General features: G+C 72.5%; 58 protein-coding genes and 1 pseudogene (2 of these 59 only partly in view). 29 read left to right on the forward strand and 30 right to left on the reverse strand.

The window, feature by feature from the left end:
• The 3 genes in view from AB0M46_RS00490 to AB0M46_RS00500 are tightly spaced (at most 44 nt apart) and all read left to right on the forward strand, a layout consistent with a single transcriptional unit that may run on beyond the window.
• Nucleotides 1–266, forward strand: partial view of a winged helix-turn-helix domain-containing protein gene (locus AB0M46_RS00490; RefSeq protein WP_363332013.1) — the 3' portion only. 76 nt of this gene lie to the left of the window's left edge; only the last 266 of its 342 coding nucleotides appear in the window; the start codon falls outside the window, past its left edge; the stop codon is at nt 264–266.
• Nucleotides 267–500 carry a hypothetical protein gene (locus AB0M46_RS00495; protein WP_363332014.1) on the forward strand — a complete coding sequence of 78 codons (234 nt, stop codon included), beginning with the start codon at nt 267–269 and terminating at the stop codon, nt 498–500.
• 44 nt (nt 501–544) lie between these two features.
• Nucleotides 545–1,240, forward strand: a complete 696-nt coding sequence (locus AB0M46_RS00500) for a sensor domain-containing protein (RefSeq protein WP_363332015.1) — start codon at nt 545–547, stop codon at nt 1,238–1,240.
• Nucleotides 1,241–1,252: 12 nt separating this feature from the next.
• On the opposite strand, the gene AB0M46_RS00505 is transcribed toward AB0M46_RS00500, so the two are convergent.
• The 3 genes from AB0M46_RS00505 to AB0M46_RS00515 form a co-directional block, all read right to left on the reverse strand.
• The gene (locus AB0M46_RS00505) at nt 1,253–3,424 is read right to left on the reverse strand and encodes an MMPL family transporter (protein ID WP_363332110.1); all 2,172 of its coding nucleotides are present in this window, start codon (nt 3,422–3,424) and stop codon (nt 1,253–1,255) included.
• Nucleotides 3,425–3,741: 317 nt separating this feature from the next.
• Nucleotides 3,742–4,305, reverse strand: coding sequence for a dihydrofolate reductase family protein (locus tag AB0M46_RS00510; protein ID WP_363332111.1), 564 nt, complete (start codon nt 4,303–4,305; stop codon nt 3,742–3,744).
• 1,341 nt (nt 4,306–5,646) lie between these two features.
• Nucleotides 5,647–7,068 carry a WGR domain-containing protein gene (locus AB0M46_RS00515; RefSeq protein WP_363332016.1) on the reverse strand — a complete coding sequence of 474 codons (1,422 nt, stop codon included), beginning with the start codon at nt 7,066–7,068 and terminating at the stop codon, nt 5,647–5,649.
• 174 nt (nt 7,069–7,242) lie between these two features.
• Between AB0M46_RS00515 and AB0M46_RS00520 the strand changes: the two genes are divergently transcribed.
• Both AB0M46_RS00520 and AB0M46_RS00525 read left to right on the forward strand, forming a co-directional pair.
• Nucleotides 7,243–8,964 (forward strand): translation factor GTPase family protein, encoded by a 1,722-nt coding sequence (locus tag AB0M46_RS00520; RefSeq protein WP_363332017.1) that lies wholly within the window; start codon nt 7,243–7,245, stop codon nt 8,962–8,964.
• A gap of 74 nt (nt 8,965–9,038) precedes the next feature.
• Nucleotides 9,039–9,977, forward strand: a complete 939-nt coding sequence (locus AB0M46_RS00525; RefSeq protein WP_363332018.1) for a small ribosomal subunit Rsm22 family protein — start codon at nt 9,039–9,041, stop codon at nt 9,975–9,977.
• Between the two features lie 4 nt (nt 9,978–9,981).
• On the opposite strand, the gene AB0M46_RS00530 is transcribed toward AB0M46_RS00525, so the two are convergent.
• On the reverse strand, nt 9,982–11,832 hold the full coding sequence (locus AB0M46_RS00530; RefSeq protein WP_363332019.1) for a glycoside hydrolase family 9 protein: 1,851 nt from the start codon (nt 11,830–11,832) through the stop codon (nt 9,982–9,984).
• Between the two features lie 234 nt (nt 11,833–12,066).
• Between AB0M46_RS00530 and AB0M46_RS00535 the strand changes: the two genes are divergently transcribed.
• The 4 genes from AB0M46_RS00535 to AB0M46_RS00550 all read left to right on the forward strand — a co-directional run bounded on the left by AB0M46_RS00535 (nt 12,067) and on the right by AB0M46_RS00550 (nt 16,144).
• On the forward strand, nt 12,067–12,585 hold the full coding sequence (locus AB0M46_RS00535; protein ID WP_363332020.1) for an SRPBCC family protein: 519 nt from the start codon (nt 12,067–12,069) through the stop codon (nt 12,583–12,585).
• A gap of 69 nt (nt 12,586–12,654) precedes the next feature.
• The gene (locus AB0M46_RS00540) at nt 12,655–13,179 is read left to right on the forward strand and encodes a PadR family transcriptional regulator (RefSeq protein ID WP_363332021.1); all 525 of its coding nucleotides are present in this window, start codon (nt 12,655–12,657) and stop codon (nt 13,177–13,179) included.
• On the forward strand, nt 13,176–13,853 hold the full coding sequence (locus AB0M46_RS00545; protein WP_363332022.1) for an ABC transporter ATP-binding protein: 678 nt from the start codon (nt 13,176–13,178) through the stop codon (nt 13,851–13,853). Before AB0M46_RS00540 ends, AB0M46_RS00545 begins: the two co-directional genes overlap by 4 nt.
• A complete protein-coding gene (locus AB0M46_RS00550; RefSeq protein WP_363332023.1) occupies nt 13,850–16,144 on the forward strand; it encodes an FtsX-like permease family protein in 2,295 nt (764 codons plus the stop codon). The genes AB0M46_RS00545 and AB0M46_RS00550 overlap by 4 nt, the downstream gene beginning before the upstream one ends.
• A 165-nt stretch (nt 16,145–16,309) precedes the next feature.
• On the opposite strand, the gene AB0M46_RS00555 is transcribed toward AB0M46_RS00550, so the two are convergent.
• Entirely contained in the window at nt 16,310–16,471 is a 162-nt protein-coding gene (locus AB0M46_RS00555) for a hypothetical protein (protein ID WP_363332024.1), read from the reverse strand.
• A gap of 109 nt (nt 16,472–16,580) precedes the next feature.
• On the opposite strand from AB0M46_RS00555, the gene AB0M46_RS00560 reads away from it, so the two are divergent.
• Entirely contained in the window at nt 16,581–17,483 is a 903-nt protein-coding gene (locus AB0M46_RS00560) for a hypothetical protein (protein WP_363332025.1), read from the forward strand.
• A 2-nt stretch (nt 17,484–17,485) separates the two neighbouring features.
• Here AB0M46_RS00560 and AB0M46_RS00565 read toward each other — a convergent pair whose 3' ends face one another.
• Nucleotides 17,486–17,638, reverse strand: a complete 153-nt coding sequence (locus AB0M46_RS00565) for a hypothetical protein (protein WP_363332026.1) — start codon at nt 17,636–17,638, stop codon at nt 17,486–17,488.
• Nucleotides 17,628–18,404 (reverse strand): peptidylprolyl isomerase, encoded by a 777-nt coding sequence (locus tag AB0M46_RS00570; protein ID WP_363332028.1) that lies wholly within the window; start codon nt 18,402–18,404, stop codon nt 17,628–17,630. The genes AB0M46_RS00565 and AB0M46_RS00570 overlap by 11 nt, the downstream gene beginning before the upstream one ends.
• A gap of 139 nt (nt 18,405–18,543) precedes the next feature.
• Here AB0M46_RS00570 and AB0M46_RS00575 point away from each other — a divergent pair, with 139 nt between their 5' ends.
• Genes AB0M46_RS00575 through AB0M46_RS00585 form a run of 3 tightly spaced genes read left to right on the forward strand, consistent with a single transcriptional unit; the run spans nt 18,544 to nt 20,179 of the window.
• The gene (locus AB0M46_RS00575) at nt 18,544–18,882 is read left to right on the forward strand and encodes a hypothetical protein (RefSeq protein WP_363332029.1); all 339 of its coding nucleotides are present in this window, start codon (nt 18,544–18,546) and stop codon (nt 18,880–18,882) included.
• Nucleotides 18,883–18,926: 44 nt separating this feature from the next.
• Complete coding sequence (locus AB0M46_RS00580; protein WP_363332030.1) at nt 18,927–19,130, forward strand: hypothetical protein; 204 nt, start codon at nt 18,927–18,929, stop codon at nt 19,128–19,130.
• Nucleotides 19,127–20,179: a hypothetical protein gene (locus AB0M46_RS00585; RefSeq protein ID WP_363332031.1), complete on the forward strand. Its 1,053-nt coding sequence runs from the start codon at nt 19,127–19,129 to the stop codon at nt 20,177–20,179. Before AB0M46_RS00580 ends, AB0M46_RS00585 begins: the two co-directional genes overlap by 4 nt.
• 15 nt (nt 20,180–20,194) lie before the next feature.
• Here AB0M46_RS00585 and AB0M46_RS00590 read toward each other — a convergent pair whose 3' ends face one another.
• The gene (locus AB0M46_RS00590; RefSeq protein ID WP_363332032.1) at nt 20,195–20,548 is read right to left on the reverse strand and encodes a DUF1304 domain-containing protein; all 354 of its coding nucleotides are present in this window, start codon (nt 20,546–20,548) and stop codon (nt 20,195–20,197) included.
• Nucleotides 20,545–21,510, reverse strand: a complete 966-nt coding sequence (locus tag AB0M46_RS00595) for an NADP-dependent oxidoreductase (RefSeq protein ID WP_363332033.1) — start codon at nt 21,508–21,510, stop codon at nt 20,545–20,547. Before AB0M46_RS00595 ends, AB0M46_RS00590 begins: the two co-directional genes overlap by 4 nt.
• A 52-nt stretch (nt 21,511–21,562) precedes the next feature.
• Between AB0M46_RS00595 and AB0M46_RS00600 the strand changes: the two genes are divergently transcribed.
• Nucleotides 21,563–22,153: a helix-turn-helix domain-containing protein gene (locus tag AB0M46_RS00600; protein ID WP_363332034.1), complete on the forward strand. Its 591-nt coding sequence runs from the start codon at nt 21,563–21,565 to the stop codon at nt 22,151–22,153.
• 105 nt (nt 22,154–22,258) lie between these two features.
• On the opposite strand, the gene AB0M46_RS00605 is transcribed toward AB0M46_RS00600, so the two are convergent.
• Complete coding sequence (locus AB0M46_RS00605; protein ID WP_363332035.1) at nt 22,259–22,456, reverse strand: hypothetical protein; 198 nt, start codon at nt 22,454–22,456, stop codon at nt 22,259–22,261.
• Between the two features lie 148 nt (nt 22,457–22,604).
• Between AB0M46_RS00605 and AB0M46_RS00610 the strand changes: the two genes are divergently transcribed.
• Nucleotides 22,605–24,335 carry an ABC transporter substrate-binding protein gene (locus AB0M46_RS00610; RefSeq protein ID WP_363332036.1) on the forward strand — a complete coding sequence of 577 codons (1,731 nt, stop codon included), beginning with the start codon at nt 22,605–22,607 and terminating at the stop codon, nt 24,333–24,335.
• Here the strand turns inward: AB0M46_RS00610 and AB0M46_RS00615 are convergent.
• Nucleotides 24,313–25,248: a phosphatase PAP2 family protein gene (locus tag AB0M46_RS00615; RefSeq protein ID WP_363332038.1), complete on the reverse strand. Its 936-nt coding sequence runs from the start codon at nt 25,246–25,248 to the stop codon at nt 24,313–24,315. The two genes, AB0M46_RS00610 and AB0M46_RS00615, sit on opposite strands and share 23 nt — an antisense overlap.
• Nucleotides 25,249–25,334: 86 nt before the next feature.
• Between AB0M46_RS00615 and AB0M46_RS00620 the strand changes: the two genes are divergently transcribed.
• Nucleotides 25,335–26,582 (forward strand): MFS transporter, encoded by a 1,248-nt coding sequence (locus AB0M46_RS00620; RefSeq protein WP_363332039.1) that lies wholly within the window; start codon nt 25,335–25,337, stop codon nt 26,580–26,582.
• Nucleotides 26,583–26,586: 4 nt separating this feature from the next.
• Complete coding sequence (locus AB0M46_RS00625; protein WP_363332040.1) at nt 26,587–26,808, forward strand: hypothetical protein; 222 nt, start codon at nt 26,587–26,589, stop codon at nt 26,806–26,808.
• Here the strand turns inward: AB0M46_RS00625 and AB0M46_RS00630 are convergent.
• The 6 genes from AB0M46_RS00630 to AB0M46_RS00655 form a co-directional block, all read right to left on the reverse strand.
• Nucleotides 26,780–28,162 (reverse strand): GGDEF domain-containing protein, encoded by a 1,383-nt coding sequence (locus tag AB0M46_RS00630; RefSeq protein ID WP_363332041.1) that lies wholly within the window; start codon nt 28,160–28,162, stop codon nt 26,780–26,782. The genes AB0M46_RS00625 and AB0M46_RS00630 overlap by 29 nt on opposite strands.
• Nucleotides 28,163–28,164: 2 nt before the next feature.
• Nucleotides 28,165–29,361 (reverse strand): HDOD domain-containing protein, encoded by a 1,197-nt coding sequence (locus AB0M46_RS00635; RefSeq protein WP_363332042.1) that lies wholly within the window; start codon nt 29,359–29,361, stop codon nt 28,165–28,167.
• Nucleotides 29,362–29,390: 29 nt separating this feature from the next.
• Nucleotides 29,391–30,623 (reverse strand): EAL domain-containing protein, encoded by a 1,233-nt coding sequence (locus AB0M46_RS00640; protein ID WP_363332043.1) that lies wholly within the window; start codon nt 30,621–30,623, stop codon nt 29,391–29,393.
• A gap of 167 nt (nt 30,624–30,790) precedes the next feature.
• A complete protein-coding gene (locus tag AB0M46_RS00645; protein WP_363332044.1) occupies nt 30,791–31,465 on the reverse strand; it encodes a GNAT family N-acetyltransferase in 675 nt (224 codons plus the stop codon).
• Between the two features lie 25 nt (nt 31,466–31,490).
• Nucleotides 31,491–32,168 carry a hypothetical protein gene (locus AB0M46_RS00650; protein WP_363332045.1) on the reverse strand — a complete coding sequence of 226 codons (678 nt, stop codon included), beginning with the start codon at nt 32,166–32,168 and terminating at the stop codon, nt 31,491–31,493.
• A 63-nt stretch (nt 32,169–32,231) separates the two neighbouring features.
• Nucleotides 32,232–32,858: a hypothetical protein gene (locus AB0M46_RS00655; RefSeq protein WP_363332046.1), complete on the reverse strand. Its 627-nt coding sequence runs from the start codon at nt 32,856–32,858 to the stop codon at nt 32,232–32,234.
• A 20-nt stretch (nt 32,859–32,878) separates the two neighbouring features.
• Between AB0M46_RS00655 and AB0M46_RS00660 the strand changes: the two genes are divergently transcribed.
• Complete coding sequence (locus AB0M46_RS00660) at nt 32,879–33,073, forward strand: hypothetical protein (protein WP_363332047.1); 195 nt, start codon at nt 32,879–32,881, stop codon at nt 33,071–33,073.
• A gap of 49 nt (nt 33,074–33,122) precedes the next feature.
• A complete protein-coding gene (gene serA, locus AB0M46_RS00665; protein ID WP_363332048.1) occupies nt 33,123–34,319 on the forward strand; it encodes a phosphoglycerate dehydrogenase in 1,197 nt (398 codons plus the stop codon).
• Nucleotides 34,320–34,349: 30 nt separating this feature from the next.
• On the opposite strand, the gene AB0M46_RS00670 is transcribed toward serA, so the two are convergent.
• From AB0M46_RS00670 to AB0M46_RS00685, 4 genes and pseudogenes are all read right to left on the reverse strand, one after another.
• Complete coding sequence (locus AB0M46_RS00670) at nt 34,350–34,484, reverse strand: hypothetical protein (protein ID WP_363332049.1); 135 nt, start codon at nt 34,482–34,484, stop codon at nt 34,350–34,352.
• A gap of 119 nt (nt 34,485–34,603) precedes the next feature.
• Nucleotides 34,604–34,951, reverse strand: a complete 348-nt coding sequence (locus tag AB0M46_RS00675; RefSeq protein WP_363332050.1) for a hypothetical protein — start codon at nt 34,949–34,951, stop codon at nt 34,604–34,606.
• Between the two features lie 703 nt (nt 34,952–35,654).
• Nucleotides 35,655–36,944: pseudogene (locus AB0M46_RS00680) on the reverse strand (IS4 family transposase); the annotation flags it as partial.
• 645 nt (nt 36,945–37,589) lie between these two features.
• Complete coding sequence (locus tag AB0M46_RS00685) at nt 37,590–37,730, reverse strand: site-specific integrase (RefSeq protein WP_363332051.1); 141 nt, start codon at nt 37,728–37,730, stop codon at nt 37,590–37,592.
• Nucleotides 37,731–37,879: 149 nt separating this feature from the next.
• Between AB0M46_RS00685 and AB0M46_RS00690 the strand changes: the two genes are divergently transcribed.
• Nucleotides 37,880–38,650: a hypothetical protein gene (locus AB0M46_RS00690; protein ID WP_363332052.1), complete on the forward strand. Its 771-nt coding sequence runs from the start codon at nt 37,880–37,882 to the stop codon at nt 38,648–38,650.
• Between the two features lie 111 nt (nt 38,651–38,761).
• On the opposite strand, the gene AB0M46_RS00695 is transcribed toward AB0M46_RS00690, so the two are convergent.
• The gene (locus AB0M46_RS00695) at nt 38,762–39,136 is read right to left on the reverse strand and encodes a DUF6220 domain-containing protein (protein ID WP_363332053.1); all 375 of its coding nucleotides are present in this window, start codon (nt 39,134–39,136) and stop codon (nt 38,762–38,764) included.
• A 68-nt stretch (nt 39,137–39,204) separates the two neighbouring features.
• Here AB0M46_RS00695 and sigJ point away from each other — a divergent pair, with 68 nt between their 5' ends.
• Nucleotides 39,205–40,092 (forward strand): RNA polymerase sigma factor SigJ, encoded by an 888-nt coding sequence (gene sigJ, locus AB0M46_RS00700; protein ID WP_363332054.1) that lies wholly within the window; start codon nt 39,205–39,207, stop codon nt 40,090–40,092.
• A 354-nt stretch (nt 40,093–40,446) separates the two neighbouring features.
• On the opposite strand, the gene AB0M46_RS00705 is transcribed toward sigJ, so the two are convergent.
• A complete protein-coding gene (locus AB0M46_RS00705) occupies nt 40,447–40,626 on the reverse strand; it encodes a DUF3073 domain-containing protein (RefSeq protein WP_363332055.1) in 180 nt (59 codons plus the stop codon).
• A 269-nt stretch (nt 40,627–40,895) separates the two neighbouring features.
• Between AB0M46_RS00705 and AB0M46_RS00710 the strand changes: the two genes are divergently transcribed.
• Entirely contained in the window at nt 40,896–41,711 is an 816-nt protein-coding gene (locus AB0M46_RS00710; RefSeq protein ID WP_363332056.1) for a hypothetical protein, read from the forward strand.
• 101 nt (nt 41,712–41,812) lie between these two features.
• Here the strand turns inward: AB0M46_RS00710 and AB0M46_RS00715 are convergent, their stop codons facing one another.
• Nucleotides 41,813–42,454 (reverse strand): peptidoglycan recognition family protein, encoded by a 642-nt coding sequence (locus tag AB0M46_RS00715; RefSeq protein WP_363332057.1) that lies wholly within the window; start codon nt 42,452–42,454, stop codon nt 41,813–41,815.
• A 262-nt stretch (nt 42,455–42,716) separates the two neighbouring features.
• Between AB0M46_RS00715 and AB0M46_RS00720 the strand changes: the two genes are divergently transcribed.
• Nucleotides 42,717–43,406 (forward strand): lysozyme, encoded by a 690-nt coding sequence (locus AB0M46_RS00720; protein ID WP_363332112.1) that lies wholly within the window; start codon nt 42,717–42,719, stop codon nt 43,404–43,406.
• A 97-nt stretch (nt 43,407–43,503) separates the two neighbouring features.
• Here the strand turns inward: AB0M46_RS00720 and AB0M46_RS00725 are convergent, their stop codons facing one another.
• Complete coding sequence (locus tag AB0M46_RS00725; protein ID WP_363332058.1) at nt 43,504–44,196, reverse strand: GPP34 family phosphoprotein; 693 nt, start codon at nt 44,194–44,196, stop codon at nt 43,504–43,506.
• A 73-nt stretch (nt 44,197–44,269) separates the two neighbouring features.
• Here AB0M46_RS00725 and AB0M46_RS00730 point away from each other — a divergent pair, with 73 nt between their 5' ends.
• Both AB0M46_RS00730 and AB0M46_RS00735 read left to right on the forward strand, forming a co-directional pair.
• Nucleotides 44,270–44,671 (forward strand): DUF1003 domain-containing protein, encoded by a 402-nt coding sequence (locus AB0M46_RS00730; protein WP_363332059.1) that lies wholly within the window; start codon nt 44,270–44,272, stop codon nt 44,669–44,671.
• Nucleotides 44,672–44,782: 111 nt separating this feature from the next.
• Nucleotides 44,783–45,598, forward strand: a complete 816-nt coding sequence (locus tag AB0M46_RS00735) for a tyrosine-protein phosphatase (protein WP_363332060.1) — start codon at nt 44,783–44,785, stop codon at nt 45,596–45,598.
• 160 nt (nt 45,599–45,758) lie between these two features.
• Here the strand turns inward: AB0M46_RS00735 and AB0M46_RS00740 are convergent, their stop codons facing one another.
• The 5 genes from AB0M46_RS00740 to AB0M46_RS00760 form a co-directional block, all read right to left on the reverse strand.
• The gene (locus tag AB0M46_RS00740) at nt 45,759–46,826 is read right to left on the reverse strand and encodes a substrate-binding domain-containing protein (protein WP_363332061.1); all 1,068 of its coding nucleotides are present in this window, start codon (nt 46,824–46,826) and stop codon (nt 45,759–45,761) included.
• 9 nt (nt 46,827–46,835) lie between these two features.
• Nucleotides 46,836–48,440 (reverse strand): methyl-accepting chemotaxis protein, encoded by a 1,605-nt coding sequence (locus AB0M46_RS00745; RefSeq protein ID WP_363332062.1) that lies wholly within the window; start codon nt 48,438–48,440, stop codon nt 46,836–46,838.
• A 255-nt stretch (nt 48,441–48,695) separates the two neighbouring features.
• Nucleotides 48,696–49,952, reverse strand: coding sequence for an RNA polymerase sigma factor (locus tag AB0M46_RS00750; RefSeq protein WP_363332063.1), 1,257 nt, complete (start codon nt 49,950–49,952; stop codon nt 48,696–48,698).
• A gap of 52 nt (nt 49,953–50,004) precedes the next feature.
• Nucleotides 50,005–50,364, reverse strand: coding sequence for a YciI family protein (locus tag AB0M46_RS00755; RefSeq protein ID WP_363332064.1), 360 nt, complete (start codon nt 50,362–50,364; stop codon nt 50,005–50,007).
• Nucleotides 50,365–50,458: 94 nt separating this feature from the next.
• Nucleotides 50,459–51,310, reverse strand: a complete 852-nt coding sequence (locus tag AB0M46_RS00760) for an aldo/keto reductase (protein ID WP_363332065.1) — start codon at nt 51,308–51,310, stop codon at nt 50,459–50,461.
• 158 nt (nt 51,311–51,468) lie between these two features.
• Here AB0M46_RS00760 and AB0M46_RS00765 point away from each other — a divergent pair, with 158 nt between their 5' ends.
• From AB0M46_RS00765 to AB0M46_RS00780, 4 genes are all read left to right on the forward strand, one after another.
• Nucleotides 51,469–51,672 (forward strand): hypothetical protein, encoded by a 204-nt coding sequence (locus AB0M46_RS00765; RefSeq protein ID WP_363332066.1) that lies wholly within the window; start codon nt 51,469–51,471, stop codon nt 51,670–51,672.
• 83 nt (nt 51,673–51,755) lie between these two features.
• Nucleotides 51,756–52,451: a siderophore-interacting protein gene (locus tag AB0M46_RS00770; RefSeq protein ID WP_363332067.1), complete on the forward strand. Its 696-nt coding sequence runs from the start codon at nt 51,756–51,758 to the stop codon at nt 52,449–52,451.
• Nucleotides 52,452–52,556: 105 nt separating this feature from the next.
• On the forward strand, nt 52,557–53,309 hold the full coding sequence (locus AB0M46_RS00775; protein WP_363332068.1) for an SDR family oxidoreductase: 753 nt from the start codon (nt 52,557–52,559) through the stop codon (nt 53,307–53,309).
• Nucleotides 53,306–54,135: the 5' portion of an aldo/keto reductase gene (locus AB0M46_RS00780; RefSeq protein ID WP_363332069.1), read on the forward strand. 94 nt of this gene lie beyond the right edge of the window; 830 of the gene's 924 nt are visible here — the first part of the coding sequence; the start codon lies at nt 53,306–53,308; the stop codon falls past the right edge of the window. The genes AB0M46_RS00775 and AB0M46_RS00780 overlap by 4 nt, the downstream gene beginning before the upstream one ends.

A 54,135-nucleotide genomic window follows, 5' to 3' on the forward strand; every position in this document is an offset into this window, starting at 1 on the left:
CCAAGGGGCAGTTGCACGTGAGTGAGCTGGCGCGCCGGCTGGGCCTGTCCCGTCCCCTGCTCTACATGCACCTGGAACGGATGGAGAAGGCCGGCCTGGTGACCGGCCGGCTGGAGCTGTCGGCCGACGGTAAGGCCATGAAGTACATGGAGCTCACACCGTTCGAGCTGAAGGTGACCACGCAGACCGTGCTGGACGCCCTGCGCGAGGACGCATTGCACGGTGACGCTGACGCAGCAGCGATACTCGAACGAGGGGACACGTAAATGACGGGCGGGCTGATCGCGGTCGTGATCGTGCTGATCGCCATCGGGGGCATCACCGCGAGCCTGATGTCCTACTTCCGGCTCCAGCGGCACCGGGCGGACGCGGTGGCCATGGCGTCGTACCGCCGCCTCGCCGAGCAGGCCGTGGAGCACCAGACATTGCTCAACACCCGGCTGACCGAGATCGGCAAACGGCTGGACGCCATCGACGACCTGCTGCGGAGTGTGGGGTAGTGCACCGGCCCGGCGCATATCTGACCCCTCGCGCCGGACTCCGGGTGATCGGCACCCGTGCCCCGTGGCGCGCCATCGCCTATCTGGCGAGTTATCTGGTCGCCGGACCGCTGCTCTTCGCGTTCCTCGTCGGTGTGCTCCTGATCGCCGCGATCGCCAATATCACCTGGCTCGGGCTGCCGATCTCGATCGGCGCGGCAATGGTGGTCCGCGGTTGCGCCGCCGTCGAGCGAAACCGCGCGGCACTGGCCGGGCCGGCGATTTCCGGCGACTATCGCCCGCCGGCCGGCGGCGTCTTCACCCGCGCCCGCGTGCTGTGGACCGATCCCGCGATGGCCCGGGACTGCGCCTACCTGCTCGCACTGTTTCCGATCCTGCTCGTCCTGGATGCCGGCGCCCTGCTCCTGGGCTGCGTCACGATCGGCCTGCTCACCATTCCGGCCTGGTTCTGGCTGATGCCGCAGACCTGGCCGAACGGCGAGACCGGGCACGGCCTGATGATCGGGTCCTTCCCGGACGGCCCCGAGGCCGGCGGTTGGGGGCTCTGGATCGGCGACCTGCCCACGGCGCTTATCGTCGCCGTGGGCGCATTGATCGCCGGCGCGCTGGCGGTGGCGCCGGTGCTGATCGGCGCCGCCCGGCTGCACATCCGGTTTGCCGATCGGCTGCTGGGGCCGGCCGTGGATCCGCTGGCCGAGGCGAAAGCGATTCTCGCCGGGCCCGGCCCGTTGCCGTCCTGACCCGGCGTCGACCTACCTGACGCGGTGCTCCACGCCGCTACGGGCCGCCGGCGCGACCGCGGCCGGCGGCCGGGACGGCCACCAGCTGCGCGAGCCGAGCAGCGTCAGCGCCGCCGGCAGCATCAGGATGCGGACGATGACGGCGTCCATGATCACCGCCGCGGCCAGACCGAACCCGATCTGCTTGAGTTCGAGCAGGCCGACGAACAGGAAGCTGACGAAGACCGACACCATGACGACGGCGGCGCTGGTCACCACGCCGGCCGAGCGGGTGATGCCGTCGGTCACCGCGTCCCGGGTGGAGAGTCCCGCCTGCACCCGCTCACGGATCCGGCTGACCACGAAGACCTGGTAGTCCATCGACAACCCGAACAGGATCACGAAGAGGATCAGCGGGATCCGGGACGTGATGAACCCGTCGGTGCGCAACCACTGGAAGACGACGACCAACGCGCCGAACGCGGCCGCCGCCGACAGGACGTTCAGGGCGACGCCGAGCAGGCCGATCACGACCGAACGGAACGCCACGCTCATCATCACGAAGGTGACGGCCAGCACGAAGAGCACGATGGCCGGCGTGCGGGAGCCCTGGTGCTCGACGTAGTCGATCGAGCGCGCCACCTGGCCGGAGACCGCGTAACGGGCGCCCTGGACCTGGCCCACCGTCGCCGGCAGCAGGGTGTCGCGCAGCATCCGCAGGGAGTCCGCCGAGGCGGGGGCGTTGGTGCCGGTCGGGATCGGCAGCTCCAGCGTCGCGACAGTGCCGTCGGACGATGTGCGGATGCGGGGCTGATCGGGCCGCGCGAAGTGCGCATCAGCCCCGGCCCGGGCGGCCAGCTGGACCAGGGCCGCGCGCACCGCGTCCCGCCGCCCGGCCGGCGCCTCGACGGCGACGAGGTGCGCGACACCCTCGGTCGGGAAGGACCGCGTCATGCGGTCGTAGGCGGCGATCGCGGGGATGACGCGGGGAAAGGTGTCGTTGCCCTCCACCCGCAGCCGGATGCCGAACGCGGGCAGCGCCAGCAGCACCATCGCGCCCGCCGCGATGAGCAGCGTCAGCCTCGGGCGCCGCGTCGCCGGGCGCAGCAGGCTCGACCAGGCCCGCCCGGGCGCCTCGCTGATCGACTCGACGCCGCGGCGGCGCACCCGGCGGCGGTCGACCCGGCCGCCCAGCTTGGCCAGCAGGGCCGGCAGGGCGGTCAGCGAGCCCACCATCGCCATCAGCACCACGATGATCGAGCCGGAGGCGATCGACGAGAAGATCACGTCGTCGGCAAAGTAGAGCCCGATCAGGGACAGCAGCACCGCCGCACCGGAGACCAGGATCGTGTGACCGGAGGTCACGGCGGCCAGCTCGACCGCCTGTACGTGGGTCAGCCGCCCGCTGGAGCGCGCCCGCTCCTCCCGCGCGCGCTCGAGGTAGAACAGCGAGTAGTCGACCCCGACCGCCATGCCCATGAGCAGCACAACGTTCGCGACCGCGCCGCCCGCGTCCGGGAACACCAGGGAGGTCAGCGAGTAGAGGCCGAGCGCGCTGCCGACCGCCGAGATCGCCAGGATCAGCGGTACCGCGGCGGCAAGCAGCGCGCCGAAGACGACGAAGAGGATCGCCAGCGTCACCGGGAAGGTGATCATCTCGGCCCGGGACAGGTCGGCGCCGAGTTGCTTGCCGTTGCCCTTGGAGGTCGACGCCGTGCCGGTCTGTGCCAGCGTGACGCCCGGATGCGCCGCCTGCGCGGCGGCGACCTGGGCCTCGATCGGCGGCAACTTGGCGGTGGCGGCCTTGGCGTCGCCCTGCAGCGTGAAGGAGACCAGCACCGCGGTCCCGTCGGCGGAGTGCTGCACCGGCAGCACGTGGTCGACCCCGGCGGTCGACGCCAGCCGGGCGGCCACATCCGTCGCCGCCCGATCGGCCGCCTCCCCGGCCGGCCCGCCGGTGGCCGAGGTGATGAGCACGCGTTCCTGGGGCGGCTGGGTCAGCTGCCCGCGATCGGCGATCGACTCGGCCACACCGGCCTCGCCGACCCAGAAGTCGCGGCCGCTCGCCTGGTTCGTCCCGACAGCCGCACCGATTCCGACGGAGAGCACCACGAACCCGATCCACCCGAGGATTGCTTGCCACGGGTGCGCGGCACTCCAGCGTGCGATGCGCACAGCGACCCCCTGCCGCACCGGCGCGCTCATGCTCACGACCGCCTCCCCACCTAGCCCCTAACACCTGTAAGAAAAGACTGTCAGGTGCAAGCGTGAGGTGTCAATGGCATCCAATTCACGGGTGTCGAGTACCGCCGACCGCCGGCCAGAGCACCCAGCCTCCTCGGGTTGGCCGCCAGCCGGACGCGGAACTGATCCGCGCCATCCGCGGATACTCGACGCGGTACCCGCGGATGGCGCGGATCAGTTCGCTGACGGCGTGCCGGCTGCTGGTCCTCGAGGTGGTCGGCGTCCGGTCGGGTACTGCCTTCCCGACCTTGTGGTGACGCGCGTGAGGCCTCGAGTGCTCATCCCGCGAGCCGGTAGCTGGTCACGACGACCTGGCCATCGAGGGTGCGGGACTCGACGGTCCGCAGGTTGAGGCGCCGCTTCGGCCCGGCGAACAGCTTCCGGCCACCACCGAGGACCACCGGGTGTACGGCGACGTGATACTCATCGACGAGACCCAGCTCGGTCAGCGCGGCGGCGAGGTTCGCGCCACCGGTCAACAGCAGGTCGGCACCCGGCCGCGCCTTGAGCGCAGCGACCTCGGCGCGCAAGTCGCCCCGGATGACGCGCTCAGTCCACGCATCGCCCGGGTAGCCGCGGGAGAACACGATCTTCGGAGTCGCCCGCCAGAAGGGCGCGAACGCGGCGACGTGCGGATCCTGGGAGATCTCCTCGGCATTCGGCCAGAACCCGACCATCATCTGCCACACCGGCCGGCCGAACAGCAGCGTGTCGACCCGCCGGTCGAGCGACTCGGAATACGCCGACAGTTCCGGCCCCATAACCGGCCAGTCAAACTCCCCGTTCGGCCCATCGACAAACCCGTCGACCGACGTGTGCACCCAGTAGATGATCTTCCGCATGGCTGGCTCCTCCGCCTCGGCTGTTTCCCGGTCTCGCAGAGGGTCGGCACCGATCACACGCTCTCGACACCCGGCTGGAAAAAACTCGTCGGGTCGCCAAGACGCCACGCCACGGCTCCACGACAGCCCGGCGGCACCACGCGACACGGTCGCAACCTCAGCCAGGCCTCACGGAACAACCAGAACGTCCGCTCGCGCCACGAGTTGCCCGTGCCCCTCAGGGCGGACTTCTGCCGCACCTCGTACGATCGCGGCAGGCCAGGGGTGCGGAGTTTTCTGATGCCATTCTTCCGGGAGCTCGGAGCGAATGACGTCGAGGCGTTCGTGGCATTGTCGAATGACGACTGCAATGCGTCGGTGGTCGGATATTGCTAGTCGCCGTTGTGCGTGTTGCTGCACCGGCGGGCCTGCGCGGTAATGGTGCGGGTGAGTCGCAACTCTTCGGGGCAGGGTCCGGCGGTGCGGCGCCGTCCGTTTCGTGCGGCGCGGGATCACCGTCATACGCCACGCCGTCACTCTCGGGATGTCCGACCTGCTCAGCTGGTGTGACCGGGGGCGGCGCCGGTTCGCGCGCCGAGCCGTCCTGCTCGTCGACCGCCGGTGGCGGGGTGTCGCCGCGCACGCGGCGCAGCCGCTCGGCATGGCGCCTTTGCAAACCCCAAGCTCGATGCCGCTCATGTTCCTGACGGAACCGCTCAATCACCGGAGAATAACGACGCGACCTGGTCCGGTCGCGCATCGCGGCCAATTCGGTCTTGGTGAATAATTGCAGCTGCCCCACGTATCCGATTATCCCAGCGCCCGGCCGAAATCACCGCCCCGAACAGCACCGCATAATGTCAAATGGTGCACGCTCCGCCCGCGACGCAACCCCGATGATTATCTCGGTTCGAAGAGGGCCTGGTCCGCCTTGAAACACGTGCACGCATTCGCTGCGACGCGCGCGCCCTTGCCGTTGAACGGATTTACGAGGACGCGCGACGTGGTTGATGGTGCGCCGACGCTCACGACGTCCCGAGGCCGAGGTGGAGCCGGGCCGTGCCAGCGCCCGGAAAGCACGGCCCGGACACAGGCCCGGGGCCAGGAAAGCACGGCCAGGACCAAGCCCGGGCCCGAAGAGCGCGGCCCAGACCAGGCCCGCAGCCCAGGGAGCCGGCCCGCCCCGCGGCCCGGAGAGTCGGCCCGGGCCGGCGGGAGCGCTGGTGGGGAGGCGGCGGAGAGGCTGTTGCGTGCAGGCGAGACCCGCACCGGCACGGCCGGCAGGTCCCCGTTCAGGAACCGGGGGCGGTCGGGCCAAGGGTCAGACCGACCCCTGTGCGGGACTCGCCTGCATCCTTGCGGTCAGACCAGGCGCTTGACGTCGCCCAAGGCGCGGTAGAAGCCGCCGCGGGCGGCCTCGCGGATCTCCGTGACCAGGTAGCGGGCGCCGGGCTCGCGGATGCCCTTGGGGAACTGGACCTGCCAGTCGCTGTTGTAGCCGGGAGAGAGGACGCGGATGCGCAGGCGGGAGCCCTCGGCCACGCATTCCACGACGATGCCCTCCGACGGGTCGGTGGCCTCCTCGACGGTGGTGGAGGGGGTGGCGCGGTGCATCTGGGTGGGGGCCTTGACGTCGACGAACTCCGGGACGACGCCGTCCTCGGCGGCGCGCACGGCCGCCTCGCTGGCGTCGATGCAGGCCAGGGAACCGTCGGTGGTGACGATGTAGAGCTTCTCGTCGTGGTATTGCATCGAGTAGGCGCTGCCGCAGCCCGTGCCGAGCTTCCACAGGCGGGTGCCGTCGGCGGCGAAGCAGTAGACCGAGGAGCGGTGGTCGCCGGCGAAGACGTAGCGGCCGTCGGGGGCGGTGGCGCAGGAGAAGATGGTGTCGTCGCAGCGGTAGGTGACGCCGGGCTGGCCGGACTTCGCGAACTGCAGGACGGAGTTGGAGGACATACCGGCGTAGAGGGCGTCGGACTCCTGCCAGCCGAAGAGGACGGCGCCGGTGGTCGGGCGGTGCCACAGCTCGTCGCCGGTGCGCCAGTCGTAGGAGGTCACGCCGCGACTGTGGCCGTGGTGGACGGCGGTGGCGTCGCAGCGGACCATCCAGCCGGCGGAGCCGCGGCCCTGGCGCCGCCACAGGAACTCGTCCTCGTGGTCGATGCTGCACACGCCGCCCTTGGCGTCGGAGACGCCCAGGATGCCGTCGTGGATGTCCAGCCAGTAGATGTCGATGTCGGGGGCGATGGCATAGGCCAGGCGCGGGACCTTGCCGGACAGGTCGTAGACGTTGCCGTCGTCGCAGCCGGCGTAGATCCAGGCGTCGTCGGCCACGATGCACTTCACGCCGTCGGGCAGCTGGAACTGCCGCTGCACGGTGGCGTCGTGGCCCAGCACCGTGATGGTGCCGGACTCGTTGCCGACCATGCAGACGTCCTTGTCGATGAAGATGCCGAAGGCCGGGGCGCCCGAGCGGTACTTCCACAGCACCGGCGCCGTCTTCGCCGTCGAGCGCTGGCTCACGATCACGCGCCGGGTGACCGAGCGCGGCGCCCGCTGGCCGGGGATCGCCGGGGCATAGCCCTTGCGCACCTTCTCGCCGATCTTCTTCGCCGCGTCGGCCTGCGCCTTGGTCCCGTCGGCGTACGTCGTGGTCTTCGACTGGCCGCCGTCGCCGATGCGGCCGTAGCGGACCGTCATCTGGTTGCCATCGACGGTGACCTCGTAGAACTTGTGCGCGCTCCCGGTGTCCTCGGACAGCTCCAGATACGTCGTCTGCGGCATCGGCGGGAACCTTTCTCTGCTGAGGGGGTCGGCGACAGCGTAACTAGGGGGTACGACAAAAAGTCCCGCGGTACAGTCGGGCCCCAGGTCCACTCGCGAATCGAGGAGGCGTCATGCGCGCACGTGTCACGTCCCGGCCGCTGCCCACCTCGCCCGCGAAGGACCAGACACGTCTTGAGCATCCTCAATCTCGGCATCGTCGCGCACGTCGACGCCGGTAAGACCAGCCTCACCGAGCGCCTCCTCTTCGACGCCGGCGTCATCGACCGCCTCGGCAGCGTCGACGCCGGCAGCACCCAGACCGACACGCTGGAGCTGGAGCGCCGCCGCGGCATCACCATCAAGTCCGCCGTCGCCACGTTCGCGATCGGCGCGACGACGGTCAACCTCATCGACACGCCGGGCCACCCGGACTTCATCGCCGAGGTCGAGCGCGCCCTGCGCGTGCTCGACGGCGCCGTCCTGGTGCTCAGCGCGGTCGAGGGCGTGCAGGCCCAGACCCGGGTGCTGCTGCACACCCTCGACCGGCTGCGCGTGCCCACCCTGCTGTTCGTGAACAAGACCGACCGCACAGGCGCCGACCCGGACCGGGCGATCGCCGCGATCCCGTCCGCGGTCCCGATGTGGCGCGAGCACGCGGAGGCCCTCGCCGAGCGCGACGACGAGGCCCTCGCCGCCTACCTGGCCGGCGCGCCGATCCCGCCCGCCGTCCTGCGGCGGCTCGCGCACAGCGCCGCCGTCCGCCCGGCCTACCGCGGCTCGGCGATCACGGGCGAGGGCATCGCCGAGCTGACCGCGGCCATCGCCGAGCACCTCCCGAAGGCCGGGCAGGACGCCTGGGCGCCGCTGCGCGCCACCGTGTTCAAGATCGATCGCGATCATGCGGCGCACGTGCGGATCTTCAGCGGCCAGATCCGCGTCCGCGACCAGATCGGCCGGCAGAAGGTCACCGGGGTCGCCCCCGATCCCCTGGCGGCCGGGCAGATCGGACGCGTCTACGGCCTCAGGGGCCTGCGGATCGGCGACACCATCGGCGCTGCGCACCGGGCGGAGCCGCAGATATTCGCCCCGCCCACCATGGAGACGACCGTCGAGCCGGTCGACGCCGCGCAGCAGCACCGCCTGCACGCCGCGCTGAGCGAGCTCGCCGAGCAGGACCCGCTCATCAACCTCCGCCTGGACGAGGAGGCCGGCCGGCTGTCGGTCTCGCTGTACGGCGAGATCCAGAAGGAGGTCATCCGCGACACGCTGCTCGGGGAGTACGACCTCAGGGTCACCTTCGGCGAGACGGTCACCGTCCACGTCGAGCGGCCCGCCGGCCGCGCCCGCGCCGGGGCCGTCATCGACCGCGACGGCAACCCGCACGTGGCCACCCTGGAGCTGCTGCTCGAACCGGGCGAGGGGGTGCACGTCGCCGTGCCGGTGGAGCACATCCCGCTGTACGTCTACAAGACCACCACGGCGTTCCACCAGGCCATCGAACGGTACGTGCACGACGCCTTCGCCCGCGGCGGGCTGCACGGCTGGGACGTCGAGGGGGCGCGGGTCACGGTGACGCGCTGCGGCTACACCGCCCCGCGCAGCACGGCCGGCGACTTCAAGCGCCTGGTCCCGCTGCTGCTGCGGCGGGCACTGGCCGAGGCCGGCACGGTGGTGTGCGCGCCGGTGCACCGCTTCACCGTCGAGGGTCCGGCGGCGGCGCTGTCCACGATGCTGGGCGAGCTCCCGCGGTACGACGCGAGGACCGAAACCCCGCAGATCGACGGTGGCCGCTTCCGGGTGACCGGACGGGTCCCCTCGGCCCGGCTCGCCGCGCTGGAGCGGGCCCTGCCCGGCCTGACCCACGGCGAGGGCACCCTGGAGGCGGCGTTCACCGGCTTTCGGGACCAGCGATGATGGACCCGTGCTGCATCTGAGGGTGATCAAGGAGGCCGGGGCCGCGAACCCGGCGCCACGCTGGAGCCGGCGTCGTGTCTGAGCTGCGCGAGGCGCTCGACGAGGTGCTGCGCGACGTGGCGCCGGCCCGCGTCGCCGAGTCGGTGCGCCGGCTCATCGCCGACTACCGCGGCGGCGCCCCGGCCGACGAGCCGCTGCTGCGCGACATGGTCGACGCCACCGCGTACGCGGCCTACCGGATGCCGGCCACGCACGCCGCGGTCGCGGCCGCCTTCGGGCAGCTGCCGCCGCTGGAGCTGAGCAGCCACACCGACCTCGGCGGCGGCACGGGCGCGGGGGCGTGGGCCGCCCGCGACGTGTTCGGGCGCATCGCGTCGACCGTGCTCGACCAGGTGCCGGAGGCGCTGCGGCTCGGCCGGCGCATCGCCGCGGCCGAGAGCTTCGCCTGGCAGGAGTGGCGGCTGGGCGAGCCGGTCCCCGAGGCCGACCTGGTCACCGCCTCCTACGTGCTCACCGAGCTGGACGAGCAGGGCCGGGCCACCCTCGTCGAGCAGGCGCGGGCGGCCGCCCGCAAGGCCGTGGTGCTCGTCGAGCCGGGGACGCCGCAGGGGTACCGCCGGATCCTGGACGCCCGCGAGGTGCTGATCGCCGACGGCTGGCACGTCGCCGCCCCCTGCCCGCACCAGCTCGCCTGCGGCATGCAGGGCCGGGACTGGTGCCACTTCGCCGCCCGGGTCAACCGGTCGGCGCTGCACCGGCGGCTCAAGGAGGCGAGCCTGGGCTACGAGGACGAGAAGTACAGCTTCGTCGCCGCCACCAGGGAACCGGTGCCGAACGCCGGGGGCCGGGTCGTGCGCCACCCGGCGTTTCGCAAGGGCCTGGTCACGCTGCAGGTCTGCCGGCCCGCCACGACGGTCGGGCCGCTGCTGGTGCCCAAGCGGGAGGGGCCGCTGTACAAGGCGGCCCGAGACGCCGAATGGGGCGACCAGTGGCCGCCCCATTCGTTGGTCTAGCTCGTTACGCGTTGTCCGCGACGAAGGTCGAGACCCACGCCAGGGACGCGTTCCAGTTGATGGTCAGCTCGTTCGTCGACCACGACTGGATGTCGTCCATGTAGCACAGCTGCGGCTTGCAGCCACGCAGCGCAGCGCTAGCGACCTCGTCCTGCAGCTGCGAGTTCGGGCCGCCGGCCAGGGTGCCGCGCGGCGGGTTCGGCAGCTTCGGGTCGAGCTGGTGCGCGTACCAGCGGCTGTGCTGGTTCTTGGAGGCCTTCTCGCCGTAGCCGGTGACGTAGGACTGGTTCAGCGCGTTGCGGCCGAAGATGTAGTCCATGCCGCCGAGGACGCCGTCGCGGTACTTCGCCTTGCCGGTGATGTCGAACGCGGTGCCGACGACGGCGAGGTTGTTGAGCATCTGGCTGTTGGAGGCCCAGTCGTAGCCGCCCTCGGGCGCGTACGCCTGCCCGTAGGCCTGCCCGTCCATGGTCTTGAGGAACCGGTCGGCCCCGTCGACCACGGACTGGCGGACCCGGTCGCGGTCGGCCAGCTGGCTCTTCACGGTGGCGAGGTCCAGCCGGCCGAGGGCCGCGGTGTTCTGCCAGTCGAAGGCGCGGTCGAACACGTCGGCCTTGTGCAGCGGCGAGCCGGTCACGTCGGCGCCGTACTGCTTGTCGCCGGTGGTGAGGTACAGCTCGGCCGCGGCCCAGTAGAACTCGTCGGTCACGTTGGAGTCGCCGTAGGCGCCGCCGCCGGTGGAGTCGGAGTCCGGCGCGTACATCGTCGGGTGCGCCTGCGCCGCCGCGTACGCCGTCTTCGCCACCTTCAGCAGCTTCTCCGCGTACTGCTTGTCGTACGGCTCGAAGACCCGGGCCCCCTGGGCGGCCGCGGCGGCCAGGTTCAGCGTGGCCGCGGTCGACGGGGCGTGCAGCTGCCGCTGCTGGGTGTCGGCCGCCGGGTCGGTCGGCAGGCCGGTCCAGGCCGCGTCGGTCACCTTGTGGTGGGCCATGCCGGCCAGCGGCTGCCCGGCCGGGACCTGCATCTTGGTCAGGAAGTCGAGCTCCCAGCGGGCCTCGTGCAGCACGTCGGGGGTCTTGCTGCCGTGCTCGGGCAGGCGCAGGGCGCGGGCCTCGGCCGCCCTCGGCGAGCGCTCGTAGGAGCTCATGAGCTGGGCGACCGAGATGCCGCCGTTGACCACGTACTTGCCGTGGTCGCCGGCGTCGTACCAGCCGCCGGTGACGTCCAGCGTGTAGTCGCACACGCCCGGCTGGCACGGCACCTTGCTGTCGCCGCCGTCATGGGTTTCGGCGGTGTGGCCGGCCTTGCGGGCGTAGCCGGGCGCGATCGCGTCGTCGATGGCGATGCCGCTGCGCTGCGGGTAGTAGAAGGAGAGCGCGTCGATGCCCAGCTGCTGGTAGGCCTTCGGGTCCAGGTCGAAGGGCAGGCTCGCCTTGCCGTCGACCTCGAGCGTGTAGGTGTGCCCGGTCGCGCGGTACTCACTGAAGTCCACGACGTGGGTGTTCTGGCCGGAGCTGGGGTCCATGCCCCTGGGCTGCGACTCGCCGGACGCGACCACCTTGCCGGCGTTGTCCTTGAGCTGCCACGGCAGCGGCTGGGACGAGTCCGAGATGACGGTCGCGCGCTTCGGGCCGTCCGGCAGGTAGCCGACCTGGTTCACGCGCACCGGCGTGTCCGGGATGTGGTCCGGGGTGACCGGGAAGGCGTAGGCGGTGTCGGCGCCGGCGCCGCCGGGCAGGCCGTGTTCGTCGCTTCCGGAGAAGACGATCGGCAGGACGACTGCGGGCACCGCCACGATCGCGGCGATCGCGGTAAGGCGGGCCTTTCGGGACTGCAGGAAAGCGGGCAGACGCACAGCACTCCTCGTCGGTCGGGTCAGGGGGCTCGCGCAATATCCAGCAAAACCGGGTGATTACCGGGTGATTGCCGCGCGTTTGAGAGAACCTAGCGACCGACAAGCCGCCCGAGTCGGACAAAACGGAACGATTGTGGCCTGGGCCACATTTCGAGGCCGTGGTTGGCACAAACGCTCCTACGGATGGAGGAGTTCGATTGCGCGTATATGCCTCAAGGGGCATATAGTGGGGTCATGTTCGATGCCGGACCGGCCGCGGAGGTCGGCTACACCGCAACCGAGGACGGCCGCTGGACGCTGCGCTTCGTCCGCGACCTGCGCCACCCGCCGCAGCGCGTCTGGCGGATGCTCACCGAGCCCGGCGAACTGGCCCGCTGGGCGCCGTTCACCGCCGATCGCGACCTGGGACACCCCGGGCCGGCGACGCTGTCGATGATCGACGGGGAGACGGCAACGCCGCTCCCGGCCGAGGTGCGCGCCGCGGAGGCGCCGCGCCTGCTGGAGTACACCTGGGGAGACGACCTGCTGCGATGGGAGCTGCGGGCGGCCGGGGACGCCACCCGCCTGACCCTGTGGCACACCATGGCCGACCGCGGGATGGTCTCGAAGATCGCGGCCGGCTGGCACCAGTGCGTGCGGGTCATGGAGCTCGGCCTCGACGGCACGCCGCACCCGCCGGTGCGCGGCCGGGACGCGCTGCACTACGGCTGGGCCGACCTGGAGGCGAGCTACCGCACGACGCTGGAGCCGTAGAAGTCCAGGTCACGCGCTCTACATGACAGGTATACACAGCATGTATACCTGTCGTGTAGAGTCCTCGGCATGTCCATCGGTCAAGCGTTCCTCGGGCTCCTCGAGACCCGGCCCAGCCACGGCTACGACCTGAAGCGGGCCTACGACGAGCGCTTCGGCGCCGATCGCCCGCTCGCCTACGGGCAGGTCTACGCGACCCTGTCCCGCCTGCTCAAGCACGGCCTCGTCACCGTCGACAGCGTCGAGTCGGGCGAGGGCCCCGACCGCAAGCGCTACGCGATCACCGACGCCGGCGTGGCCGACGTCGAGCGCTGGCTGGCCCAGCCGGAGAAGCCGGAGCCGTACCTGCAGAGCGTCCTCTACATGAAGGTCGTGCTCGCGCTGTCCACCGGCCGCAAGGCCACCGAGGTGCTGGACACCCAGCGCGCCGAGCACCTGCGGATGATGCGCGAGCTGACCCGCCGCAAGTCCACCGGCGACCTGTCCGACCAGCTCATCTGCGACCACGCGCTGTTCCACCTCGAGGCCGACCTGCGCTGGCTGGAGCTCACCGCCGCGCGCCTCGACGACCTCGCCGCGGCGGTGGCCCGATGAGCGCGCTGCTGGTGGCCGAGGACCTGCACAAACGCTTCGGGGCCACCCCGGCGCTCGACGGCGCCTCGGTGACCGTCGGGGCCGGCGAGATCGTGGCCGTCATGGGTCCCTCGGGCTCGGGCAAGTCCACGCTGCTGCACTGCCTGGCCGGGATCGTCACGCCGGATTCGGGAACGGTGTCGTACCGCGGGCAGCCGCTCTCCTCCCTCTCCGATGCCCGCCGCAGCGCCCTGCGCCGGGGCGAGTTCGGCTTCGTCTTCCAGTTCGGCCAGCTCGTGCCCGAGCTCACCTGCCTGGAGAACGTGGCCCTGCCCCTGCGGCTGGACGGCACCAAGCGCCGCGACGCCGAGCGGCGCGCCGCCGAGTGGCTGGACCGGCTGGAGATCGAGGACGTCGCCAAGAAGCGCCCGAGCGAGGTCTCCGGCGGCCAGGGCCAGCGGGTCGCGGTCGCCCGGGCCCTCGTCACCGGCGCACGGGTGGTCTTCGCCGACGAGCCCACCGGCGCCCTGGACTCCCTCAACGGCGAGCGCGTCATGCGCCTGTTCACCGCCGCGGCGCGGGACAGCGGCGCCGCCATCGTGCTCGTCACGCACGAGGCGCGGGTGGCCGCCTACTCCGACCGCGAGATCGTCGTGCGGGACGGGCGGGCGCTGGACCTGGAGCGCGCCCGATGAGCCGGCGGCGCGGCTGGCTCGCCGACATCGGCCTCGGCGCCCGCCTGGCCGTGTCCGGCCGGGAGGGGCTGCTGCGCACCGGGCTGACCGCCCTCGGGGTCGGGCTCGGGGTGGCGGTGCTGCTGCTGGCGGTCGCGATCCCCGGCATCCTCGACGGCCGGCACACCCGCACCGACGCCCGCGACGACCTGCGCTACGGCGACTCGCCGCCGAAGAGCGACACCACCGTGCTGTCGCTGCCGGTCATGAGCGCGTACCACGACCGCCAGGTCTCCGGCCGCTTCCTGCGCGCCGAGGGTGCCCATCCGGTGCTGCCGCCCGGCGTGGCCGCCCTGCCGCCCGACGGCTCGATCCTCGTCTCCCCGGGCCTGCGGCGGCTCTTCGACTCGCCCGAGGGTGCCCTGCTGCGCGAGCGCTTCCCGCAGCCGATCGCCGGCACCATCGGCAAGGAGGGCCTGTCCGGCCCCAACGAGCTGTACTTCTACGGCACCCGCGCCAACCTCACCGAGGACGACGACGGGGTCCTGCGGCTGCAGCGGTACGGCAGCACCAGTACGCACAACCCCCTCTCCCCCATCCTGTTGCTCCTCGTCGTCGTCATCTTCGTCGCGCTGCTCATGCCCGTGGCCATGTTCGTCGCCGCGGCCACGCGCTTCGGGGGCGAGCAGCGCGACCGGCGGCTCGCCGCCGTCCGGCTGGTCGGCGCCGACGCCTGGATGACCCGCCGCATCGCCGCCGGCGAGGCGGTGGTCAGCGCCGCCCTCGGGGTCCTCGCCGGCGCAGCGATCTTCCTCCTCGGCCGCCAGTTCGCCGAGCGCTTCGAGCTGGCCGGGATCAGCGTCTACGCCTCCGACATCCGCCCCACCCCGGCCCTGGCCGCGCTCATCGTCGTCGCGGTGCCGCTGGCCGCCCTGGCCATGACGCTGCTCGCGATGCGCCGGGTCGTCATCGAACCGCTCGGCGTGGTGCGCAAGGCCGTGGCCCGGGCCCGCCGCCGGATCTGGTGGCGCCTGCTGTTCCCGCTGGCCGGCCTGGGCCTGCTCGTGCCGCAGATGCGCCACCAGGCGCACCGGGTCGACCTGTTGCCGACCGCCATCGGGATCATCCTGCTGCTGCTCGGCGTGGCCACGCTGCTGCCCTGGCTGTGCGAGCGGATCGTCGCCCGCCTCGGCACCGGCGGCGGGGTGGCCTGGCAGATCGCGATCCGCCGCCTGCAGCTCGGCGGCGACGGCGCCCTGCGGGCCGTGAACGCGGTCGCGGTCGCCGCGGCCGGCACCATCGCGCTGCAGATGCTCTTCGCCGCGGCCGAGGGCCAGAACACCAGGGACACCCGTCAGGACGTCACCCAGGCCCAGGCCATGATGGACGCGTCGCTGCACGGGCGGACACCCGCCGACATCGACGCCGACCTGCGGGCCAGCCCCGGCGTGAGCGCCGCGCACACGTACAGCTGGTCCTACGCCCACCTCGACGACCAGCACCACTTCGAGGTCGTGGTGGCCGACTGCGCGACCCTGCGCCTGCTCGCCGACCTGCCCGGCTGCGCCGACGGCGACGCCTTCGTGGTCGACCCGGCGTCGTTCGCCAGCCCCGCCACGACCGGCGACAACGCCACCGGCAGCGCCGGCCGCCAGGTCGACCTGGACGGCACGGTGTGGACGGTCCCGTCCCGGTTGCAGTCCGCCCGCGAGCGCCACGACCCCGCCGGGAGGACTCACAACGGCATGCTCCTGACGCCGTCCGCGGCGCCGCCCATTTCCGGCAGCCAGCGGGTGCAATCCCTCATCAGCGTCGACCTGTCCGACCCCGACGCCGTCGAGCACCTGCGCAACGCGGTGATGCGCATCGGCCCGGTCGCCAACGTGTTCGTGCTGCGCTCCACCGACGTCGACAAGACCTTCGCGAGCATCCGCCGCGGCCTCTTCGCGGGCGCGACGGTGGTCCTGGTCCTGGTCGGCCTGAGCCTGCTGGTCGGCACGCTGGAGCAGCTGCGCGACCGGCGCCGCACCCTGGCCGCCCTGGTGGCCTTCGGCACCCGCCGCGGCACCATGGCCCTGTCGATCCTCTGGCAGACCCTGGTGCCGGTCGCCCTGGGCCTGGTCGTGGCGGCCGCGCTCGGCCTCGGCCTGGGCGCCGCGCTGCTGCGCATCGTCAGCATGCCCATCATCCTGGACTGGCCGGGCGTGGGCGTGGTGAGCGCGATATCGGCCGCCGTGGTGCTGCTGGTGACCGCGGCCAGCCTGCCGCCGCTGTTCCGCCTGATGCGCCCGGAGGGACTGCGCTTCGAGTAGCGCGATCGGCGGCATGGGCCCGGCCGGGGTGACCCTGGCCGGGCCCATGCCGTAGTCGAAGTACGTGCCAGAACGTTGTCCGATGAGCGGGCAACGCGCGCGTGGGCGGGGCGCAGCGACGTTGACCACGCGCCCCGCGAGGCGGGACGCCGAGAAGGGAAGCCCTCAGCCGATCAGCCGCGAGAAGAAGTCGCCGAAGCCGGTGCCGAGCTGCGCGATGATGTCGCCGATGCCGCGGATCACCTTGGCCGCCGCGTCCGGGCGGTACGCCACGAACCAGACGATGAAGACGATCGCGCTCCATTGCAGAGTCTTTTTCAGCGTCATGAAACTGTTGACCTTGCCCCCGAGCGGTTCATTGGTGTATCGAACTCCAAACTAGCCCCACAAGGGCGGGATAGAGGGCGAAATGGCGGCGACCGGCATACTGGCGGCGATGACCATGCCCGCGAGCGCCCGCCGCCTCCCGTACGCCCCCGGCGTGTACCGCTTCCGCGACGACGGCGGGCGGGTGCTCTACATCGGACGGGCCACCGAGCTGCGGGCCCGGGTCGGGTCGTACTGGTCCGGCCTCAAGGACCGCCCCCGGCTGCGCCGCATGATGCCTGCGGTCACGGCCGTCGAGGCGGTCGTCTGCGCGTCGGTGCACGAGGCGGCCTGGCTGGAGCACAACCTGCTGGTCCGGCGCAAGCCGCGCTGGAACCGGGCGCGCGGCGGCCAGGAGTCCACGGTCCACATCGGACTCGACGCGACCGCCGGCTCGCCGGGCCTGAAGATCCTGTACCACCCGGAGCCCGGCTGCTACGGGCCGTACCTCGGCGGCGCCCGCACCCGGCTCGCCCTCGCCGGCCTGCACCGCATCCGCCCGCTCGCCTACACCGGCACCCGGCTGACCGGGGCCGAGCGCGACCTGGCGGCCAAGCTCGGCGTCGCGCCCGAGGACCGCGAGCCGCTCGCCGCCCAGCTCGCCGCGGTGCTGGCCCGCGAGCCCGAGGCCCTGGCCGCGGCGAGGAGCGACCTGGTGGCGCTGCGCGAGCGGGCCGCCGAGGGCCTGCAGTTCGAACTGGCCGCACAGATCCACGAGGAGCTCGAGGCGCTGGGGTGGATCAGCAGCCCGCAGCGGGTGTCGACGCTGGAGCCGGCCGAGTTGCGCGCGGCCGGCTGGGCCGACGGGCTGCTGGTGCTCTTCACGGTCCGGGCCGGGCGCCTGGACGAGTGGACGCAGCGCGCCTGCCCGGCGAGCCGCGCCGCGCGGTACCTCGCCGCCACCCCGGAGCCGTGGCGCGACTTCGCCGACCAGGCGGCCGGGCTGGCGGCCACCCTGCAGGTCCCGGCCTGAGCTCAGCGCAGCCGGCAGCGCACGGCCGACAGCTGCGCACCGGTCAGCCCGTGCACCTCGTCGATGCGCACCTGCGCCCGTGCCCGCACGGCCCCGCCGTCCGCGGTCGGCAGCCCGCGCGGCCAACGTTTCCGGTCACAGCACTTAGCCGTCATAGCTGACTGTCACCTGTTGCAGGACGACGTCGATCTTCGGGGCGCCGTCGCCCGGGCTGGCCGCGTTGGTCGGGTTGATCCCGCCGGCGGCGATCTTGTCGACGACGTCCATGCCGCTCGTCACGGTGCCCAGCATCGTGTAGTCGGGCGGAAGCTGGGTGTTGTCCTTGTAGTTGACGAAGAACTGGCTGCCGTTGGTGTCCGGGTCGCCGGCGTTGGCGATGGCGACCGTGCCGCGGACGTAGCCCGAGCCGGGATCCTCGGTGTGATAGCTGTACGCCGGCCCGCCGTACCCCGTGGCCGACGGATCGCCGCACTGCAACACGAAGATGCCCTCGCTCGTCATCCGGTGACACTTGGTGTTGTCGAAGAAGTGCTTGCCGGCGAGGAACGCGAAGCTGTGCACCGTGCACGGCGCCTTGCGCGCGTCCATCTGCACCACGATCGCGCCCTGGTTGGTGGTGATGCGCATGGTCGCCTTCGTGGACTTGGACGGCGTGGCCGGCGGCACACCGACGTCCTTGATGGCCGCCTTGACCTCCGGGGGCGGGGTCGCCGACGGGGCGAGGAAGCGGCAGGTGACCGGTCCGGCGTTGGCCGTCGGCCCGGAGGCGCCGGCCGAGGGCTTGGCGGTCGTGCCCGGCGCGCCGGGGGCGGCGATCTGGCGGGCCCGCTGGGGCGCCGTCGGCACGTCGACCTTGGAGCATCCGGCAAGGAACAGCAGGCCGGTCGCGGCGATGAGCGCACCGTAACGACGTGAATTCACGATCGACAGCCTACGGCCGGACCGCCAGCCATCGATACGGCTGTCACATCACCTCTCACGGGCCCGCACCCGTCGTGGACCCCGCCCGCACCCCGCCCCCGGGATCGTAAGGTGCTCCCGACCAGGAGGATGACCTCTCGTGATGCGCATCGTGATCTCCGGCGCGACCGCGCTGGCCACCCTGCTCACCCCGTCCGACGCATCCGCCGGGACCGTCTGGACGGCCGCGGCCCGCGTCACCTTCTCGGGCACCGTCATCCAGTCCACCCCGGCCGCCCTGACGGTCTCGGTCCGCAGCGGCCGCCGCCACACCGGCCCGCGCAGCGTCACGGTCGCCCCGGCCACCGCCGCCACCATTCGCCTGGACAGCCGCCCGGCGCTGGCCTCCTGGATCCCGCCGGGCGCCCGCGTCAGGGTCACGGGCAGCACGACCGGCCCGGCGACCGTCCTGGCCACCGACATCACCGCTACGCGCTGAGCGCCGTGTTGGAAACGGTGTTCAACACCGGCTAGGTTGCACCGGTGACGGCAACGACCTCGGCGCTTCTCCTCGCGGCTCCGGCCATCGCGGCGGGCCACGGTAGCGCGGTGAACGCCGCCCGCAAGGCCAGCCCGCTCATCGCCCCAGCGGTGGCCCCGGCTCCGGCCATCGCGGCTGGCCACGGTGGCGCGGTGAGCGCCGCCCGCAGGGCTCGGGCCATCGCGGCGGCCACGGTGACGCGGTGAGCGCCGCCCGCAAGGCCAGCCCGCTCATCGCCCTGGCCGTGGCCCTGGCGGCGGGCGCGTGGCTGTTGACCACCGTGCACAACGGGCCCCCCGCGGTGTCGACCGCCGCCTCCGCCCCCGCCTCCGCCGCCCCGCCGGCCGCGAAAAGCATCTCCGCCACGCTCTCGGACGGCGCCGAGTTCACCCCGCTCTTCTACGCCGACGCCGCCACCCCGGTCGGCACCGCGACCGACGCCACCGACGACCGCCTGCTCCTGCGTTCCCCGTCCGGCGACCGCGAGCTGCGCCGCCTCCCCCGCGACCGCTTCGCCCAGTTCCTGGGCTTCACCGCCGCCGACGGCGTCCTCGTCTGGGCCGAGTCCTCCGCCCTGCCCGGCGGCACCTACGAGACCCGCCTCTGGCGCGCGCCGCTGGACGGCTCCGCGCCGCCCGTCTCCCTCACGGCCGACACCGGCGCCGCGGTCTTCTTCGACTCCGAGTACGACCTCGTCGTCGCCGGCGGCCGCGTCCACTGGGTCGCCGCCCCGCCGGACGACACTCCGCGCACCGAACTGCGCAGCGTCGCGGCCACCGGCGGCCCGGTGACCACCACGTACTTCGACGGCCGCTTCCGCCACACCGCCTGGCCCTGGCTGCTCAGCGTCGACGACCAGGCCCCGCTGGTGCTGGCCGACCCGCAGTCCGGCGAGCGGCGCACGGTGACCAAGGCCGCCGCCGAGTCGGTGGTCTGCACCCCGACCTGGTGCCGCTCGATGGTCCAGGCCGCCGACCGGCACGTCTACGACGTGCGCCACCCGGACGGCACGTCCCGCCGCCGCGTCCCCGGCGACCTGACCGCCATCGCCAGGGACAACGCCGTGGCCGGCCACTACGAGCTGTTCACCGAGCTCCACGGCGACGACGTGCGCCTGGTCGCCTACGACCTGGACACCTCGGAGTCGAAGGTCCTGGCCCCGAACGTGGGCGTCACGGCCACCCGCGCCGGCATCGTGTGGTGGGCCGACCGCCCGTCGTCCCCGACCGCGTGGCTGTCGGTCGACCTGCGGTAGTCCAGCCCGGGGCGGCTACCGGGCGATGAGGACCGCCGCGAGCGCCAGCGCGCCGGGCAGCGCCTGGACCAGCAGGATGCGCCGGTTGGCGGTGGCCGCGCCGTACAGCCCGGCGACGATCACACAGATCAGGAAGAAGACCTTGAAGGCGAGGTTCGAGGCGACCAGCCCGTAGCCGAGCCCGGCCGCGAGGAACCCGTTGTACAGGCCCTGGTTCGCGGCGAGCGCCTTGCTCGCGGTCGCGAACTCCGCCGTCGTGCCGAACGCCGCCCGCGTCCTCGGCGCCGTCCAGAGGAACATCTCCAGCGCCAGGAAGTACAGGTGCAGGACGGCCACGAGCCCGACGAGCACCTCGGCCACGATGTTCACGCCCGGGAGCCTACCCGCACCACCAGCTTCCCGGTCTTGTGCCGCGTGGCGAAATCGGCCAGCGCCCGCACGGCGTCGGCGAACTCGTACCGCCCGTCGATCCTCGCCCGCAGCCGGCCCGCGACGGCGTCCGCGGCGACCTCGGCCATGCCGCCGTGCCGGGCCTGCATGTCCAGGACGAGCCGGACGTCGACCTCGTCGTGGGGTGCCGGCGGCGGGAAGGTAATGGACAGCAGCCGCCCGCCGGGCCGCACCGCCGCGACCAGCGGCTCCAGCCGGTCGCCCGGCAGCACCAGGTTGAGCGCGAGGTCGAAGCCGCCCGGGTAGTCGCCGTAACCGATGGCCTCGGCCGCGCCCAGCGAACGGACCAGGTCGGCGTCGGCGCCGCGCGCGGTCGCCACGACGTGGGCGCCGGCCCGGGCGAGCAGCGGCAGCACCGTGGTGCCGACCCCTCCGGTCGCGCCGACCACCAGGACCCGGGCGCCCGGCTCGACCTCGGCGGTCGCCATGAGCACCCGGGCCGTGAGCCCGACGGTGGGCAGTGCGGCCGCCTGCTCGACGTCGAGCCCGCCCGGCCGCCGCGCCAGGAACGGCGTCTCCGCCTCGAAGACCGCGTATTCGGCGAGCGCCCCGGTGCCGAGCGACGAGCTGCCCATGTGCCGCAGCGCCCGGGGCGTGGCGAACCCGAAGATCTCCTCGCCCGCCTCGTAGCGGGTCACCCCGTCCCCGACGGCGCTCACCGTGCCCGCGAAGTCGTTGCCGGGGATGTGCGGGAACGGCAGGTCGACGGCGTCCCGGAAGTCGCCGGAGACGAGCCGCACGTCGGCCGGGTTGATCGAGACCGCGGCGATGCGCACCTGGATCTGTCCCGGACCGGGTTCGGGTATCGGCACCTCGGCCAGGGCATGAATCTCGGGGGGACCGTAACGGTCGGCGACCACTGCCTGCATGAAGCGGACCATGCGGTCACGTTAGCCGAACCGGACCGGGCGGTCAACTTTGTAGGATGACGGCGTGAACCGACCGCTGCGGGCCGACGCCGCACGCAACCGGCGCCTGCTCCTGGCCGCGGCGGCCGACGAGTTCGCCGAGCACGGCCTCGAGGCGTCGATCGCGGACATTGCCAAGCGGGCCGGCATCGGCAAGGGCACCGTGTTCCGGCACTTCGCGACGAAAGAGGACCTGATCGCCGCGATCGTGCTCGACCGGGTCGAGGCGTTGATCGAGACCGGCGAGGACCTGCTGCGGTCGGAGAACTCCGGCGAGGCGCTGCTGGAGTTCCTGACCGCGGCCGCGCAGCAGCGCCAGCAGCGCGACCTGTCCTTCCTGCAGCGCGCGAGCGCCGGCAACGCGGAGGTCTCGCGGCTGCAGGCCCGGCTGCAGGAGACCATCGACCAGCTCGTCGAGCGCGCGCGCGAGGACGGCGCCGTGCGCGACGACGTCACCGGCACCGACCTGTTCCTGCTCATGTGCGCGCCGAACTACATCGCCGGCTACGCCCACACGGCCGCGCCCGAGCTGTGGCGGCGCTACCTCGCGATCATCTTCGACGGGCTGCGCCCGGAGGGCGCGCACCCACTGCCGCACCCGGCCCCCGAGCGGTGACGCCCGAGCCGTGCGGCCGTCGGCGAGTTCGCCATTGGCCCACCGGCGCACACCGCGCAGCCAAAGGCCCGCCCCCGAGTGGCCCGTTGTACCAGTGGCTCAGGGCTACTCGTCGACCTGGGTGTTCTCGGTGTCCCGGTCCTCGTCGTGCCCGTGCCCGATCAGCCCGTCGACCACCGCGTCGATGGGCTGCGCGATGTAGTCGAACGCCGGAACCGCGATCTCCTCCGCCTCGTCCCGGATCGTGTCGATATCGACGGCGTCGTCCACCCGGGGAACGCCGGTGTGATCTGTGGTCGCCATACAAGACGGATATCCACCCCCGCGCTTCCCCAAACGTCCGCCACCGTGCCGAAAACGCCCGCCACCGCGCCGAGTAGCGACACCGGCACACCGCCGAGTTCCGGCGACCCGCCGCAGGGCGAGGACCGACAGAACTACGCTCAGTGAGGTGAAGATTACCTGGTGTGGTGCGGTCCTCGGTCTGGCGCTCGTCCTGGGCGGATGCGCCGCCAAGGACCACGACGGTGGCGAAGGATCCGGGTCCGGCGGGTTCGACGCCGGCCTCAGCGGGGTCGTCAACCCCTCGGACGTGGCCGGCGGCACGTTGCGGCTGGCCAGCGCCAACGACGTGGACTCGTGGGATCCGACCAGGTCGTACATCAACGCGGTGTACAACCTGCAGCGGCTGTACGTGCGGACGTTGCTCACGCCGGCGGCCGCGCCCGGCGCGGACGGGCGGGTGCTGCAGCCGGACCTGGCCGAGGCGCTGCCGGACGTGTCGGCGGACGGGCTGACGTACACGTTCCGGCTGCGGGACGGGGTGCGGTTCGAGGACGGCAGCGCGATCCGGGCGCAGGACGTGCGGTACGGCATCGAGCGGCTCTTCGCGCAGGACACGCTGTCGGGCGGGCCAACGTACCTGATCGACCGGCTGGATCAGGGGCAGCACTACCCGGGGCCGTACGCGTCGAAGGACGGGCTGCGGTCGATCTCCACGCCGGACGACCGGACGATCGTGTTCCGGCTGGCCGAGCCGTTCGCCGACTTCCCGTACCTGCTGGCGATGGGGGTGGCGGCGCCGCTGCCGCAGCGGCTGGACACCGGGGAGCGCTACGGGGACAAGCCGGCCTCGTCGGGGCCGTACCGGTTCGAGAGCATCGACCCCGGCAAGAAGGTCGTCTGGGTGCGCAACGACGCGTGGGACCGGGGGACGGATCAGGTGCGGCGGGCGCTGCCCGACCGGATCGAGCTGACGATCGGGACCGACCCGGGCGAGATCGACCGGCAGCTGCTCGACGGCACGCTCGACATGGACGCCGGGCAGGGCGGGGTGCAGTCGGCGGTCCAGGCGAAGGTGCTGCTGAACCCTGGGCTGAAGGCGCACGCGGACGAGCCGACGACCGGCTTCGTGCAGTACGCGGCGCTGAGCACCCGGGTGGCGCCGTTCGACGACGTGCACTGCCGGCGGGCGGTGCAGTACGCCGTGGACAAGGGCGCAGTGCAGACGGCCCGCGGCGGCACCGTGGCCGGTGGCGAGATCGCGGGCGGGATGCTGCCGCCGGGGATCGCCGGGTACGACCAGGGGCTCGACCCGTACCAGACCAGGAGCGGCAAGCCGCAGCCCGACAAGGCCCGCGACGAGTTGCAGCGCTGCGGCAGGCCGGACGGGTTCGACACGGTGATCGCGGCCACCGCCAGCCCCAAGGCGATGAAGACCGCGGAGGCGGTGCAGGCGTCGCTGGCGCAGGTCGGGATCAAGGCGCGGATCGACCCGTCGGACCCGTCGATGTACGCCCGATCGGTCGTGGGCAGCCCGGACAACGTGCACAAGAAGGGGTACGGCATCATCCTCTCGGCGTGGTCGGCCGACTTCCCGACCGGGTACGGGTTCTACCCGACGCTCATCGACGGACGGCAGATCCTGCCCAGCGGCAACAACAACTACGCCGAGCTCGACGATCCGCTGATCAACCAGCAGCTCGACCAGGTGCGCTCCGTCGAGGACGGCACCCGGGCGGCGGGGATCTGGCAGCAGATCAACGCCGAGGTGATGGACAACGCCTCGATGCTGCCGCTGACGTACGACAAGGTGCTCAACTATCGCAACCCGCGCCTCACGAACGTGTTCGTCAACCAGTTCTACGGCACATGGGACGTCACCGCGCTGGGCGTAGGCTGACGGTCGTGGGCTCCTCGTCGCCGTCCGGATCCGAGGACCGCACGACGCTCGGCACCACCCGGTGCACCGTCGCCAGCACCGAGGCGATCACCAGCCCGGCGGTGCCGGCGATGCCGAGTGCGCCCCCGGCGTACGCGACGAAGAGGCGCCGCCGGCTCAGGTCGTCCACCGCCCAGGTGAGGACGTCGTCGGTCAGCCGCATGCAGATCGCGGCGCCCAGCAGCAGGCCGAGGGAGACTAAGGCCAGGAAGACCGTCGTGTATTTGCTGGCCGGGCCGTAGGTCACGGCGCCGTGGCGGCGCTGGGCCACGATGATGAGCAGGCTCGCGGCGGCGGCCCAGGCGCCGACGACCAGCAGCGCGGCCACCGCGTCGCTCGGGCGGTGCCAGCCGGCGGAGAGGGTGGCGGCGCCGGCCAGCGAGGCGAACAGGGCGCCGAGGAGGGCCGCCGCGCCGCGGGCCTTCGCCGGCACGACCAGGACCAGGGCCGCGGCGACGGAGGCGGCGATCGTGGTGTGGCCGCTCGGCAGGCTGTTGCCCGCGCCGACGCGCTCGATGTCGACGCCGAGCTCCGGGCGGTAGATCAGCGCCTTGCACGCCTGCGTGGTGACGTTCGACCCGGCGATGAGCAGCAGTGCGCCGGCGGCGAGGGCGACCCGGCGGCGGGCCAGGGCGATGAAGCCGATCGCGATGGTGGCGGCGCCCAGCGACACGGCGGAGAGGCCGTTGAGGGTGGTGTGCACGAGGGAGGCGACCCGGACCCGGCCGATGCTGTTGCCGGTGATCGCGACGAAGTCCAGTAATTGACCGTGCTCGCTGTGCACGAAGAACCGCCACACGGCGACGAAGGCGGCCGCCTCCACGGCCGCGACGAGCAGCAGCCACAATCCAAGCCCGATGGGCCACGCACGCATGGCTGGCAAGATAGCCCACGGCCGCGAATTGCGCTCACCGCGATTTTCATTGCCGCATCGGTACCGCATGAGCTCTGCTGACCCCCATGCTCCTCGCCCCCTATCGTCCGGTCCTCGGCCACCCGGTGCTGCGGCGCGTCCTGCCGGGGATCGCCGTGTCCGCGCTCGGCGACGGCATGTCGATCGTCGCCGTCGGCTGGCTGGCCCTGCAGCTGGCCCCCGAGGACCAGCGCGGCGCCTGGGTGGCGGCGGCGGTCGCGGCGTACTCCCTGCCGAGCGCCCTCGGCGGCATCGCCCTCGGCCGCTTCCTGCGCCACCGCCCGGGTGCCCAGCTCGCCGGCTGGAACGCCATCCTGCGCGCGGCCGGCCTGGGCGCCGTCGCGATCGCGTACGCGGCCGGCGCCCTGCCGCCGTGGCTCTACGTCGCCCTGCTGGGCGTCTCCTCGCTGCTGGCCGCGTGGGGCTCCGCCGGCCGCTACACCCTGATCGCCGAGGTCCTGCCTAAGGAGCACCACCTGGCGGCCAACGGCGTGCTGGGCGCCATCGCCGAGTTCGCCACGATCGTCGGCCCGCCCGTGGCCGGCCTGCTGATCGGGTGGACGGGCGCGGCCGTCGTCCTCGCCCTGGACGCGGCCAGCTTCGCGCTGCTGGCCGTCACCTACCGCTGGGCCATGCCGGCGGAGGCCAAGAGGCCGGAGCGGACGCCGGACCGGCCCGCGACGGGCAGCCGCACCCAGCGGGCACTGCTGGCGCTGTCGTTCGCCTTCTTCCTGCTCTTCGGCCCCTTCTACACCGCGATGCCGATCCACGTCGCCGAGGACCTGCACGCCCCGGCCACCCTGCTCGGCGTCTACTACACGGCCTTCGGCGTCGGGGCGGTCGTCGGCGGGCTCGCGGCCGCGCAGCTGGGGCGGCTCCCCCTGTGGCCGGCGATGACCGGAATCGTGGTCGCGTTCGGGGCCGCCATGCTCCCGCTCGGGCTGGGCGCCCCGCCCGCGCTCGCCCTGCCGGCGTTCGCGGTCGCGGGGCTGTGCTGGTCGCCGTACCTCTCGACGGTCATGGCGCTGTTCCAGGCCACCACCCCGGCCGACCGGCTCCCCCGGGTGCTGGCCGCGTTCGGCTCGGTCACCGTGATCGCGGTGCCGCTCGGCACGGCCGCCGGCGGGCCGCTGGTCGCCGCCGTGGGCGCGGCCGGCACGCTGCTGCTGAGCGCGATCGCCATGATCGTGCTCGGGCTGATCGCGGCATCTGTCATCATCTTCCGGTTCGCACGGAACGCGGCGACAGGCCACGCATGGGAGGAAACGCACCCCGATGGGTATACCGAGCGTTGAGCGGGTGAGGGGGCGGTCGGACATGGGGCTCGTGGGCTACACGGTGGAGGCGACCGACGGCGAGGTCGGCGCGATCGACCGGCGGACGTACGACGGCCGGCAGGTGCTCGTCGCCGGCGACGACGGCGCCCTGCTCAAGGTCGACATCAACACCGTCGAGCGGATCGACCACCGCGACCACCGCGTCTACCTGGGCGTCAGCCGGCGAGAGCTCCAGCCTCGCTGAACCGGTTGCGGCCCGCGCGCTTGGCCTCGTAGAGGGCCCCGTCGGCGCGGGCCAGCAGCTCGTCGGAGGTCTCCCGGCCGTCCCAGCGCGCCACGCCGGCCGAGAAGGTCTGCGCGAGCGGCGTGACGGCCATGAGCCGCCGCACGATCGGCAGCGGGTCGGCGCCCGGCAGCAGGGCCACGAACTCCTCCCCGCCGTAGCGGGCCAGGGTGTCGCTGCGGCGCAGCACCCCGCTCCAGGCCGCGGCGGCCGACTTGAGCAGCCGGTCGCCGGCCGGGTGGCCGTGCTCGTCGTTGTACCGCTTGAAATGGTCCAGGTCGATCATGACCACGGTGAGGCCGGAGCCGGCGCGGCGGGCCCGCTCGACCGCGGCCGGCAGCTCGGCGTTCCAGGCGCGGCGGTTGGGCAGGCCGGTCAGCTCGTCGGTGAGAGACAGCTCGCTGACCCGTCGGGTCTGCGCCTCCAGCTCCCGCAGCAGCAGCATCATCCGCAGCACCACGAGCAGGAACAGCGCGATCCAGCTCAGCGCGATCGGCAGCGCGTCGTGCAGGTCGCCGGCCGCGATCTCGCCGAGCAGCAGCACCGGGGCGATGAGCGAGGCCGCGGTGAGCAGCGCGAGCCGGGCGGCGCCGAGCCGGCGGCGGCCGCGGGTGACCTCGGTCGTGCGCCCGGCAGAGGGATCGAGCGCGGCGAGCCCGATGAGCGCGTACGCGACCAGGTACGCGGCGCCGAGCAGCCGGTGCTCGAAGCGGTTGGGCTCCACCCCCAGCGTGTTGACCACGGCCCAGGCCGCGTCGGCCGCCAGGCACAGCATCATGGCCGCGCTGAGCAGCCAGAAGGACCGGGTGCGGGCGCCCGCCCCGAAGAGCAGCCGGGCCAGCACGGCCAGCACGAGCACGTCACCGGCCGGGTAGGCGACGGCGACCGCGACGGCCAGCGGGTCGGCCCCGGAGCCGGCCAGGGCCGGGCTGACCATGAAGACCCAGGCGAGCAGGCCGAGGCCGACGGAGACGGTGGCGGCGTCGAGGATCGCGCTCCAGTCGCGGGCCTCGCTGCGCCGCCGGATGATCCGCAGGAGGCCGAGCGCGACCGCCGGGTAGAGCGCCAGGTAGCCGGCGTCCTGCCACGACGGCGAGGCGTAGGCGTGGTGGACGTGCAGCTGGTAGGTCTCGTAGAGGATGCCGCCGGCGTTGGCGGCCACCCCGATGCCGAAGCTCCACAGGCGGCGGCGCAGCAGGACGCACGCCACCAGCCAGCCGGTGAACACCTGCACGCCGGCCTGCCACCAGGTGCCGTCGGGCACGGCGAAGAAGAGCGCGACGAGCGCGGCCACTGCCGCGAGGTAGAGCCGCATGGTCAGCGCGACGCCGGCTCGGGCTCGGCGAGCGAGGCGTTGGTCCAGCTGAGCGCGGCCAGCAGTTCGCCGCGCAGGTCGATGCCGACGCCACGCTGGTAGGCCTGCACGTCGCGCAGGACGGCGCCCAGCTCGCCGCGGCCGTGCGCGACGGCCTCGGCGACGTCGGCGGTGAGCGCGAGGTGCTCGGTGAGCGCGCCGGCCGGCCCGCCGAGCAGCTCGCCGATGGCGCTGAGCAGTCCGGCGGTGAACGCGGTGGCGCCATCGCCGCAGCCCCGGCGCTCGGCCACGGTCTGGCACATGCGGGCCCGCACGACGATGTCGCTGAGCAGGGACTCGTCGCCGTCTGCGAGGTCGGCCGCCACCATGAGCGTCGCCCACTGGCGCACCTGGGGGACCCCGAGCAGTACGACCGCCTGGAAGATCGACGAGACGGGCTGCCTGAGGCCGTTGGCCGCGTTGTTCACCCCGCGCAGGATGCGGATCGCCAGGGCCGGGTCGCGCTCGATGGTGGCCACCGCCCGGTCCAGGTCGATCTCCTCGGCGGACAGCTCGGTGAGCAGCCGGATGCGGGCCAGCCGGATCGGGCTCAGGGCGTGCGTGGTGACGAGGTGGGGGCGGGCGAGCTGGTGGCCCTGAAAGAGCTGGAAACGCAGCCGGTGGGCCAGCTCCAGCTGCTCGCTCGTCTCGATGCGCTGGGCGACGAGGCGGATGCGCGGGACCCGCCGGCACTGGTCGGCCAGCCGGGCGATGGCCTGCCGGTCGCCGGCCCGCATGTCGATCTTCACGTAGTGCGCGTGCGGCAGCAGCCGGGCCGCGGCCGGGTCGCCGGTGAAGCCGTCGATGGCGAGCCGATGGCCCTGCCCGGCCAGCGCCGCGGCGCCCTCGACCACCTCGTCGTCGATCTCCATCCCGCTCATGACCTCCAGGCCGGCCCGGCCCGGCGGGAACGGCAGCGGCAGCTCGCCGACGAGGAACTCCCGGGTCAGGTTGATGAAGCAGCCCCGGTCGCCGACCAGCTCCTCGATACCGAAGGCGGTGAACGCCTCGACGATGACGCGGCTGGTGGCGACGCTGTCGCGCGCGCTCGCGCGGTCGGCGTGCGGGCCGTCGCGGAACAACAGCTCGTAGGCCGCCAATTGGCGCTTGTCGTCGTACAGCGCCTGGCGGCCGATGTACACGGGGCGTGAGCTGTCCACGTCTGGTTATCGGCCGCGAGAACGGCGATTCAAGCCGGGCGGGCCCGCGGGGCGATGATCTGCCCGGTGTAGGCCACGGCGTCGAGGTACGCCCGCGCGGTGTCCTCGACCGGCAGCGGGGCGGCCAGCAGCATCGGCAGGTCGGACGCCTCGTAGGCGGCGACGAGGGACAGCAGTTCGCCGAGCGGCCCGGCCCCGGCGACCAGGGCCTCGGTCACCTCGGCGCTGAGCGAGAGGCGCACGGCCAGCTCGGCGGCGCCCTGCCCGAGCAGCTCGGCCACGGCGGAGACGAGCCCGACGGTGAACGCGGCCTCGGGCGGCAGGTCCATCCGCCAGGCGATGTTCTGGCACATCCGGGCCCGGGTGATCGCCGCCGACAGCTGGTGGGTGCCGGGGTCGCCGGGGCCGTCGAGGTCGCTGACCAGCATCAGGGTGGCCCAGTCGCGCAGCCGGCCGACGCCGAGCAGCAGCACCGCCTCGTGCACCGAGGAGACCCTGACCGGCAGACCGAGGGAGTCGGCGTTGGCCGCGGCCATGAGCCGCAGGCTGAGCGCCGGGTCGCTGGTGACGAGGCCGACCACCCGCGCCAGCGGGATGCTCGGCCCGACCAGCAGGCTCAGCAGCTCGACCCGGGCCAGCCTCGACGGCGACAGGGCGGCGGCGCTGACCACCTGCGGGCGGCCGAGCACGTAACCCTGGAAGTAGTCGAACCCCAGCGCCCGGGCCTGCGCGAGCTGCTCCGGCGTCTCGAGTCGTTCGGCGACCATCTTCACGCCGGCGTACTTGCGGCAGCGCTGCGCCGTCGCGACGAGCGCGTCGGGCCCGGTCTCCAGCACGTCGATCTTCACGTAGGCGGCGAGCTCCAGCAGCGGCTCGTGGCCGAGGCCGAAGACGTAGTCGTCCAGCGCGATGCGGTACCCCTGGCGGACCAGGCCCTCGACCGCGGACACGACCTCGTCGTCGATCTCGACCGTCTCCAGGATCTCGAGCACCACCTGCTCGGCGTCGAACGGCAGCGGCAGGTCGCCGACCAGGAACTCCCGGGTCAGGTTCACGAAGCACAGCGCGCCGCCGCACAGCGGCTCGATGCCGATCTCGGTGAAGGCGGTGATCAGGACCCGGCTGGTGGCGTACGCGCCCCGCTCATCGGCGTCGACCGCGGCCGCGTCGCCGCGGAACAGCAGCTCGTAGCCGTGGACGTCGCCGTCTCGGTCGAAGATCGGCTGGCGGCCGACGTGCACGGCACCGGAAGCGGGGAACATACCGCACACATCGTCGCGCCCTGCGCGGATCTGCGGGATTTCGCGGGTGCGTTGCCGGGCCTGCTGTTGCGGACTTCCGCGGGTGCGTTGCCGCGCCTGCTTTGCGGACTTCCGCGGGTGCGTTGCCGCGCCTGCTTTGCGGATTTCCGCGGGTGCGTTGTCGCGGCTCAGGCGGCGCCGGCGAGGGCGTGGATCTTCCACCCGAGGTCGGGGAAGCCGGAGGCGACGGCCACGTGGGCGCTGGCGGTGTTCGCGGGGTCGTGCAGATATGTCGGTACCGCACCGGCACCCACGATCCGCCGGGCCGCCCGGGCCACGAGCCGCCGGGCCAGCCCCCGCCCGCGGGCCTGCTCGGCGGTGCCGACCGAGATCTCGATGCCGGTCGGGTCGTGCGGCTTGAGCCCGACGCCGGCCAGGTACTCCCCCGTGCCCGGCTCCCGCGCGACGAGCACCTCCCCGGGGAACGGCCGCAGCCAGTCCGGCAGGCCCGGCCCGTCGGAGGGCTCCCACGCCCCGGCGTCGGGCAGGTCGGCCGGGGCCTCGGTCCAGCGGAAGACGCCGGTGAAGCAGTGCTGCTCGGGCCGTCCGACGAGGCCGGGCAGCTCGGCCGCGAGGGCCGCCTCGAGCTCTGCGGGTGCGAGGCCGGCGACGAGCGCGGCGACCGCCTCGCGGCTGGCCGGCGGCACCGACAGCACCCCGTTGCCGGCCGCGTCGGTCACGCCGAGCGCCCGCTGCTCCCCGCCGTCCCACCGCGGTTTCTCCCGCTGCGGGCTGCCGACGACGAGCACTCCCCCAGAGGACGGCCAGCTTCCGAGCCACACACGCAGGAACCGATCGAGCACTAGGGCATATTAGGGCTTGGGCAGATCAAGGTTGGGCACGGTACTGCGCGTTGAGCGCCTCGGCGACGCGCCTGGTCCAGTCGGCCGGCCCGTCCACGGCCCAGTTGTCCCCGAGCGCCATGAACAGCCGGTCACGGGACCCGGCCAGGGTCTTCCACTCGGCCTCGACCTCGGCGTGCGCCTCGTAGACGCCCACGCCCACCGTCGCGCCGCCGGCGACGCAGCGACCCCGGCCGAACGCATCGCTGGCGTCGTCGAGGGCCTCGTAGGAGTCGCACGACAGTCCGTGGCGGTCGAGGTACTCCACCAGCGCCTGCGGCGAGGGGAACCGCTGCGGCGGGGTCTCGGCCGCCGCCGCCGGCTCCTTGCCGATCCGGCCGAGGAGCACGATCACCACGGCGACCGCGACGACGACGCCGATCGCGAGGGCGGCGATCAGCCCGACCGGCGGGCGGTGCACCGGGTGCTCTTTCGGCGGCGGGGGCGGCAGCGGCTGGGTGGCGGCCCCGAGGTCGAGGTCCGCCGGCTCGGGCAGCAGCGGCTGGGCGGCGGCCTTGACGCCGAGGTCCGCCGGCGGGGGCAGCGGCTGGGCGGCGGCCCCGACGCCGAGGTCCGTCGGCGGGGGCAGGGGCTGCGTGACGGCCTCGGCATCGGGCACCGGCTCGGCCAAGTGGTCGAGGGGCTGGTGGGGCTGCTCGGTCACGCGAGAAAGCTACCCCGGCCCGTTCGCCGACTGCGCACACCCGAACGGCCAGACTTTTGTACGTCAGGCCGCCTGCAGCCGCACGGCAATCTCCTCGCCGAGCCGGGCGCCACCCTGCAGCTCCAGGTCGTCGCCGCTCCAGAACTTGCCCGGGTCGTACCAGTTCGCCCGCCGGCCCCGGGCCAGCAGTCCCATCTCCTCGTAGGTGACGGCCACCACCTCGGCGCAGTAGGCGGTCTCCAGCGTGCCGGAGGCCTGCTCGCGCAGGTGGGGCAGGCGGCCCTTGAACCAGCGGCCGGCCAGCCGGGCGGTCGACGGGAACGGGGTGCCGTCGAGGCGGGCGACGGTGCGCAGCGCCGCGTCCTCCATCGCCGGCCCGGCCTCCGGGAACAGCTGGCGCAGCCAGGCCCGCTGGCCGTAGCGGCGGCCCCAGACGAGCACCGCGTCGCGCAGGTCGTGCAGCTGCACCCCGCGCTGGTGGGTGCCGGCCCACAGGTCGGGCAGGGACTTGCCGAGCTCGGCATGCCACATCAGCGGCGGCATGTCGTCGAGGACGACCGCCATGCCGACGTGGTTGACCGGGCTGTTGGTCAGCGTCTGGATCGCCCGGTCGGCGGCGGTGCGGCCGCGGAACACCCACAGGTCACCCGTGCGTGTCATCTGCACGGCCTCATCGAGATCGACCATCACCGGGACTACCCTAGGGCCTCATGCGGATCAAGTGGTGGAAGGTCGTGGGGCTGGCGGGTGTCGTCGGCGTGGCCGCGACGGGTGTCATGGTCGCCCGGGCGGAGCGGCGGCGGCGCGCCTACACGCCCGAGGAGGTGCGGGCCAAGCTGCGGGAGCGGCACGATTCCGCGGGGCCGGCGGTGACGAGTCGCGGCTCACGTACCAGTAGCCCCTGAGGTCACATAGGGTGGTGCTGTGCTGCCACTCACTTCCCAGGGAGACCCGATGCGGGTCCTGTTCCTCGAAAACATCCACCCGATCGCGGTCGAGCGGATGCGCTCCGAGGGCTACGAGGTCGAGACGATCGGCCGCGCCCTCGACGAGGAGGAGCTCATCGCGAAGCTCGACGGGGTACACCTGCTGGGCATCCGATCCAAGACCCAGGTCACCGCCAATGCCCTGGCCTCCGCCTCGCACCTACGCGCCATCGGCGCCTTCTGCATCGGCACCGACCAGATCGACCTGCGCACCGCCGCCGAGTCCGGCATCGCCGTGTTCAACGCGCCGTTCTCCAACACCCGCAGCGTGGTGGAGCTGGCCATCGCCGAGATCATCGCGCTCACCCGGCGGCTCACCGAGAAGAACGCCGACATGCACAACGGCGTCTGGAACAAGGACGCGGTGGGCTCGCACGAGATCCGCGGCCGGTCCCTCGGCATCGTGGGCTACGGCAACATCGGCACGCAGCTGTCGGTCCTCGCCGAGAACCTGGGCCTGCGGGTGTACTTCCACGACACCAGCGAGAAGCTCGCGCTGGGCAACGCCGTGCGCTGCAACTCCCTCGACGAGCTGCTCGAGCTCTCCGACATCGTCACCCTGCACGTCGACGGCCGGCCGGGCAACAGCGGCTTCTTCGGCGAGGAGCAGTTCGCGAGGATGCGCCCGAACAGCATCTTCCTGAACCTCAGCCGCGGCTTCGTCATCGACCACGAGGCCCTGCGCCGCCACCTCGACAACGGTCACCTCGCGGGCGCCGCCGTCGACGTGTTCCCGAAGGAGCCCAAGGGCAAGGGCGACGAGTTCGTCTCCTCCCTGCGCGGCCTGCCCAACGTCATCCTCACCCCGCACATCGGCGGCTCGACCGAGGAGGCGCAGTCCGACATCGGCTCGTTCGTCGCCGAGAAGCTGCACAAGTACGTCGCGGAGGGCTCCACGACGCTCAGCGTCAACCTGCCGTCCCTCAACCTGCAGCAGCTGCCGGAGACGCACCGCATCGCCCTGCTGCACCACAACGTCCCGGGCGTGCTGGCCGAGGTGAACAGCATCTTCGCCGGCCACAAGGTAAACGTGGAGGGCCAGATCCTGGCCACCCGCGGCGAATACGGCTACCTGCTCACCGACATCGCCATCGACTACCCGCAGGAGATCCTGACCCAGCTGGCCGAGATGGCCACGACGGTCCAGGTCCGCGTCCTGTCCTGACAACCGGTCATTCCCCGGGATATCCGGCGCCTAAGGTGCCGGATATCCCTCCAGCTCGGGCGCCTCAGTGGCGGCGAGCAACGCGGCGACCCCCTCCCAGAAGTAGCCGTTCGGCTCATGGCCGAGCTCCTCCGCGACCTCGTCGCCGGCCGTGCTCCCGGGCATTCAGCAGCAGCGAGTGCGAGCCCGGCCGCGTTTCCAGCATCTTCAGTGGCTCCACCACCACATCGTAAGATCACACCACGCGCGCGTCAGATCGTCGGATTGCCCCACGCCAGACCCGCCTACAGTGCTATCTCGCTCCAGGCGAACGCCGTGCGCCACTCCGACCCGCCGAGCAGGTACGACTGGAACGCCTGCCGCACCTGTTCCAGCGTGACCTGCCCCTCGGCACGGAACTGCTGACCGCGCTCGCGGTATTCCATCACCCATGGGTCAGAACCATGGGCCTGCATGAAGGCCGCACACGCCGCGCCCGGCTCCCATTCGTTGCTGGCCTGGATGAACTCCTCATCGGACGCACTGAGAGCGGCGAACTTGCCGAACGCGTCCGATGCGAGCAGCTCGTCCAGCGTCGCTGCGTTCACATCCGGTACATCGCCCAGATCTTCGGTGGTCAGTGTCATCGGCACGAACAAACTCCTGTCGTTGAACCCGCTCGCTGACCATCTGCCAACGGCAGCCTTGTCCTTGTTGACATCCTCGAACTTCCCAAACCTTTCGACGAATTCCCTAGAATTCTCTGCAGAGAGTTTTACGAAGGTAACCTATTGTCCATTCTCGACGATCCGGTCCCGCCACCGGCTTGGGTGGCGCCGCCAACCGGAGGTTGCCTTGGAGCCCGGCGTAACAGCGCGACGGTGAGCGCACCCTCATCGCGGCATGAGCGTGCACCATTTGACATTGTCGTTACCGTTCGGGGCGGTGATTCTGGGCGAGGTCGGGGATAATCAATACATGGGGCAGTTGTCATTCTTCAGTCGCACGGAATTGGCTGCCATGCGTGACCGGACCAGGTCTCGGCGGTACTGTCCGGCAAGGGAGCAGTTCCGTCGGGAACATGAGCGGCATCGAGCGTGGGGACAATGCCGCGTAGCTTAAGTTGATCTTGTTGTGAGTGGGTGGTGGCGGATGGTGGCTGGTTTGTCGTGGTGGGTGCTGGCTGGTTCGCCGGGTTGTTTGAGGCGGTAGTGGCAGTGCCGGACGCGTTTGATGGCGCGGGGGCAGGTCCGTTCACGGCGTGGTGGGATGCGGAGTCCGGCGATGGTGTTGAGGTGGTGGGGGAGTCTGTCGGTCCAGTCCTGAGGGGGGAATGGCGGCGGTTCCGGTGGCGGTGCGGCGGATCAGGCGCAGGGTTTGGGTGAAGGAGATTCGGTCTGGGTCGAGGTCGGCGGCGGCGGAGGCTTGGGCGATCAGGGCGGTGATCGCGTGGTGGACGATGAGGTAGGCCCAGATTTCCTGGTGGACGAGGTCGGGGAGCCGGGAGCGCAGGATGCGGCCGGGGCCGCGGAGGTGGGTTTTGAGCTGGTCGTGGCTGGTTTCTTGTTCCCAGCGCTGGTGGTAGGCGGCGGCGAGTTCGTCGGCGCGGGCGTCGGCGGGGTCGAGGATGGTGGTGGTCAGGGCGATCAGTTCGTGGTGGCCGTTGCCGGTGCGGTCGGGGATGTCGTATTCGATGACCCGGACCAGGTGCGCGATCGGTTCACCGGCTTGGTTGAAGGCGTGCGGGATGGTGTCGAGGTTGTGCAGATCGGTGGCGGCGCGGGCGGCGGCCAGGAGTCGTTCCCGGCGCGGGATGAACCGGATCTCGGGTTTGATCAGCACGCTGAGGTAGGTGCCGTCGGGCAGGACTTTGATGACGGGCAGGTCCAGATTCGTCGGCGCCCGCCACACCAGTTGCGCGCCGGTGGCCTGAGCGGCCTTCCAGGCCTGCCAGGAGTAGAAACCGCGGTCGGCGGTCAGCAGTTCGTCGCCGCGCAGCCGCGGATACAACCTGGCCGCGAGGGTCTTCTCCGCCTCGTTGTGCCCGCCGATGGCCGCAGCGACGAACGCGTGGGTGCCGCACTCGGCCAGGGCGACGACCCGCGCCTTCGGGAATGACGACTGCCGCTCACCGTTGCTGCCATAGCCGAACTCGGCGCCGTTCGCGGGTGTGTCCGGCACGTCGACCTCGAACCCGTCGATGGCCAGGAGCCGCCACGAGCGCAGGAACGAGCCCCGCGCCGCACCCAGCGCCGACGCCGCAGCGGCCGGGCCGGCCCGGCCCGCGACCGGCCCGCACGTGCGCTCGAACAACTCCGCGAACACGTCACGGCCCAGCCGTTTACGGGCCTGCGTGACCGCGCTGGAGGTCGGCACCGCCCAGCCCGCGTTCCACACCCCGAACCCGTCGAGGGACCCGGTCACCCTGGCCGCGACCTCTTCATAGTCATCATCGGGGAACAACGCCAGCGCAAGGGTCAGATACGCCGTGACGTGCGCCGGGAGCTTGCCATCCGCCCGTTGCTCCCGCACCCCGCACACCGCGACCGCGTCATCTACCGCATCCCGCGGCACCTGCGAGATCAACACACCCAATGTGACCTGGTCAGGACGCACCACCGGCCGGTCCACCACATCCGAGGTCATGACCCGCGATCCAAACCGGCATCGCCGTCAATGTCACCCCAACACGCCGGAACACCACCAAGATCAAATTAAGCTACGCGGCATTGAGCGTGGGGCCTTGCTCAGCGGCACGGCCAGAAGCTGCGCCGCATCCATGGTGGCGTCCCGCCGGTGACCACGGCCGACGATCGGCGGGCCCGGTCCGACCCGGCCCCAGCGCCGGTTCCCCCGCCGGTCCCGCCGACGCTACCGCCCGAACAGGCCGAACACCCCGCCGAACACCCCGTCGACCGGGTTGTCGCCGACCACACCGACCCCGCACCGCCGGACCGCAAGGGCGGCGCCGCAGAGACCGGACGCGCCCGCGCTGGCCGCCGCGCACCAACGCCACCGCCGCCGTCACGCCGGCCCGCCAGTGCGGCAACGCGTCGAACAATCGGCCGCCATCCGCGCTTATCGGCAGCGTATCGCAGCCGGTTCTTGCATCTGCCACGTCCGGCCGGCTGTCAATTCCACCGAAGCCTGCGAAAGGTCGAGCACCATCCCAACGCCCCACCGGCGGAGCATTTCAGTGCATACGCACGCATCGGCAGAGTCGCGAGCTTCGCCTACGTGCCGGAGGCCATGTACGCGGCGAGGATCTAGTTGGCGTGCCGGTCGAGGTTGTTACGGGCCCCGGTCGTAGCGCATGGTGGTTCGCGGGTCGGCGAGGCGGGCGGCGATCTGCACGTCGCGGACGCTGACGCCAGCGTCGAGCACGGTCGTGACGAAGGTATGGCGCAGCATGTGCGGGTGCATCCGCGACATGCGCACCCCAGCCGCGGCGGCCAGGTGACCTGGCCAGGCCAGCGGCCGCCGCGCTGCGCGTCGGTGACTGCACCCTTTTGCCCGAATTGTCGTTGAATGCAACGGCTGGCCCGGAGCGCGGGCCCGGGAACGATCGGGAGCGTTGCACGATGAACCGCAGAAGCCTGCTCGTGGCGGCCGGCGCCGTCGGACTCACCACCGCGGTCGGCGGCGCGGCGGCCGCGGTCGCCGCCGACGACCCGGAGGCCGGCCGCAAGCCGCGCCCGATGCTGACCTGGGAGCTGGTCGGCGGCTTCGTCCCGGCCGGCTGGACCATGCTGCGCGCCCCGCGCCTGGTCGCCTACGACGACGGCCTGCTCATCGCCGACGCCACCCGCCGCCTGCGGATCAACGGCGCCGAGGTGCGCTCCCTGCGCACCCACGCCACCACGGTGCTGCGCGACCCGGCCAACGCCTGCCGGCGCCCGGGCGCCCCGATCGTCGCCGACGTCCCCTCGACGGTCATCACCGCCCGCGACAACGGCCGCAGGTACTCCGGGTCGTTCGAGGGCCTGGAGGAGACCCGCCGCGACCGCGCGTACCCCCCGCCGGCTTACGCCCTGCTGGACCACCTGACCCAGCTGCGCGACCGGGTGAACCGCGCCGGCACCCGGTTCCAGCCGGAGGCGGTCCGCGTCGTCGTCACCCTGATCGACGCCGCCCAGCCGACGACGGCGACGCTGCGCCCGTGGCCGCAGGGCGTGCCGGTGCCGCAGTTGGGCAAGAACGAGTTCGTGGCGCGGATGGACCTGCGCGACCGCCAGGCCCGCGCGCTGATCCGCGCCGTCCCGCACCCGGACCTGTCCCAGTGGCCGGTCTTCCGGCTGCCGGACGGCCGCCGCGCCCAGCTGAACTGGCGCTACCTGCTCCCCCACGAGTAGGCCGCCCGGCCCGTCACCCGCCTACGATCCGGCCGCCCGGCCCGTCACCCGCCAACGGTCCGGCTACGGCGCGCGCCCGGGGGCGAGCAGGCCGTCCGGCTTTTCACCCGCCTACGATCCGGCCAGGGCGCGCGCCCGGTAGGCGATGCAGCAGGTGACGGCCAGCATCGCGAGGGCGTTCAGGGCGTGCAGGCCGAAGACGAGCCGCCCGGCCACGGAGTCCTCGCCGATCGCCCTGGCGGCCACCGCGATGAGGACCTGCAGGCTGGTCAGAACACAGATCAGGGCGGACAGGGCGATGAGCCGGCCCGGGACCCGGGCCGGCACGGCGACGGCGATCATCGCGACCGGGACGAGGAAGATGACGTAGCCCAGCGCGTGGTGCGCGGCATAGGAGTCGCCGAAGGCGCCGCTCGCGGCGAAGAAGAACTGGGCGACGACGATCAACAGGAGGAGTGCCGCGAGGGCGGCGAAAGCCTTACGCATGTCCGTACGACGACGCAACCCGCGCAAACGTGACGTCACGTTTCGGGGCGCCGCCTCGTCAGATTGGTATGAGCGAACCGATCGACGAGCGGCGGCAGCTGATCAACCTCGCGTACCGGCTGCTCGGCTCGCTGGCCGACGCCGAGGACGTGGTGCAGGAGGCGTTCGCCCGGTGGTACACCCTCACCCCGGGGCAGCGGGCGGACATCGCGTCGCCGGGGGCCTGGCTGACCACGGTCACCGGGCGGATCTGCCTCGACGTGCTCGGCTCGGCCCGGGCCCGGCGGGAGCGTTACGTGGGCGAGTGGCTCCCGGAGCCGCTGCCCGGCCCGGGCGCGGCCGACCCGGCGGACCGGGTCACGCTGGACGAGTCGGTAAGCATGGCGTTCCTCGTCGTGCTGGAGTCGATGACCCCGGCCGAGCGGGTCGCGTTCGTGCTGCACGACGTGTTCAAGTACTCGTTCACCGAGGTGGCGGCGATCGTCGGGCGCACGCCGACGGCCTGCCGCAAGCTCGCCTCGGTGGCCCGCCGCCGCGTCGAGGCGCCGCGGGCCGCCGCGCTCCCGGCGGCGGAGCAGGCGGCGCTGGTCCGGGACTTCAGGCAGGCGTGGGAGGCCGGGGACATCGAGGCCCTCGTCTGGCTGCTCGACCCGGACGCGGTCGGCACCGTCGACGGGGGCGGGCTGGTCAACGCGCTGCCCCGGCCGATCGTGGGCGCGGCCCGGCTGGCCCGCTTCGCGGTGGAGTTCGCCGCCTGGGTCCCGGCCATGACGCTGCGGGAGCGCACGGTGAACGGCCAGCCGGGCCTGGTCGCCGAGCGCGACGGCGAGATCGTGGCGGTGATCGCCTTCGCCGTGTCACACGGGCGCATCAACCGCCTGTGGGCGGTCCGCAACCCGGAGAAGCTCCGGGCGTGGACGCCCAGCGGTGCCGACCGGTCACTCAGGGCGGCTTGACGCACGCAGGCGGGGTCCCGCCCGCGTCGGTCAAGCCGGCTTCGAGATGGTGGCCGCCGTGTTTCGGGCCGCCGCCGGGGCTCGACGCCTGCGGGCCGCCGCCGGATGATCCCCAGGGGTCTCGCCCGCGTCGGTGAAGCCCGCTTCCAGGCGGTGGCCGCCGTGTTTCGGGCCACCGCCGGGCGCCCAACGCCGGCGAGCCGCCGCCGGATGGTCCCCAGGGGTCTCGCCCGCGTCGGTGAAGCCCGCTTCAGACGGTGGTCGCCGCCGGATGATCCCCATCAGCCGTCGCATGAACGCCCCCACATGCGGCTGAGGGCGATCACGGTGCCGGCTGTGCATCCCGGCTGGACGTCAGCGCGACGGGGCTTCCTCGCGCTCGTAGTCGGTGTAGGCCTCGTCGGGGTCGTCGTCCACGGCGTGTGGCACGCCGGCCAGCTCGTGCTGGAGCGCGGTCAGATCAGTGGGCGGGCTGAAATACTTCAGCTCTCGCGCGATCCTCGCCTGCTTGGCCTTGGCTCGTCCGCGTCCCATGTGTGCCCCCGTGAGCATCCCTCAAGCGTCATCCGTGCCGACCACAATAGCTCGGCCCCCCGCTCATCGACGAACGTCCCCTGGCGGTGTCGCGAAGGGGAACGGACGGTGACCACCGGACATCACGGAGGAAACCAGGGCGAGCCGGGCCGGCCCCCCGGTTGTGTGAAATCGGGTACATGACGGGAGGCAACACCGGAAACGGCCCACCACCGGGGCCGCGGGACTGTACGCTGCGGCGGCTCATACCCCCTTCCAGGAAGAATCCGATGAAGCTTGCATGGGGACGGAGCGCGGCACTGCTCGCCGCGGTCTCCGTCGTGTTCGCCGCCGGTGCCTGCGGCGACAAGGCCGGCGACGGCTCGACCCCGGCCGCGGCCGCCAGCTCGAAGCCGGCCGACCCGAAGGAAACCCTCCTGGGGTCCCTGAAGGAGTACGACAAGGGCGTCTACGACGTCGCCTTCACCGCGCGCGACGGCGCCGGCTCGGGCTCGATCGACGCGCCGAAGAAGCACGCGCACATCAAGATCTCCGGCACCGACGCCGACATGAAGTTCTCGATGGAACTGCTCGTGCTCGAGCCCGAGGCGTACCTCAAGATGGACATGGGCGCGGCGGCCGGCGCCGTGCCGGGCCTGGAACTGCTCAACGGCAAGAAGTGGATCCACGTCGACCGCTCCAAGATCAAGGACTCGCAGGACCTGAGCCTCAAGGCCGACGACGCCGACCTGACCGGCATCGCGGCGCTGCTCAAGAGCGCGCAGGGCGTGCAGGCCGCCGGCGACAAGAAGTTCACCGGCACCCTCGACCTGGGCAAGGGCGACAAGTCCCCCGTGACGGACGAAGAGGTCATCAAGGCCCTGGGCGACAAGGCGGCCAGCGTGCCGTTCACCGCCACCCTCGGCGCCGACGGGCAGCTCTCCGAGCTGGTCATCGACGTGCCGGCGGCCGGCGACAAGGCGGCGCACCAGCTGAAGCTGACGGTGAGCAACTACGGCAAGGCCACCGTCCCGGCCGCGCCGACCGGCGCCGACGTGGTCGAGCCGCCGGCGTCGATCTACGCCGTGCTCAACGGCGGCGCCTGACGCACGACCCGCGGGGGGCGACTCTTGCGCCCCCCGCGGGCTTTGCACAAACGTGCGGTCACCGCGGAGCTTTCACAGACCTGCGGCCACCGCGGAGCTTTTCACAGACGTGCGGCCACCGCGGAGCGCAGCTCGGGCAGGCGGTCGTGCAGCAGTCCCGGGCACTGGGTGGTGTTGAAGTCCTTGTGCCCGTAGATCTCGGTGGGCGCGATGCCGTACTGCTGGCAGGTGAACGCGCAGAAGGCCACCAGACTGCTCCAGAGCGCCGCCGGCGGCTGCTCGGTCAGGTAGGTGCCCTCGTTCTCGATGCCAATGGCCTGGTCGTTCTGCCCGACGCAGTGCGCGCCCTGCACCATGGTCCGGCCGTGCAGCAGCGCGTAGAGGCTCCCGTTGCGGCCCTCGGTCAGCCAGCCGCCGCGGCTGTTGGTGAAGTGCTGGCCGCTGTCGACCCAGCCGTTGGTGTCCATGTGCAGGTTCTGGATGTCCCGCGAGTTCTGGAAGGCGTGCGCCTGCGAGAAGTCGGTCGAGTTGGCCATCGCGGTGTGGTGCACGACGATCTTGTTCGGGCGGTGCTGGTCGATGGTGAGCGGCCCGGACGGCGGGCGGGCACCCCAGGCGCCGCAGCTGGCGATCGAGACCTGCTCCACGGCCGCCCCGGCGGGCCGCAGCGCGGCGAGACCGGCGGCCGCCCCACCGAGCAGGACGGCGCCGCGCAGGGCGGCACGGCGGGTGAGTCGAGCCACGGCGACCTCCGGTTGGCAATTTACGACATCGACAACTTTCTGTAATCTTCCTACAGCGGCGCACACTACACCTGTTCAGCACACGATGTCCATTGACGTTCATCGCTCAGATCTTTCCGCAAACTTCGATGTTCGTCTCTTGAAAGTTTCCCACGGGCGTGAGCTAATCGGCGAAGCTCTTTACCGAAAGGGCCGACCCCCACCCCCCACGAGGAGGCGCATCGTGACCCTTCGACGGCTCGGCGCACTGGCGGCGCTGTCCATGGCAGCCGCCCTGGTCGCCACGTTCCTCACCGGCAACCCCGCCTCGGCGGCCACCGTCACCTACGGACAGGACGTGTCCGGCTACCAGGGCAACGTCAACTGGCAGGCGCAGTGGAACGCCGGCTCACGCTTCGCCTACATCAAGGCGACCGAGGGTACGTACTACACCAACCCGTCCTTCGCCCAGCAGTACAACGGCTCCTACAACATCGGCATGATCCGCGGGTCGTACCACTTTGCGATCCCCAACGGCGGCACCGGCGCCGCCCAGGCCGACTACTTCGTCGCACACGGCGGCGGCTGGTCCAAGGACGGCAAGACCCTGCCGGGCGCCCTGGACATCGAGTACAACCCTTACGGCGCCACCTGCTACGGCCTGTCCCAGGCCGGCATGCAGAGCTGGATCCGCTCGTTCCTCAACGAGTACCACACCAAGACCGGCCGCTGGGCGGTCATCTACACCACCACCGACTGGTGGACGACCTGCACCGGCAACTACAGCGGCTTCTGGGCCAACTCCCCGCTGTGGATCGCCCGCTACACCAGCACCCCCGGCACCCTCCCGGCCGGCGCCCCGACGTGGTCCTTCTGGCAGTACTCCAGCAGCGGCCCCTTCGCGGGCGACTCCAACCAGTGGAACGGCGCCCTGGACCGGCTCAAGGTCCTGGCCTGCAACGGCCCCTGCTGACGCACCCCGCTGACGCACAACGGCCCGGAGGGCGCTTCGCCCCTCCGGGCCGGCCTGCGCACCGACCTGCAGGGCCGGTCCGACCTCGAAGCGAGCCTCAGGCCGTCGGCTTGGCGGTGCCCAGAGCGGTCTGGATGGCCTTGACCAGGACCGCGACCACCAGGGCGACCGACGGGCGGATCGAGGACTCCTCCATGCTCACCGACCCGCTGAACCCGGCGAAGTCGCTGATCTGCTGCAGGCGCCCGTGCGCGGCCGCCGCCTCCTCGGCCGGCAGCCCCAGCGTCGGCTCCATCCGGGCCGCCGCGACCAGCGTCGCCAGCGCGGCGGTCCGCTCGTCCGGCGTCTCGTCGCCGACGAGCGCGCGGCTGAGCCGCTCCCGGATGCCCGCCTCGACGGAGGGGTCGATGGTGGGGTACCGGTGCAGGTGCACATAGCCGTCCATGGCCGTCTCGTCGACGTCGCAGACGACGTCGCGCGCGCACAGGTCGGCCAGCACCCGCTCGCGCAGCCCGTGCCGCAGCCGCTGCACCCAGGACGCCGGCGTGTGCGGGGCGTCGGCGGCCACCCGGGCCAGCACCTCGTCGGCGATCGGCTCACCCGTCGGCGCCGGGTCGGTCACCAGCATCGTCCCGTCGCCGTAGGCGAGCCGCCCGGCCAGGGCCAGCTCGACCAGCACGGCGGCCGCCATGGCCAGGTCGAGCCCGATCGTGGAGCCGGTGGCCCGCCCCGACTCGTCGTCGTAGGCGAGCAGGAGCAGCTCTTCGGGCAGCGCAACGGAGGTTCCCATGGCTGGACGTTAGCGCGCGGCGGCCAGAACCCCTATCCCCCCTTTTTCCGACCCAGGACGGACACTGTTGCCCATGACGAGCCCCCAACACCACCCGGTCGTCTCCGCACACCAGGCCAAGCGCGCGGCCAGCCTCCAGCTGCGGGTCGCCGACGCGATCACGGCCTTCGCCGGATCGATGTGGTTCGTGTACGTCCACGTCATCCTCTTCGCCGTCTGGATGCTGTGGATTGAGCGCAATCCGTGGCCGACGCTGACCCTGGTCGTGTCCCTGGAAGCGATCTTCCTGTCCACCTTCGTCATGATCGGCCAGAACCGGCAGGCGTCGTTCCAGCAGGCCAAGGCCGATCACGACTTCCACGAGCAGGAGCTGGAGCTCAAGACCAACACGGAGCTGACCCGGGCCATCCACGTGCTCACCACCGAGCTGCACCGCCGGCTCCTCGATGAGGCGAGTGCCCCCTCCAAGCCCTGACCGGCGCGCAAGCGTCACCCACCGGCAGGCCAGGCGATAGATGCCCGTCACTCGAATCCGGCTATATGGGGCGCGGCTGCTCAACCCACCCATCGAACGGAGTACGGCCACATGGGGATCACTCGCCGGGCCTGCCTGGCCCTCGCGGCCGCGGTGCTCGCCGGCACCGCCGTCGCCACCCCCGCGGCGGCGGCGCCCGCGGCGACCTGGGAACGGTCGCTCGGGCTCGCCAACGCGACCAACTTCCGCGACGTCGGCGGCTACACCACGGCGGACGGCCACACCGTGCGCACCGGTGTGGTCTTCCGGTCCAACAAGCTCAGCAACCTGACCGCCGCCGAGTGGCAGGTGGTCATCGACCACGGCATCAACCGGGACGTCGACCTGCGCAACGTCTCCGAGCGCAACGACGCGCCGGACCACGCTCCCGCCGGCGTGGCCTACCAGGTGGCCGACGTCGCCTCCCTGAGCCACGGCATCCGCTTCCACGACAACGCGATCGGCACCCTGGCCGCGGCGCTGGCCGCGGGCCTGCTGTCCGGCTCGTCGGACCTGGGCCAGTCCATCGGCTACCCGTTCATGGTCAACTTCATCGGCGCCGACTACGCCTTCCGCGACACGCTGCTCGCGATCGCGGGCAACACCTCGGGCGGGGTGGTGTACCACTGCTCGGCCGGCAAGGACCGCACCGGCTGGGCCACCGCCGTCCTGCTGACCCTGCTCGGCGTGCCGGCGGGCACCGTCGAGTCAGACTTCCTGCTCAGCAACACCTACCTCGGCCGCTCCGACGCCGTCCAGGTCGCCTGGCTGCGCGCCGCGTTCGCCGAGCTGTACCACATCTACGGCAGCTTCGACGCCTACCTGCACCAGGGCCTGCTGCTGTCCGACGCGAACATCGCCGCCATCAAGGCCCGCCTGCTCGTCTGACCCATCGCACCTCGCGGCGCGCCGCCGGACCCCGGTCCGGCGGCGCGTCGTGTTGTGTCGGGTTTCCGCAACCGGGACCGCGCAACCTCGTCGACGGCCGGCGCGTGTCTGTACCTGCGGGCGGGTCACTGGGACAAACGGGGGTGATCCGCCCGCACCGCTACGCGATGCCGGCGGCCCGGCAGGCGTCGGCGTAGGCGCCCGCGCACAGCGCGCCCGGGGTCACGAAGCCGTCCTTCACCACGGTGCTCGCGATCGTGTCCCGGGTGACCGTCACCGGGTCGAGCAGGATCGACGGCACCTGCCCGGCGCCGTTGCCGACCGCGGTGGTCCCGGCCGGGTGCCGGCCCCGCAGCAGGTCGTTGGCCAGCGTCGCGGCCGTCTCGGCCTCGGTGCGGATCGCCTTGTACACCGTCATGTACTGCTCGCCGACCAGGATCCGCTGCAGCGCCGCGGTCTCCGCGTCCTGGCCGGTGACCGGCACCTGCGGCACGCCGGCGGCCTTCATGGCGGCGATGGCGGCGCCCGCGGTGCCGTCGTTGGCCGCGTAGACGCCGACGATGCTCCGGCCGCGCAGCGTCGGCAGGATGCGGGCGGTCCAGGCCTTGGCGTTGTCCGGGTTCCACTCGGCGGTGTCGGACTCGGCGGCGACGCGCACCTTGCCGTCGAGGCCCGCGTGGGCGCCCTGCTTGAACATCGTCGCGTTGTTGTCCGTCGGGGAGCCGTTGATCCACAGGATCTCGCCCTGGCCCGCCTTGGCGCCGAGGGCCTGCAGCAGGGCGGCCGCCTGCAGCGTGCCGACCTTCGCGTTGTCGAAGGAGATGTAGTAGTCGACGGGGGCGTTGAGCACCAGGCGGTCGTAGGAGATGACGGGCACGCCCCGGGCCTTGGCGGCGCGCACGATGTCGCCGGCCGCGACGCTGTCGACCGGGGCCAGCACGAGCACCTTCGCCCCCTGGTCGAGGGCGTCCTTGGCCTGCTGCAGCTGGGTCGCCGCGTGCTGCTCGGCGTTGCGGTAGTCCACCGTGCAGCCGGGGCACAGCTCGGAGAGTTTCTGGGCGAAGTACGGCTGATCCCCCGCCTCGTAGCGGCTGGCCTTGAGCTCGGGCAGCAGCAGCGCCACCCGCGCGAGCGGCCCGGACTCCGCCGGGGAGGTCAGGCTCTCGGTGCACCCGGCGAGCAGGGCCAGGAGCAGCAGCGGTACCGCCAGCAGTGCGCGAACGGACAAGGGTGCCCCTCAGTACGTGAACCGGGCGACCAGCGCCCGCATCTCGGAGGCCATCGCGGCGAGCTGGTCGACCGCCCGGCCGGTGCTGGACACGCCCTCGTTGGTCTGGGCAGTGGCGTCGGCGACGCCGGCGATGGTGCCCGCGATCCGGGTCGAGCCGCCGGCCGCCTCGCCGACGCTGTGGCTCATCGAGCGGGCCGTCGCCGCCTGCTGCTCGACCGCCGCCGCGATCGCGTTCTGGTACTCGCTCATCTGCGCGATCACGTCGCCGATCTGCCCGATCGCCGCGACCGCCTCCTCGGTGTCGACCTGGATCGCCTGCACCCGGCGGCCGATGTCGTCGGTGGCCCGGGCCGTCTCCCGGGCGAGGTCCTTGACCTCCTGCGCGACGACCGCGAACCCCTTGCCGAACTCCCCCGCCTGGGCCGCCTCGATGGTCGCGTTGAGCGCGAGCAGGTTCGTCTGCCCGGCGATCTGCGTGATGACCTTGACGACCTCGCCGATCTCGCTGGAGGAGGCGCCGAGCTTGCCGATCGTCTCGTTGGTAGCGGCCGCGATCGACACGGCCGAGGCGGTGACGCTGGCCGCGTGGGCGGTGTTGCGGGAGATCTCCTCGATCGCGTCGCCCATCTCGGAGGCGCCCCCGGCCACCGCGGCCACGTGCTCGCTGACCGCGCCGGCGGTGCGGGCCACGTCGCCGGCCCGGCTGTCGGCCTCGGTCGCGCTGCCCCCGATCCGGCGGCTGATCGCGGCGAGCTCCTCGGCCGACGCGGCGAGCGTGGCGGAGTTGTCCCCCAGGGACCGGACCGCTTCCCTGGTACTGGCCGTGGCGGCGCCGAGCGCGCGGGCCATCTCGCCGACCTCGTCGCGCTGGGCGACGTCGGCCTGCGCCGTCAGGTCGCCCGCCGCGACCGCGGTCAGGACCGCGTGCACGCGCCGGATCGGCCGGACGACCAGCCCGGTGACGTACCGGCTGAGCACCATCGCGACGACGAGCCCGGCGAGCAGGGCCGCCCCCATCGCGATCCACGCCGTGCGGTAGGCCCGCGCGGCCTCGGCGGCCCCGTGCCGCCCGCTCGCCTGCTCGAAGGCGATGAGCTGCTGCAGGGCGCCGATCGCGTTGCCGGCGACCGTCTCGCCGTCGCCGAGGTACGCCTGCTGGAACCCGGCCACGTCCCCCGCCTCGATGAGCGGCAGCAGCCGGTGGTCGCGGATGTTGCGGAAGGCTCCCCACCAGATCGTGAACCGGTCCAGCAGCTGCCGTTGCCGCACGTCGTGCAGGTTGGTGCGGTACGCGGCGACCTGCGCGTCGACCTCCCCGTCGGCGGCCGCGATGTCGGCCGCGAACGCCTTGGTGGCCACCGGACCGTTGGACAGCGCCAGGTTGGCCACGGCGTTGCGCACCCGCAGCGCCGCCTCGTCGAGCTTCGCCAGGTGCGCCGACGGCACGAGGTTCACGCGGTACAGCTCGTCGGCGCGCTGGTTGACCCGCCCGAGCCCGTACGCGCCGGCCCCGAGCACCACCGCACCGACCGCGCACCCGACGAGCACGAGCAGCATCAGCTTGCGCGCCATCGGCTGGTCGGCCAGCCACCGTCGCTTCTCGGCCGCCACGCCTCCGCCCCCTCGCCCTACCGTCTGCCTCTCCATCGGCGCGGCGGTCGCGGTCCTGAGCACGTTGCGGTGACGGCGTTGCCGGGCCGGCGCGCGCCCGGCCCTTCCGGGCCCCGCACGCGCTGCTGGTGCCGTCCAGCCTCGTCCGGTGCGGCTTCGCCGTCTTCGGTGCGTAGGGCCGGGCGCCGCACGCGTTGCTCGTGCCGTCCAGCGTCGTCCGGTGCGGCTTCGCCGTCTTCCGGGAGTCGAGCAGGCTCAGGGCGTGGTCGCGCGCCGGCTGAACAGCTCCCGTTCCACCTCGTTGCGGGTCAGCTCGGCGGCGCGGGCGAACTCGGCCCGGGCCTCCTGCCCGCGGCCGAGCCGTTCGAGCAGCTCGCCGCGGGCGGCCGGCAGGTGGGGGTACCCCGGCAGCTCCCCCTTCGCGACGAGCCCGTCGACGATCGCCAGTCCCGCGGCCGGCCCGTCGGCCATCCCGACCGCCACCGCCCGGTTGAGCTCGACCACCGCCGACGGCGCCACGTAGGCCAGCACCCCGTACAGCGCCGCGATCCGCCCCCAGTCCGTCTCCGCCGCCGTCCGCGCCCTCGCGTGCTCGGCGGCGATCGCGGCCTGCAGCCCGTAGGGCCCGAGGGTGCCCAGCTCCTCGGCCCGGCGCAGCGCCGCCAGCCCTCGCCGGACGAGCAGCCGGTCCCACCGCCGCCGGTCCTGGTCGAGCAGCAGCACGGGCCGCCCCTCGGCGTCGGTGCGCGCCCCGACCCGCGACGCCTGCAGCTCCATCAGCGCGGCCAGCCCGTGCACCTCGGCCTCGGCGGGCAGCAGCCCGCACAGCACCCGCCCGAGCCGCAGCGCCTCCTCGCACAGCGCGGGCCGCGCCCAGCCGTCCCCGGCCGTCGCGGAGTACCCCTCGTTGAAGATCAGGTAGACCGTGCCGAGGACCGCCGCGAGCCGGGCCGGCACCTCGGACGCCGGCGGCAGCTCGAAGCGCACCCGCTCCTTGGCGAGGGTCTTCTTGGCCCGCAGGATCCGCTGGGACACCGTTGCCTCGGTGGTGAGGAACGCCCGGGCGATCTCGTCGGTGCGCAGCCCGCCGAGCATCCGCAGGGTGAGCGCCACCTGCGACTCGGTGCTCAGCGCCGGATGGCACGCGGTGAAGATGAGCCGCAGCAGGTCGTCGCCGATGTGGTCGTCGAGCGCGTCGACGATCCCGGCCTCGGCGGACTCCCGCTCGGCCAGCTCCACGTCCCGCCCGACGGTGGCGAGCTTGCGCCGATAGTTCTCCTGCCGCCGCAGCAGGTCGATCGCCCGGTGCTTGGCCGTCGCCATGAGCCACGGACCGGGATCGTCCGGCACCCCGCGCAGGGGCCACTGCTCCAGGGCGATGAGCAGCGCGTCCTGCGCAAGGTCCTCCGCCAGGCCGACGTCGCCGACGATGCGGGCGAGTGCCGCGATGATCCGCCCGGACTCGATCCGGTACACCGCCTCGACGACCCGCCCCACGTCCGCGCCGCTCACCCCCGGATTCTCGCACCGGATTGCGGTGCCCGGGGGGAGCCGCACGGAGCGCTCAGAAGTCCTCGGGCCCCATGATCTTCAGCAGGCGGCACTCGCCCTCCCAGGCCGGCCACAGGTCCCGGTGCAGCTTCATGAAGCGCGACGCCCACTCGACCGCCTCCTCGCGGGTGCGGGTCTCGTACAGGGCGTAGCTGATCATCTCCTTGGTCTCGGCGAAGGGCCCGTCGGTGACGCTCAGGGCGCCGCCGGTGACGGTGATCTTCGCGCCGGCCGCGCTCGGCAGCAGGCCGGCGTTGTCCAGCAGGGCGCCGGCCGCGGTCGCCTCCTCGCCGAGCTTCATGATCGCGGCCATGAGCTCGGCGGGCGGGGGCGTGGCGGGCTGGGCGGCCTCGAGCAGCATCACGTAGCGCATGTCGGTGACTCCTTCGGGTGCGGGTCCTTCCCGGCTTCCAACCCCTCCTCGAAGGGGGCGGGCCGGATCCGACACGCGGCCCGGAGAAATCTTCCTACGCGTTGCGGGTGATGTCGGCGACCTCGGCCGGGGTGAGGTGGATGGCGGCCGCGGCCACGTTGCCCTCCAGGTGGCCGATCGAGCCGGTGCCCGGGATCGGCAGCACCGCGGGCGAGCGGGCCAGCAGCCAGGCCAGCACGATCTGGCGGGTGGTGGCCTCGTACTGCTTCGCGATCCCCTCGATCGCGGCGTTGCCGTCGAGGTTGTGGATCGGCGCCCACGGCAGGAAGACGATCTGCTCCTGCTCGCACAGGTCGACCAGCGACTCCGAGCCGCGGTCGCCGACGTTGTACCGGTTCTGCAGGGACACCACCGGGGTGAGGCGCTGCGCGGCCCGCACCTGCTCCTCGGTGAAGTTCGAGACCCCGATGTGGCGGATCTTGCCCTGGGCCTTGAGCTCGACCAGCGCGCCGATCGAGTCCTCGAGGGGCACCTTCGGGTCGGGGCGGTGCAACTGGTACAGCGGGATCTGCTCGATCCGCAGCTTGCGCAGGCTGCCGTCGAGGGCCTCGCGCAGGTGCGCCGGCCGGCCGTCGGGCACCCAGTTGTCGGGGCCGGGGCGCACCTGCCCGCCCTTGGTGGCGATGACCAGGTCCTCCGGGTACGGGTGCAGGGCCTCGGCGATCAGCTCCTCGCTGACGTCGGGGCCGTAGGAGTCGGCGGTGTCGATGAAGTTCACGCCCAGCTCGACGGCCCGGCGCAGGACCCGCTTGGCCTCCTCGCGGTCACGCGGGTCGCCCCAGATGCCCTCGCCGGTGATGCGCATCGCGCCGAACCCGAGCCGATTGACCGTGAGGTCGCCGCCGAGGTCGATCTGGCCGGCGTCGCGCACGCTGTGCTCTGCCATGCGTCGGGTCTCCTTCCGGGAGTCGGTCCACTGCTTTCAACGTAGCCCCGTGCCCACCCGCGGAAATTCCCTATGGATTAGCGCAGAACCACGCGGGTAAGGTGACCCGACCCAGCAACCGCCGACGCCCTGCACCGTGACAACTGGGAGTGAGCAGCATGAACGCGCATGACCCGACCGGAATCGACCCGGACAGCCCCGAGGCCGCGGCCCGCGAGGCGGCCCGCTTCGCGGCGGAGCGCCAGCAGAGCCTCGAGCACCAGCTGGCCCGCGGCGGCCAGGTGGACGAGGGCGCGGTCGACTCGACCGGGCGCAGCATCCGCGACCCGCGCCGCGGCACGAAGCTCGACGAGGACATCTGACGCGGAGCCACGCGCGGGTGCATTGCCACAATGCACCCGGTGCAGGTTCCGATATATCGCCGATAAACGTAACGTCCCCGGGCATGAGGCTCTGGGAGAGACTGTTCGTCCGCGCGACCGTCACCGAGACCGCGGCCGCGGGCCGGTTCCGGCACATCCGGCTGCGGGCCGCCGCCCTGCGCGACGCCGGGTGGACGGCCGGCCAGCAGGTCCGGGTCGACGTCGGCCCCAAGAGCGCCCTCGGCCCGCTGCTGCGCACCTACTCCGTCTGGGACCGGGCCGGCGACGCGATCGACCTGCGGGTGCTGCTGCACGGCGACGGGCCCGGCGCCCGCTGGACGGCCGCCGCCGAGGCCGGCGACGAGGTGCTCATCAGCCGGCCCAAGGGCGACTTCGTCACCCGCCCGGCCGCCTACCACCTGTTCGTCGGCGAGGAGACCGCCTCCGTCGCCTTCGGGCCGATGCTGCGGGCGCTTCCGGCCGCCGAGCGCCCGCGCAGCCGGGCCGTGGTCGAGACCGCCGAACCCGGGGACCGGCTCGCCCTGGACGGGGCCGTCACGTGGGTCCAGCGGGACGCCGCCGGCGCGGCGGACTCGACGGCGCTGCTGCTCGCCGTACAACGGCTGGATCTTCCGGAGGAACCCGGTCAGGCCTACGTGGCCGGCGAGGCCCGCACCGTGCAGGCCGTGCGCCAGCACCTCGTGCGGGAGCGGGGCTGGCCCCGGCGCAGCGTGCTGACCAAACCCTTCTGGGCCCCGGGCAAGCGCGGCATGGAGTAACGTCACTGCCACGTCAGGACATCGGATGTATCGCCGTGACGGGACCCTTGCGCAGGGACGCATCGGACTGATAGACAGCAATCATCCGATGTATGGGAGTCCATCATGCGTGAGTTCGACGGTCTCGCCGCCGTCGTCACCGGCGGCGCCTCCGGGATCGGCCTGGCCACCGCGCGCCACCTGGCCGATCGCGGCGCCCGCGTCGCCAGCCTCGACCTGCGCGCCGACGGCCTGCCGGAGGGCATCGACGGCTTCGTCGCCGACGTGACCGACGACGCCGCCGTGCGGGCCGCCGTGACCGCCGCCGCCGGGCGCCTCGGCGGCATCGACATCCTCGTCAACAACGCCGGGATCGGCGCCATCGGCACCGTCGAGGACAACCCCGACGACGAGTGGCACCGGGTCTTCGACGTCAACGTCGTCGGGCTGGTGCGGGTCAGCCGGGCGGCGCTGCCGTACCTGCGGCGCTCGAAGCATGCCGCGATCGTCAACACCTGCTCGATCGCCGCGCACGCCGGACTGCCCGACCGGGCGCTCTACAGCGCGACGAAGGGCGCCGTGCAGGCCCTCACCGCCGCCATGGCCGCCGACCACCTCCGCCAGGGGATCCGGGTCTGCTGCGTCAACCCCGGCACCGCCGACACCCCGTGGGTGCGCCGCCTGCTCGACCGGGCCGAGGACCCCGACGCCGAGCTGGCCGCGCTCGAGGCCCGCCAGCCGACCGGCCGCCTGGTCAGCGCCGAGGAGGTCGCCCACGCCATCGGTTACCTGGCCAGCCCCCTCGCCGGCGCCACCACCGGCACCGTGCTCGCCGTCGACGGCGGCATGCACGGCCTGCGCCTGCGGGCCGCGCCGTGATCCTCGGCCTGGGCTGCGCGCAGCTCGGGAACCTCTACGAGGAGCGCACCGACGACGAGGCAGCCGCGATCGTCGACGCCGCCTGGAACGCCGGCATCCGGTTCTACGACACCGCGCCCCACTACGGCCTCGGCCTCTCCGAACGCCGCCTCGGCCGGGCGCTGCGCGGGCGGCCCCGTGCGCAGTACCGGATCAGCACCAAGGTCGGCCGCCTGCTCGAGCCCGTCGACGGCGACGGCGGCGACGACCTGGCCGACGGCTTCGCCGTGCCGCGCACCCACCGGCGGGTCTGGGACTTCACCCGCGACGGGGTGCTGCGCTCGATCGAGGAGAGCCTGACCCGCCTCGGCCTCGACCGCATCGACCTCGCCCTGCTGCACGACCCCGAGCACCACCCGGAGGCCGCCCTGCGCTCCGGCTTCCCGGCCCTGGCCGAGCTGCGCGCGCAGGGCGTCGTCGGCGCGATCGGCGCCGGCTCCAAGGACCCGGCCGTCCTGCACCGGATCGTCACCGAGTGCACGCCCGACGCCGTCCTGGTCGCCGGCCGGTACACCCTGCTGGAGCAGCCCGCCGCCCCCTTGCTCGCGGACTGCGCCTCGGCCGGGGTCGCGGTCCTCGCCGCCGGCGTCTTCAACAGCGGCCTGCTCGCCTCGCCCGTCCCCGGCCCGTCCCTTCCCTACGAGTACGGCGAGGCGCCGGCCCCCGTGGTGGCGCGGGCCCGCTCGCTGGCCTCGGCCTGCGCCGAGTTCGGCACCACGCTCCCGGCCGCGGCGATCGCCTTCCCCACCCGGCACCCGGCCGTCTCCGGGCTCGTCGTCGGCGCCGA

The organism is Dactylosporangium sp. NPDC051485 (genome assembly GCF_040682015.1).
Classification (GTDB): Bacteria; Actinomycetota; Actinomycetes; order Mycobacteriales; family Micromonosporaceae; genus Dactylosporangium.

Excerpts from the sequence above, each read along its gene's own strand:
- AB0M46_RS00495 (WP_363332014.1), top strand. The coding sequence starts at position 267 with ATGACGGGCGGGCTGATCGCGGTCGTGATCGTGCTGATCGCCATCGGG.
- AB0M46_RS00505 (WP_363332110.1), bottom strand. The coding sequence starts at position 3,424 with ATGAGCGCGCCGGTGCGGCAGGGGGTCGCTGTGCGCATCGCACGCTGG.
- AB0M46_RS00510 (WP_363332111.1), bottom strand. The coding sequence starts at position 4,305 with ATGCGGAAGATCATCTACTGGGTGCACACGTCGGTCGACGGGTTTGTC.
- AB0M46_RS00515 (WP_363332016.1), bottom strand. The coding sequence starts at position 7,068 with ATGCCGCAGACGACGTATCTGGAGCTGTCCGAGGACACCGGGAGCGCG.
- AB0M46_RS00535 (WP_363332020.1), top strand. The coding sequence starts at position 12,067 with ATGTTCGATGCCGGACCGGCCGCGGAGGTCGGCTACACCGCAACCGAG.
- AB0M46_RS00540 (WP_363332021.1), top strand. The coding sequence starts at position 12,655 with ATGTCCATCGGTCAAGCGTTCCTCGGGCTCCTCGAGACCCGGCCCAGC.
- AB0M46_RS00545 (WP_363332022.1), top strand. The coding sequence starts at position 13,176 with ATGAGCGCGCTGCTGGTGGCCGAGGACCTGCACAAACGCTTCGGGGCC.
- AB0M46_RS00550 (WP_363332023.1), top strand. The coding sequence starts at position 13,850 with ATGAGCCGGCGGCGCGGCTGGCTCGCCGACATCGGCCTCGGCGCCCGC.
- AB0M46_RS00555 (WP_363332024.1), bottom strand. The coding sequence starts at position 16,471 with ATGACGCTGAAAAAGACTCTGCAATGGAGCGCGATCGTCTTCATCGTC.
- AB0M46_RS00560 (WP_363332025.1), top strand. The coding sequence starts at position 16,581 with ATGACCATGCCCGCGAGCGCCCGCCGCCTCCCGTACGCCCCCGGCGTG.
- AB0M46_RS00565 (WP_363332026.1), bottom strand. The coding sequence starts at position 17,638 with ATGACGGCTAAGTGCTGTGACCGGAAACGTTGGCCGCGCGGGCTGCCG.
- AB0M46_RS00595 (WP_363332033.1), bottom strand. The coding sequence starts at position 21,510 with ATGGTCCGCTTCATGCAGGCAGTGGTCGCCGACCGTTACGGTCCCCCC.
- AB0M46_RS00605 (WP_363332035.1), bottom strand. The coding sequence starts at position 22,456 with ATGGCGACCACAGATCACACCGGCGTTCCCCGGGTGGACGACGCCGTC.
- AB0M46_RS00615 (WP_363332038.1), bottom strand. The coding sequence starts at position 25,248 with ATGCGTGCGTGGCCCATCGGGCTTGGATTGTGGCTGCTGCTCGTCGCG.
- AB0M46_RS00620 (WP_363332039.1), top strand. The coding sequence starts at position 25,335 with ATGCTCCTCGCCCCCTATCGTCCGGTCCTCGGCCACCCGGTGCTGCGG.
- AB0M46_RS00630 (WP_363332041.1), bottom strand. The coding sequence starts at position 28,162 with ATGCGGCTCTACCTCGCGGCAGTGGCCGCGCTCGTCGCGCTCTTCTTC.
- AB0M46_RS00640 (WP_363332043.1), bottom strand. The coding sequence starts at position 30,623 with ATGTTCCCCGCTTCCGGTGCCGTGCACGTCGGCCGCCAGCCGATCTTC.
- AB0M46_RS00660 (WP_363332047.1), top strand. The coding sequence starts at position 32,879 with ATGCGGATCAAGTGGTGGAAGGTCGTGGGGCTGGCGGGTGTCGTCGGC.
- serA (WP_363332048.1), top strand. The coding sequence starts at position 33,123 with ATGCGGGTCCTGTTCCTCGAAAACATCCACCCGATCGCGGTCGAGCGG.
- AB0M46_RS00670 (WP_363332049.1), bottom strand. The coding sequence starts at position 34,484 with ATGCCCGGGAGCACGGCCGGCGACGAGGTCGCGGAGGAGCTCGGCCAT.
- AB0M46_RS00685 (WP_363332051.1), bottom strand. The coding sequence starts at position 37,730 with ATGTCGCGGATGCACCCGCACATGCTGCGCCATACCTTCGTCACGACC.
- AB0M46_RS00690 (WP_363332052.1), top strand. The coding sequence starts at position 37,880 with ATGAACCGCAGAAGCCTGCTCGTGGCGGCCGGCGCCGTCGGACTCACC.
- AB0M46_RS00695 (WP_363332053.1), bottom strand. The coding sequence starts at position 39,136 with ATGCGTAAGGCTTTCGCCGCCCTCGCGGCACTCCTCCTGTTGATCGTC.
- sigJ (WP_363332054.1), top strand. The coding sequence starts at position 39,205 with ATGAGCGAACCGATCGACGAGCGGCGGCAGCTGATCAACCTCGCGTAC.
- AB0M46_RS00705 (WP_363332055.1), bottom strand. The coding sequence starts at position 40,626 with ATGGGACGCGGACGAGCCAAGGCCAAGCAGGCGAGGATCGCGCGAGAG.
- AB0M46_RS00710 (WP_363332056.1), top strand. The coding sequence starts at position 40,896 with ATGAAGCTTGCATGGGGACGGAGCGCGGCACTGCTCGCCGCGGTCTCC.
- AB0M46_RS00720 (WP_363332112.1), top strand. The coding sequence starts at position 42,717 with ATGGCAGCCGCCCTGGTCGCCACGTTCCTCACCGGCAACCCCGCCTCG.
- AB0M46_RS00725 (WP_363332058.1), bottom strand. The coding sequence starts at position 44,196 with ATGGGAACCTCCGTTGCGCTGCCCGAAGAGCTGCTCCTGCTCGCCTAC.
- AB0M46_RS00730 (WP_363332059.1), top strand. The coding sequence starts at position 44,270 with ATGACGAGCCCCCAACACCACCCGGTCGTCTCCGCACACCAGGCCAAG.
- AB0M46_RS00735 (WP_363332060.1), top strand. The coding sequence starts at position 44,783 with ATGGGGATCACTCGCCGGGCCTGCCTGGCCCTCGCGGCCGCGGTGCTC.
- AB0M46_RS00755 (WP_363332064.1), bottom strand. The coding sequence starts at position 50,364 with ATGCGCTACGTGATGCTGCTCGAGGCCGCCCAGCCCGCCACGCCCCCG.
- AB0M46_RS00760 (WP_363332065.1), bottom strand. The coding sequence starts at position 51,310 with ATGGCAGAGCACAGCGTGCGCGACGCCGGCCAGATCGACCTCGGCGGC.
- AB0M46_RS00765 (WP_363332066.1), top strand. The coding sequence starts at position 51,469 with ATGAACGCGCATGACCCGACCGGAATCGACCCGGACAGCCCCGAGGCC.
- AB0M46_RS00770 (WP_363332067.1), top strand. The coding sequence starts at position 51,756 with ATGAGGCTCTGGGAGAGACTGTTCGTCCGCGCGACCGTCACCGAGACC.
- AB0M46_RS00775 (WP_363332068.1), top strand. The coding sequence starts at position 52,557 with ATGCGTGAGTTCGACGGTCTCGCCGCCGTCGTCACCGGCGGCGCCTCC.